This window comes from Jiangella gansuensis DSM 44835 (assembly GCF_000515395.1).
Taxonomy (GTDB): domain Bacteria; phylum Actinomycetota; class Actinomycetes; order Jiangellales; family Jiangellaceae; genus Jiangella; species Jiangella gansuensis.
Map to the genome: position 1 here is coordinate 1,731,058 of NZ_KI911782.1, position 57,671 is coordinate 1,788,728.

The window sequence follows — 57,671 nt, forward strand, 5'->3', positions numbered from 1 at the left end:
ACCTCCTCACCGAGCACCCCGACGTCGACGCCGTCCTGGGCGCCAACGATCTGATCGCCATGGGCGTCCTGCACGCTCTGCGCGAGCTGGGCCGCGACGCCCCGGGCGACGTGCGCGTCGTCGGGATGGACGACACCCCGCTCGCGGCCACCAGCTTCCCGCCACTGTCCAGCGTGTCGCTGGGCTCGGCCGACCGCGGCCGGATCGCTGCCGAGCTGCTGTTGCGGCGGATGAACGGCGACGACGCGGCGCCGGAGCGGGTCACCGTCCCGCCGTCTCTGACCATCAGGGAGAGCAGCCGATGAGCGACACCGCCGTGGCTCCGGCGTCCACGCAACCCCCTCCGGGCAAGCCTGCACCCGGCCGCCGGCGCGGCTGGCTCGGCCTCGACCGCGACGGGCTCATGCTCGCGGTCCCGGCGCTGATCCCGGTCGTGCTGTTCAGCGTCTACCCGCTGCTGCGCGGCATCTACCTGGGTTTCACCGACGCCCAGGCCGGCGCGAACGCCCAGACCAGCTTCACCGGGCTGGAGAACTACCGGAACCTGCTGGACGACTCGTACTTCTGGGAGTCGTTCCGGATCGGGCTGATCTGGGCGTTCTCGGTGACGATCCTGCAGTTCTTCGCCAGCCTCGGGCTGGCGCTCCTGCTCAACCAGCGGCTCCGGCTGCGCTGGCTGGCCCGCACACTGGCGCTGGTGCCGTGGGCGATGCCGCCGGTGGTCATCGGCATCATGTGGCGGCTGGTGTACCACCCGAACGCCGGCATCCTCAACGACGTCCTGCTGGACCTGCGGATCATCGACGAGAACGTCGACTGGCTGTCGTCATTCTCGCTGGCGCTGCCCGCGGTGATCGTCGTCGGTGTCTGGGCCGGCATGCCGCAGACGACGGTGGTGCTGCTGGCCGGGCTGCAGAGCGTGCCGAAGGAACTGCACGAGGCGGCGGCCATGGACGGCGCGAACGTCTGGCAGCGCTTCCGCAGTGTCACGTGGCCGGCCATCAAGCCCGTTGTCGTGGCCATGACGACGCTGGACTTCATCTGGAACTTCAACTCCTTCAGCTTGGTCTACGTGCTGACGGAGGGTGGTCCGGGCAGCGCGACCCGGCTGCCGTTGCTGTTCGCCTACGAGGAGGCGTTCCGGTACGGCAACTACGGCTACGCGGCGGCGCTGGGCAACGCGATGGTCATCGTGATCGCGGTCTTCGTCGTCTTCTATCTGCGCCAGCGGGTGAGGGAGGCGAACGACTAGATGAACCAGTCGAGACCCACGACGACGGCGCTGAAGTACGCCGCCCTCACGGCCTACCTGATCTTCCTGGCGTTTCCGCTGTTCTGGCTGATCTCGACGTCGCTGAAGACGCCGCAGGAGATCGCGCTGATCGAGCCGACGTGGATCCCGAACGAGATCACGTTCGACAACTTCCGGGCCGCGTTCGACGAGCAGCCCATCGTTCGGGCGATCCTCAACACGCTGCTGGTGGCCGGGGCGTCGTGTGCGATCACGGTGCTGTTGTCGATTCCGGCCGCCTACGTCATGGCCCGGTACCGGTCGGTGCTGAGCCGGATGACGCTGGTGTGGGTGCTGCTCAGCCAGATCTTCCCGTTCATCCTGGTGATCATCCCGCTGTTCCTGCTGCTGCGGGACTTCGGCCTCTACGACACCTACATCGGGCTGATCATCGTCTACGTCGTCTGGAGCATGCCGTTCGCACTCTGGATGCTGCGCAGCTACGTCGCCACCATCCCGATCGAGCTGGAAGAGGCCGCGGCGATGGACGGTGCCTCGAAGGTGCGCACCCTGCGCAGCGTCATCGCGCCGCTGCTGGCACCTGGGGTCGTCGCCGCCGGGCTGTTCGCGTTCGTGTCGGCGTGGAACGAGTTCCTGTTCGCCCTGGTCCTGATCCGCGACCCGGACCTGCAGACGCTGTCGTTGACCCTGGTGCGTTTCATCGGCGCGGAGGGCGTCGCCCGGCTCGGCCCGCTGGCGGCCGCGTCGCTCGTCGCCACCATTCCGAGCCTGATCTTCTTCGCCATCATGCAGCGCCGCCTGACCGGCGGGCTGCTGGGCGGAGCCGTCAAGTCATGAGCACGACCTCTCGCACGACCTCGAGGAGGAGGACACCCATGCGTACCTTTCGAAGCGTCGCCGTCCTGGTGGCCGCGGGCTTGGTGCTCGCCGCCTGCGGCGACAGCGACGACGAGACCAGCTCCGGCGGCAACGGCGACGGTGGCGGTGGCGGCGAACCGGTCGACCTGACGTTCCAGACGCTGGCCTGGCAGACCGCGAGCGTCGAGGCGAACGAAGCCATCGTCGCGGCCTGGAACGAGGCCAACCCCGACATCCAGGTGGAACTGCTCCAGGGCGACTGGAACAACGTCCACGACCAGCTCATGACCTCCTTCGAGGGAGGCACCGCGCCGGACGTCTTCCACTACGAGTCCACGGTGCTGCAGGACTTCGGCGACCGCGGCAACGTCCTGGACCTGTCGGAGTACCTGTCCGACGAGATCCGCGACGACATCCGCGAGGGCGCCTGGGACACCGTCACGTTCGGCGACGCCGTCTACGGGGTGCCGTTCCTGCAGGAGTCGCAGGTGGTCTTCGCCAACCGGACGTTGCTGGAGGCGGCCGGGGTCCCACTGCCCACCGTTGACGACCCGTGGACGTGGGACGAGTTCGCCGACGTCGCCGCGCAGCTGACCACCGGCGGCCAGTACGGCGCCGTCGTCCCGCTGAGCGCCCCGGCCAACCGCATCCTCAACCTGGCGCGCAACTTCGGCGGCGACTACTTCACCGACCCGACCGGTGAGGCGCAGGCAGTGTTCGAGGAGGCCGACCAGGAGGTGCCGCGGCGCATCCACGAGATGCTCTACACCGACCAGTCCGCGTCGCCCGACGGCATCGGGATGTCGTCGGCGGATGCGCTGCCGGGCTTCTTCGCCGGGCAGTACGCGCTCCTCCCGGGCGCCATCTGGCTGCGTCAGCAGATCATCGAACAGGCGCCGGACGGGTTCGACTGGGTGACGTTGCCGGCGCTGGAGGGCGACAGCTCGGCGCAGGGCGCGGTCAGCCAGACGCTGTCGGTGTCGGCGGAGACCGAGCACCCGGAGGAGGCGGTGCAGTTCATCGAGTACTTCCTCAACGCCGAGAACCAGGTGCAGCTGGCGGCGGGTGACTGGCTGCTGCCGACGAGCCAGACCGCGGCGCAGAGCCCCGAGCTGAACGACCCGGCCACCGGCTGGGACGTCGCCGTCGCCACCGCCGACGACCTGGAGATGGCACCGTTCCAGCAGGTGAAGGGGTTCGAGGAGTGGAAGAGCCGGATCGCGAACCCGGCCTTCCAGGAGTACTTCAGCGACCAGATCTCCCTGGAGGAGCTCGGGACCAAACTGGTCGACGAAGGCAACGACATCCTCGAGCGCTACCAGCGCTGATCGCAGGCGACTTCTGGAGACTTATGCACCCGTCCGGGACGGTTTCGGCGTGCATAAGTCTCCAGAAGTGGAGGGACATGATGAGGGACAGGGCGCGGGGCTGCCTGGTGGGGTTGGCCGTCGGCGACGCCATGGGCGCGCCGGCGGAGAACATGACGGCAGAAGCGATCGCGCAGCGGTGGGGCGAGGTGACGAGGTTCCTCACCGACCGGCCGTCGGGCACCGACGACACCGAATACGCGGCCTTCAGCGCCCTGCTCCTGCTCGAGCACGGTGCCTCCGTGACCAGCGAACAGGTCGCCGACGCGTGGGTGGAGCACCTGGCCGGCCGGGAGGGCGGGTTCCCCGGCGCCGGGTTCAGTGAGCTCGGCACCATCGAGAACCTCCGGGCCGGGCTGCGACCGCCGGAGAGCGGCCGGCACCTGCATTCATGGAGCGACGGGCTGGCGATGCGGGCCGCGGTGCACGGGGTGTTCGCCGCCGGCGACCCGGCCGAGGCGGCCCGGCTGGCCACGATCGACGGCGCGGTGAGCCACGACGGCGAAGGCGTCCACGCCGGGGTCGCGGTGGCCGCCGCGGTGGCCGTCGCCATGACGGGAACGGCGACGCCGCCCGACCTCGCGGCCGCCGCGCTGGCCGCCGTCCCACCCGACTCGTGGACGGCGCGGTCGCTGCGCTCGGCGCTGGACCACGCCGACGACCGGACCGCGCTGCTCGACGCCGTCGTCGTCCGCGCATACCCGTGGACCGATCTCGGCCCGGAGGCGGTGGCGTTGGCGTTCGCGGCGTTCCTGGCCGCGGACGGCGAGTTCTCCCGGGCCGTCACCGGCGCGGTGTCGATGGGCCGCGACGCCGACACCACCGCGGCCATCGCCGGGGCGCTGGCCGGTGCCTGCGGCGGCATCGAGGCGGTCCCGGCGCAGTGGCGCGACCGGATCGGAGCGGTCACGGGACGGTGCCTGGGCGACGTCGTGGCCGGGCTGCACCCCGTCGACCTCGCCGACCGGCTCGCCGACCACCTGGAGGGACGCTCGTGACCAGCAGGCTCGATCGACGCGCCGGCGCCCTGGTGGGCCTGGCCATCGGCGACGCGGTCGGCTGGCCAGCCGTCCGGCACCGCTCGGGGCTGCTGCCGCCGTGGACGCGCCGGCTCCACCGCGAGCTGGACACCTTCGCCGAAGCTCAGGACGTGACGACGCTGCCGGTGCCGTTCGCGCTCAACCAGTCCACGGCGCCGCTGCGGCTGGGCCCGAGCGACGACGCGGAGTGGGTGGCGTGGACGGTGACAGGGCTGCTCGGCGCCGGCTCGCCTGACGGCCCCATCGGCCGGTCCGACGTGCACGGACGCTGGCGCGACGCCGCGACCGCGGGAGCCGTGCCGCGCGGGCGCATCAGCGTCGCGACGGCCGTCGACGCGCTGCGCCGCGACATCGACCCGCCGCAGACCGGGCACGACAACCCGCATCACTTCGACGACGCCGCCGCGGTCCGGGCCGTCGGCATCGGGCTGGTCGCGACGGACCCGCCGCAGGCCGCACGGCTGGCGGCGTGGGACGCCGAAGTCACCAACGCCGGCGACGGCCTGGCCGCCGCGCGGGTGATGGCAGAGACGGTGTCGCGACTGGTCGCCGGGGAGTCGCTGGCCACCGCCTGGGCCTCGGCCGCGGCCGGGCTGCCGGCGGACGGACTGCTCGCCGCGACGGTGCGCCGGGCGCTGGCCGCCACCGCGGACGCACACTCGCCGGCCGACGCGATCCCGCTGCTGGACGAGTTGGTCGACCACGTCTACAGCTACGGCGTGGCGGCCGCCCAGACGCTGCCGGTCGCCGTCGCGCTCGCGCACGTCGCCGAACGAACCGGCGGCCGGCCGGTCGACGCCGTCACCGCCGCCGCCTGCCTGCCGACGCTGGCCGACAGCGCACCCGCGCTCACCGGCGCGCTGACCGGTGCGTCCGGTGGCGTGATGTCGCTGCCGGCGGCCTGGGAAGAACGCTGCCGGGTGCTGGCCGGATGCTGTGCGCCCGGACTGGCCGGAACCGACCTGGTCGACCTGGCCAGCCGCATCGAGGAAAGGACGATCCGTGACCAGTGACGCGCTCGTGGACACCGCTGTCGGGTGCCTGACGGGGGCCGCCGTCGGCGACGCGCTCGGCGGGGCGACGGAGGGCTGGTCACCGCAGCAGATCCGGCAGCGCTGGGGCGGCTGGGTCGAGGGGATCGTCCCGCCGTACTACGACGACTGGCGCACCGCGCGGCCCATCGCGCCGTACCACAAGGGCGACGGCCACGTCACCGACGACACGTTGATGACGCACCTGATCGTCGAGGTGTACGAGCAGGCCGAAGCCCACCTGACCGCGTACGACATGGCCGAGCGGCTGGTGCCGCTGATGATCGGCAAGCAGGTCTGGATCCCGGAGCTGGAGGCCGAGGCGCTGCCCTTGCAGCGGGTGTTCCTGGCCGAGAAGTACATCGCGCTGCGGTTGCACTGGGGGCACGCCGACCCGCGGGAGGCCGGCGTGGGCAACGCCGTCAACTGCGGCGCCGCCATGTACGTCGCACCGGTCGGCATCGTCAACGCCGCCGACCCGGACGGCGCCTACGCCGAGGCCATCGACCTGGCCGGCGCCCACCAGTCGTCGTACGGCCGGGAAGCGGCCGGCGTCATGGCCGCCTGTGTGGCCGCGGCCGCCCGGCCCGGTGCCACCGTCGACGACGTGCTGGCCGCGGCGGTGCGGCTGGCGAAGGACGGGACGAAGGCCGGCATCGAGGCGGTCCTGGAGACCGCGGCCTCCATCGGGCATTGGACCGAGGCGGTCGAGTCCGGGAAGCTGCGCGCCGCGGTCGCGCCGTACGACACCGTCGGCGAGGACTACCGCGACCAGGGCCTGGGCGCGCGCCGGCCCAGCCGCATCCACACCATCGAGGAGCTGCCGGTCGCGCTGGGCATGCTGGCCATCGCCGGCGGAGACTGGCGGGAGGCGGTGCTCGGCGGCGTCAACTACGGCCGCGACTCCGACTCCATCGCGTCGATGGCCGGGGCGATCGCCGGCGCGCTCGGCGGGCGTCCGGCGGTGCCGGCGGACCTGGTGGAGGCGGTGGCGTCGGCCAGCCGGGTCGATCTGGTCGGGCCGGGGGAGCGGCTGGCCGCGGTGACGGCGCGGGTGCGGGCGGCGGACGCGGCCCGGCGGGCGGCGGCGGAGGCCGCATTCACTGAGCTGGCCCGTGATCATCAACCGTTGGACGAGCCGTGACAGCCCCAACCGTTGATGATCATGGAGAAGGGGGACTGACATGAGGCTGACGTGGGTTCAGCCGGAGGATCTGGTCGGGCACGCGCTCGCCCAGGCGGCGGAGGACGGCGTCGACGTCGCCGACCTACGGGAGCGCTGGGTCGAGGCCGGTGGCGATCCGGCACCGGCACCGTCCGGCGCATCGGACCGGCCAGCCCCGCCGCCGCTGCGGGCACTGGCCGGACAGGTGCTCGACGAGATCGACGCCCGCCCTTCACGCTACGACGAGACCGAACCGACCGACCTGGCCGCCATCACCGCGCTGACCGGCGCCGCACCGGGCCCGGCCGCCGGGACGCCACCGTCGTTCGACCGCGTGCACGGCGCCTGGCTCGGCCGCGCCGCCGGGTGCCTGCTCGGCAAGCCGGTCGAGAAGATCCCGCGCCGAGGCATCCGCGAGATCCTGGAGGCCACCGGCCGCTGGCCGCTCGCCGGCTGGTTCACCGCGCGCGGCCTGCCCGACGACGTCGCCGCCCGTTGGCCGTGGAACCGGCGCAGCGCACCGACCAGCCTGGCCGAGAACATCGACGGGATGCCCGAGGACGACGACCTCAACTTCCCGCTGCTGAACCTCGCGCTCCTCGAGGACCGCGGCGCCGCCTTCGCCACCGACGACGTCGCGCAGAGCTGGCTGTCCGCGCTGCCGGCCGGCCGCGTGTTCACCGCCGAGCGGGTCGCGTACCGCAATCTCCTGCTCGGCCACCTGCCGCCGGTCACCGCGCGGGTGCGCAACCCGTTCCGCGACTGGATCGGCGCGCAGATCCGCGGCGACGTGTTCGGCTGGGTCAGCCCCGGCGATCCCGCCCGGGCGGCGGAGCTGGCCTGGCGCGACGCCGTGCTCAGCCACACCCGCAACGGCGTCTACGGTGAGATGTTCGTGGCCGCGGCCTGTTCGGCGGCGCTGGTGGCGTCGTCCGTGGACGAGGTTCTCGACGCCGGGCTCTCGGTGGTGCCGCGGGCGTCGCGGTACGCCGAGGCGGTCCGGTTCGCGCGCTCCGCGGCCTCCGGCGAACCCGACTGGGAAGCCGTCGTCGACCGGATCGAGCAGCGCTACGGGCACCTGCACTGGGTGCACGTGCTGAACAACGCGGCCCTGGTGGTCGCCGCGCTGGTGTACGGCGACGGCGACCTCGAACGCACCATCACCGCGGTCGTCGCCGGCGGCTGGGACACCGACTCCAACGGCGCCACCGCCGGGTCAGTCGCCGGCGCGCTGACCGGAGCCGCGGCGCTGCCGGCTCGCTGGGTCGAACCCCTGCACAACCGGCTCACCACCTCTCTCAGCGGCTTCGACGGCATCGGCTTCGACGAGCTGGCCCGCCGCACGGTGAAGGTCGCGGAGGTTCTCGCATGATCGCGATCCTGGGCAGCGCCAACATGGATCTCGTCGTCACCGTCGAACGGGCGCCCGGTCGCGGCGAGACCGTCACCGGCCGCACGTTCGACACCGTCCCCGGCGGCAAGGGCGCCAACCAGGCGCTCGCCGCGGCCCGTGCCGGGGGCGACGTGGCCTTCCTCGGCGCCGTCGGCGACGACGACTTCGGGCGCCGCATCACCGGCCTGCTCACCGAGGCCGGCATCGACGTGTCCGGCCTGGCGGTGAGCGACCAGCCCACCGGGACCGCCCACATCACCGTCGACGCGACCGGCGACAACTCCATCGTCGTCGTGCCGGGCGCCAACGGTACGGTGGCCGCGCTCACCGACGCGCACCGCGCCGGGATCGACGCTGCCGACCTGCTGCTGCTCCAGCTGGAGCTGCCGCTGCCGCTGGTGCTCGACGCGGCGGGGTACGCCCGCTCGCGCGGTGTGCGGGTCGTGCTGACGCCGGCGCCGGCGGTTCCGCTGCCGGACGAACTGCTCGACGCCGTCGACGTGCTGGTGCCGAACGAGCACGAGGCCGCGTTGCTGGCCGGGGTCGACGACCCGGTCGCTGCAGCCCGCGCCCTCGCGGCGCGCGGCGGCGACGTCGTCGTGACACTCGGAGCGAAGGGTGCGCTGCGGCTGCACGACGGTGACGAATGGCGGGTGCCGGCGTTCCCTGTCGACGCCGTGGACACGACGGCGGCCGGTGACACGTTCGTCGGGGTGCTGGCCGTCGGCCTGGCCGAAGGCTCCGCGTGGGCAGAGGCCCTGCGCCGGGCCGCCGCGGCCGCAGCGCTGTCCGTCCAGCGGCCGGGAGCGTCGTCGTCGATGCCGCACCGGGCCGAGATCGACACGTTCCTGACGGAGGTTCCGGCATGATCGACCCGCGCTTCACCCCGTACGTGCCGCGGCCCATCGACCGGCCGGCCACCGTCCCGCTCGAGCCGGACGCCGACCTGAGCGTGCTGGACGAGGCGAAGATCTTCGCCGCACCCGACGACCCCGCGGACTGGCCGGCCTGGCGGGCCGCGTTGACCCGGTGGCGCGCGGAGGCGCGGGCCCGCGTCGGCTACGACGGCTCGCGCTACCAGGTGGAGCCCGCGGACGGGTTCGTCGTCGCACTCACCTGGCTGTGGGACGAACTGCTCTACGACCACGACGCCGGCCGGTTCGACGTCGACGGCTACCTGGCCGCCGCCGAGCGGGACTTCGGCGGCTTCGACGGCGTCGTCCTGTGGCACGCCTACCCGAACGAGGGCATCGACCAGCGCGACCAGTTCGCGTTCTTCGACGTGCCGGAGCTGCCCGACGTGGTGGCCCGGTTCCACGAGCACGGCGTGCGGGTGTTCGTCTCGTACTACCCGTGGGAAGACCGGCCGAGACACAGTTCTACGTCGGGGACGCAGGTGTCCAGTGCCGACGTCCTTGTCGAGCTGGTCGATCGGCTCGGTGCCGACGGCGTCTTCCTGGACAGCTCCAAGGAGGGCTCCACGCAGATCCGGGCCGCCCTGGACGCGCTGCGGCCGGGTCTGGCGATGGAGGGGGAGTCCCGGCTGCCGCTGGCCCGCATCCACGACCACACGATGTCGTGGGCGCAGTGGTTCGCCGACTCCACGGTCCCCGGTGTACTCCGGGCCACCTGGTTCGAGCGCCGGCACATCCTGCACCACACTCGCCGCTGGAACCACGGTCACGTCCACGAGCTGCAGTCGGCCTGGCTGAACGGCTCCGGCGTGCTGGTGTGGGAGACGGTGTTCGGCGTGTGGGTCGGCTGGAGCGCCCGCGACCGGGCCCTGCTGCGCTCGATGCGCCGGGTGCAGCGGGAGTACCGGGCCTGGCTGCAGAGCGAGGACTGGACGCCGCTGGCCGACCACCCCGGCGGCGACGTGCCGGTGTACGCCTCACGGTGGGAGCACGACGGCGTCGCGCTGTGGACCGTGGTCAACCGCGGCGGCGAGTACGACGGTCCGTGGCTCGCGACCTCGGTGCCGGCGGGCACGACGTTCACGGAGCTGACCACCGGTGTCGCGCTCTCGGTGAGCAAGGACGACGAGGGCCGGACGGTGATCGGCGGCCCGTTGCCGGCCGGCGGGGTCGCGGCGGTCGTCGCGGCGAACGTGGCACCGGGCACGGCCGGGACGGACGACGACGCGACGTTCCCGCTGCGGGTGGCGTCGCGGGTCCCACCCCGCCCGGCACCCGTGCTGCCGTCGGCGGCGGTTCCGGCCGAGCTGGCCGTGGTCGACGGTGGCCGGCACGACCTCGTCGTCCGGTTCCGGGTCCGCGAGACCGGGTTGTACGGCGAGGCTCCCTACGTCGACGAATGGAAGCCGCTGCCGCCACGCCTGCACGCTGCCGGCACCGCGCACCGGCGGGTTCATCTCGGGCCGTTCGCGATCGGCCGCGCCGAGGTCACCAACGACGAGTTCGCCGCGTTCCTCGCCGCCACCGGCTACCGGCCGGCGCGGCCGGAGCGGTTCCTGGCGCACTGGGTCGACGGCGCCCCGCCGGCCGGCCGCGGAGCCGAACCCGTCACGTACGTCGACCTCGCCGACGCCCGCGCCTACGCTCGCTGGGCCGCTGCCCGGCTGCCCACCGAGGACGAGTGGCAGGTGGCCGGCGAGGCCGGGCTGCTCGACCGCGGCCGGCCGGTGGTCTGGAACCTCACCGAGAGCGAGCACACGGACGGGCGGACCCGCTTCGTCATCCTCAAGGGCGGCAGCGACTTCCGCTCGACCGGCTCGCACTGGTACTTCGACGGCGGCGTCCGCGAGCCCGAGTTCTCCGCCAAGTACCTGCTCATGGGCGCGGGCCTGGACCGCTCGCCGTCCATCGGGTTCCGCTGCGCCGTCGATCTCGGCGAGGAGGCTTCGCAATGAGCACCCATACGCACCGCCGGTGGGCCGCGTGATGAGCGGGCCGCTGACCGGGTTGCGGGTCGTCGACGCCGCGACGCTGTTCGCCGGGCCGATCGCCGCGATGCACCTGGGCGACCTGGGTGCCGACGTCGTCAAGGTCGAGCACCCACGCCGGCCGGACCCGTCCCGCGGCCACGGTCCGGCGAAGGACGGGCACAACCTGTGGTGGAAGACGCTGGGGCGCAACAAGCGAACGATGACGCTGGACCTGTCCCAGGAGCGCGGCCAGGACGTGTTCCGGCGACTGGCTCGCGAGTCCGACGTCGTCATCGAGAACTTCCGGCCGGACACCCTGGAACGGTGGAACCTCGGCTACGACCGGCTGGCGGCGGACAACCCCGGGCTGATCCTGGCCCGCGTCACCGGGTTCGGGCAGGTCGGCCCGTACCGTCGCCGGCCCGGGTTCGGCACCCTGGCGGAGGCGATGAGCGGGTTCGCCGCCATGACCGGTGAGCCGGACGGACCACCGACGCTGCCCCCGTTCGGGCTGGCCGACGGCATCACGGCGCTGGCCACCGCGTTCGCCGTCACCTCGGCGCTGCACGCTCGAGTGGCGAGCGGCGTCGGTCAGGTGGTCGATCTCGCCATCATCGAGCCGATGCTGTCGGTGCTGGGGCCGCAGATCACCCGGTGGGACCAGCTCGGCACGGTGCAGCCGCGCACCGGCAACCGCTCGGCCAACAACGCCCCGCGCAACACCTACCGCACCGCCGACGGCCGGTGGGTCGCCGTGTCCACCAGCTCGCAGAGCATCGCCGAGCGGGTGATGCGGCTGGTCGGGCGGCCGGACGTGGTGGACGAGCCGTGGTTCGCCACCGGCGCCGGCCGGGCCGAGCACGTCGACGAGCTCGACGCCGCCGTCGGTGCCTGGGTCGCCGCGCGCAGCCGCGACGAGGTCGTGGCCGCCTTCGAGAAGGCCGAGGCAGCGGTCGCGCCGGTGTACGACGCGTCGGACATCGTGGCCGACCCGCAGCTGGCAGCGCTGGGCACCGTCCTGGAGGTCGAGGACGACGACCTGGGACCGGTCGCGATGCAGAACGTGCTGTTCCGGCTGTCCGAGACGCCGGGGGCGGTGCGCTGGCCGGGCCGGGCCCACGGCGCGGACACCGAGCTCGTTCTCGCGGAGCTGGGATACGGCGAGGCCGAGATCGCGGCGCTGCGGTCGGACGGTGTCGTGTGAGCCCGCCCGTGTTGACCTTGCTCTACGTGCCGGCCGACCGGCCCGATCGGGCCCGCAAGGCGCTGGCCTCGCGCGCGGACGTCGTGATCCTTGACCTGGAGGACGCGGTGGCGCCGGCGGCCAAGGAGGCGGCCCGCGCGGGCCTTGCCGGCCTGCTGGAGTCCGCGACCGGCCGGCCGGTGCAGGTGCGGGTCAACGCGGTCTCGACGCCGTGGGGAGCCGCCGATCTGGCGACGGTGACCGAGCTGCCGCCGTCGGTGTCGGTGCGGGTGCCGAAGGTGCAGACACCGGCGGACGTGGCGGCCGTGCGGGACGCGGCCGGCGACCGGCCCGTGCACGTGCTGCTGGAGACAGCTGCCGGGGTCGAGGCGGCCTTCGCAATCGCCTCCGCGCCCGGCGTCGCGTCCATCGGGCTGGGTGAGGCCGACCTCGCCTCCGACCTGGGCGTCGTCGACGACGGTGACGGCTTGGCCTGGTGTCGGCAACGGCTGGTGGTCGCGGCCCGCGCGGCCGGGCTGCCGCCCCCGGCGATGGCGGTGTGGACCGACCTTGGCGACCCCGATGGTCTCGCGGCGTCCTGCCGGCAGGGACGGCGGCTGGGCTTCGTCGGCCGGGCCGCGATCCACCCCAAGCAGCTGCCTGTCATCGAGGCCGCGTTCCAGCCGTCCGACGCCGACGTCCGGCGCGCTACCGAGGTGGTCGAGGCCGTGGCCTCGGCGGCCGAGGCGGGTTCGGGCACCGCTGTGTTGCCGAGCGGCCGCTTCGTCGACGTCGCCATGGTGGAGCAGGCCCGGCGGGTCCTCGCCCTCGCCTCCCGCACCGCCGCCCACTCCAGTTGATCTTGGAGTAATGGCAGAATTGCCGGGCGGAATGTCCGTTTGATCCCGCGGTTACTCCAAGATCAACCCGCTGGGTAGGGTAGCGGTGTGCTGGACGAGGGGGTCGTCGCGCGGTTGCGGGCCGCCGGCTGCGTGTTCGCCGAGGACGAGGCGCGGCTGATCCTCGAGACCGCCGGCTCAGCCGCCGAGGTGGAGTCGATGGTGCGGCGCCGCGTCGACGGGTTGCCGCTGGAGCACGTGCTCGGCTGGGCGGAGTTCGCCGGCCTGCGGGTCGCGGTCGATCCGGGCGTCTTCGTGCCCCGGCACCGCAGCGAGTTCCTCGTCGCATCGGCCCGCCCGAACGTGCGGCCGGGCAGCGTGGTGGTCGACCTGTGCTGCGGCACCGGAGCCATCGGGCTGGCCCTGGTGGAGGGAATCGACGGGGTCGAGTTACATGCCGCGGACTCCGACCCGGCGGCTGTCGCCTGCGCCCGGCGCAACCTCGACGCCGTCGGCGGGCGGGTGTACCTGGGCGACCTGGACACGGCGCTGCCCGCGACTCTGCGGGGTCGGGTCGACCTGCTGGTGGCCAGCCCGCCGTACGTGCCGACGACGGCGATCGCCCTGATGCCGCCGGAGGCCCGGATGTACGAACCGCGACAGGCCCTGGACGGCGGCGCCGACGGGCTCGACCTGGTTCGCCGGGTGGCCGCGGCCGCGCCGGAGTGGCTCGCGGCGAACGGCGTGCTGATGATCGAGCTGAGTGCGGCGCAGGCGTTGGCCGCCGTCGACGCGGTGACGGCCCCCGGGCTGCGCGTCACCGCCGAACACGACGACGAGCGAGACGCCACCGTCGTCGTCGGCCGCCCGTCCACCGGCACCGGCTAGATGCGGGCGTGGCGGAACGGCGATACCAGCAGCATCAGCACAACAGCGGCGAAGATCACCACCGCCGTCACCAGCATGGGCGCCAGCCCCATTCGGTCGGCGAGCACTCCCGCGAGCGGCGAGACCACCACGACCACGGCCCGGTTGAACGAACGCATCGTCGTGTTCGTCCGCGCCTGCAGGGAGTCCGGGGTCAGCGCCTGCCGGTAGCTCATCTCGTGGGAGTTGCTGAGCCCGATCGCGAAGCCGTACAACCCCTGGCCGACCCCGAGCAGAACCGGTGCGAGGAGGGTCGCGGTGCCCGCTCCGGCGCTCGCCGTCGCGACGACGGCGACGGTGGTGACCGCGTGTGCGGCGATGATCGCCCCGCCCGCGCCGAGCCGGCGGCCGACGGCGGTGCTCACCGATGCGCCGAGCAGACCGCCCACGCCGGCCGCGGCGGTCGTGAGGCCGAAGACCGCCGGCGACAGCCCGAGCTCCCGCAGCGCCCAGACCGGCAGCACCACGGACACCACCGCGTTCGCGGCGAACCACACATGGGTTGCGACGGCCAGCCGCGCCAGCCCAGACGGGCCGTATACCCAGCGGACCCCCTCGGCGATCTCACGCCGCAGGCTCGGCACCGGGCCGCCGGCTCTGGCACGAGGTTCGTCCAGCCGGGTCGTCGCGACCATGACCGCCGAGAACACGTAGGTGACCGCGTCGGCGAGGACCGCCATCGGCGCCCCGATCAACCGGACCAGCAGGCCGCCGAGTGCCGGACCGGCCGTCTGCGCCACGGCATCGGCGCCGTCGATGCGGGCGTGTGCCCGTTGCAGGTGAACGCGCGGCACCAGCCGCGGCAGGAACGCCATCGAGGCGGCGTCGTTCACCAGCGACGCGGCGCCGAAACACGTCACCAGGGCCACCAGCAGTGGGAACGTCAGCACGTCGGTCGCCCACGCGGCCGGGATCGCCAGCAGCAGCGCCGCCCGGACCAGATCGCTGGTGATCATGACCGGCCGCCGTCGGACCCGGTCCACGAGCGCGCCCACCGCCAGCCCGGCCACGAGGTACGGCAGCCAGCGCGCCGAGTTGATCCATCCCACCTGCGTGGCGTCGCCGCCCAGGTCGAGCACGACAAGCGTCTGCAGCGCCAGCAGCGTGACGTAGTTGCCGAGCCCCGAGACGGCCTCGCCGGCCCAGAACCGCCGAAACCCGGGCGGCGGGAACGGCGGCTCGGCACTCACACGCCCACTCTGCCGCATGGCGTCAGGCATCGCCGGCCCACGCCGACCTGCGCTCGCTCGGCGCGGGTGGTGCGTATAGGCGCCCATTGCACAAGGCGGCGCGAACCGTCCTCCGCCAGGAGCGATCCCGCGCAGAATCGGCCCGCGGCGCTACTGCCAGAGCGCGTTGGCGACCTGCTCGAACAGGCCCTCCGGGTGTGAGCGGTACAGCGGCTCGGTGCCGAACAGGGTCACGTCGGCCCCGCCGGACACGCCGCTCACCACCACCGGTTGGCCGGCCGCGGCTTCGTGGCCCAGCCAGTGGCCGGCGAGGAAGAAGCCCTCACCGCCGTAGCGCTGGTCGACCCGGACGCCGTCGCCGACGGTGAAGACTTGCGGCGCGCTGACGAACGACGACGGCAGCGCGTCGCCGGTGACAGGGGAGGCCGGGTCGTTCACGACGGCGACGATGCCGTTGGCCCGGCCTGGCCCGGTAGTCGCCGTGACCGGCAGTAGACCGGCTTCCCGGTTGAACGTCACGCCGCCGCTGCCCCGTCCGACGATGGTGCCGCCGGCCGCCCGCCACGCCGTGAACGCCGCCTGCTGCGTCGCGTCCAGCAGCCGCGGGTTGAACCCGGTGGTCGAGACGTACAGGGCGTCGAAGTCGTCGAACGCGTACTCCCCGGCGTTGAACCCGAGGTGTGTGACGTTGGTGGTGGTGAAGCCCATCCGGGCCAGGGCGTGCCGTTCGTCGCCGGGAGCGCTGGTACCGATGCGCGTGACGTCGACCGGTACCGCGCCGCGCACCGCTCCCGCGCCGAGGGCGTCGAACGCGATGCCGTACGCCGCTGCTGCCGCCTCGACGGCCGAACGCGCCGAACCGGGAACCGTGAACGTCCCGTCGGCCGTCCGCCGCACCGCGATCCCGTCCGCCACCAGCTGGTTGACCGCCTGAATGCCGGCCAGCGAGTCGGCCCGGAAGCCGTAGTGCGCCGGCCGTCCGGGAGCCACCCAGCCGGTCGGTGCCACCGACTCCAGCGGCGACAACGCCCGCACGTCCAACGAGGCACCTGCCGGCACCGTCGCCACCGGCGCGCCCCACAGGTGGCCTTGGCTCCAGGCGGAGATGTCGTACATGGTCGGGAAGTTCGTCGTCACGTCCCGCCCGACGTCGAGGATCGTGTTGGCCAGGCCACGCTTGGCCTGGTGCAGGTCGACGATGTACGAGCCGGCCGGGTACACCTCGCCGCCGGCCTGGACCGGACGCCGTGCCTGGTGCACCTCGACGTCGTTGTCGAGCAGGAACTGAGCCAGCCGGGCCGCCGCGGCATCGCCACGACGCGCTGCCTGGATGACGTAGGCACGCGGGTAGTCCTGCAGGAACGTCTTCGCGTTGTCGCCGGCGGCCAGCGACAGCGCCAGCTCGTCGTCGATCGGCCGCGACGCCTCGCCGGCCTGGCCGCGACGGAAGATCTCCAGCTGGTCGGCGAGCAGGCTCAGCCGGTTCTCGTTCGCCCAGCTGAAGTTGGCCTCGATGGTCGCCCGGGCGACGGCGGTGTTGATGCGGGTGTACTCGTGCCGGATCGCCGGATCCGGTTCGTCGCGCGGGTTGTGCGGGACCTCCACCGTGTGCCCCACGGCGCCGTGGTACATCGCGTACATGGGTGTGAAGATCGGCGGCCAGTCGTCCCAGCCGGTGGTCTGGTTGCGGAACGGGATGTTGACTTCCGTGACGCTCGGCTCGCCCAGTGCCAGCACCGCCTCCTCCATCGCGAGGCCGTTGCGAATGGCCTGCCGGATGTAGAGGTCGTACTCGTAGTTCTCGCCGTGCGGTCCGGTGGTGGGCTCAATCAGCGTCCTGCCGGTGTAGCCGTGCTCGTCGAGCATGGTCAGCGGGTTGTACCGGATGAGCTGGTCGCGAACGGCACGGGACTCCGGCTGCGACTGGGTGAGGTAGTCGCGGTTGACGTCGAAGCCGTTGCCGTTCGCGCGGGTGCCGGCGACGCGGCCGTCCGGGTTGTTCGTGACCACCATGGCGATGACGTGCTCGTCGAGCAGGTCGATGACCTCGGCGTCGGACGAGAACGCCAGCTCGTCGAGGACCTGAAGGGTGGCGTCGGTCCCCTCCCACTCGTTGCCGTGGATGTTGCTGTTGACGAACAGCGGCGCCTTCCAGTCGTCGTACTCACCGGCCTCGAACGCCGCGACCGCGGCGGCAGGGTCGTCGGTGCGCAGGTCCGACAGGCGCTGCCAGTCCACCCACTCCGCGTCGGTCATCGGTGAGGTGACGACGACGAGGTGCAGATCGCGACCGCGGGTGGACTGGCCGATGATCTCGACGCTGACCCGATCGCTCTCCTGCAACGCTCGCAGCGCCGGCGGAATGGCGTGGTACGGCGTCAGGTTCAGCGGGATCGACGCGTCGTTCGGGTCGACCGGAACGTCCTCGATGACGTCGTCGTGCGGCTGACCGGGCAGCCCGGACGTGGACGGGACGGAGAAGGGCGCGAACGGCGTGGCCGGGGAGTCCGGTGCCGCCGGTCCGACCCCCGCCGGGGGAGCGGTCGCCGGCGCGGAGCGGTCCTCCGGGGTGCGGACGGCCGGCTGGGCACTCCCGGACGGGTCGTCAGGCCCGGCGGGCTCAGCGGTGGCGCCCAGCGCCGTCGTCAGCGTGATCATCGCGCCGGCGAGCGCAGCGGCGGACAAGGTGCGAGCCGTCATGACGACCCCCTCATGATCGCGGGCGCGAGTGGAGGTCATCTTGTCGTGTCCGGCGGGACGTGACAAGGGTCGCTGGCAAGGTTTGTGTCCGATATGCGGTGATCGAGTCTCGACCACATCGCCTGATTCCGGACGACACAAGGTGTCAAGTTGGTGTCATCGCTTCCAATCCGGGTGAAGCGGGCCATAGGTTACGGCTCAGCCCCCGTCTGACCGACGGGGCCTTGTCACGCCTAACGACTTCACGAGGAGTGTCGATGACACGACCATCGAGAGCACCCCGCAGGCGGGCCGTCACCCGGCGCGCCGGGCTGGCTGCCGCCGCCGGCATCGCGCTGGCCGCCGGCACCCTGGCACCCCTCGGCACCGTCTCCGCCGACCCGACTCCCGACGGGTACCTCGGGTCGGCCGCGGAGCTGACCGGCGCTCCTACCGACACCAGAGAACTCGTGCCGTCGCCCACCGGGTCCTGGTTCGTCGAGCTCACGAGCGACTCGGCGGCCGAGGGCGGCAGCCGCACCACGGCGCGCCGCCAGCAGGACCGCCTCCTCGCCGAAGCCGCGACGCTCCAGGCCGACCTCGACGTCCGGTACCGCTACGACCGGCTGTGGAACGGGCTGTCGGTCACCGCGTCGCAGGCCGACATCTCGCGCATCGCCGGTTCCCGCGAGGTCGCCGCCGTCTACCCCGTCGTGGCCGTGCAGGCACCCGATCCGGTGCAGACCGAACCGGCCATGGACTCCGCGCTGGGCATGACCGGAGCTGACATCGCGCAGAGCGAGCTGGGCCTGACCGGCGACGGGCTCAAGGTCGGCATCATCGACACCGGCATCGACATCGACCACCCCGACCTCGGCGGGGACGGTACGGCCGGCGGGACGGCCTTCCCGAGCGACCGCGTCGTCGCCGGGTACGACTTCGTCGGCGACGACTACAACGCCGACGACACATCGGCGGCCTACCAGCCGATCCCGCGGCCCGACGACAACCCGGACGACTGCAATGGACACGGCAGTCACGTCGCCGGCATCGTCGGCGCCGACGGTGACAGCGCCGCCGGCGGTGTGCTCGGAGTGGCCCCCGGCGTGCAGTTCGGCGGCTACCGGGTGTTCGGCTGCGGCGGCTCCACCACCTCCGACATCATCCTGGCCGCGCTGGAGCGCGCGCACGCCGACGGCATGGACGTCGTGAACATGAGCCTCGGCGCCGGTTTCGTCACCTGGCCGGAGTACCCGACCGCCGTCGCCAGCGACGCGCTGGTCGACGCCGGCGTCGTCGTGGTGGCCTCCATCGGCAACAACGGCGCCGCCGGCACCTGGTCGGCCGGCGCACCCGGCGTCGGTGACAAGGTCATCGGCGTCGCGTCGTTCGACAACACCGAGTACGACGCCCAGATGTTCACCGCCTCCCCGGACGACCGCGAGTTCGGCTACAGTCCGGCCGAAGGCGCACCGGACGCCCCGACCGAGGGCGATCTGCCGCTGTCGCGCACCGGCACCCCCGAGGCCACCGCCGACGCGTGCACCGCCACCGGACCACTGCCCGACCTGACCGGCACCGCGGCGCTGATCGAGCGCGGCACCTGCTCGTTCTACGAGAAGGCCATCAACGCGCAGAACGCCGGCGCCGCGGCCGTGGTCCTGTACAACAACGTCGCCGGCGCGTTCGCGCCGACGGTCGCGCCGACGACCCCGGCCGACCCGCCGGTCACCATCCCCGTCGTCGCGGTCTCGCAGGCCGACGGCGTCGAGCTGGACAGCCGGATCGCCGCCGGCGCCACCACGCTGACCTGGACCGGCGAGACCACCACCGTCGAGAACGTGACCGGCGGGCTGATCTCGTCGTTCAGCTCCTACGGCATGGCCGCCGACCTGACGCTCAAGCCGGATCTGGGCGCCCCGGGTGGACTGATCCGCTCCACCTACCCACTGGAGAGGGACGGCTACGCCGTCGTCTCCGGCACGTCGATGGCGTCACCGCACGTGGCCGGCGCGGTCGCGCTCCTGCTGGAGGCGCACCCGTCGCTCGGGCCGGAGGCCGTCCGCGACGTGCTGCAGAACCACGCCGACCCGGCCGACTGGTCGCTCATCCCGGACCAGGGCTACATCGAACCGGCACACCGGCAGGGCGCGGGCCTGCTCGACATCGACGCCGCCATCCTGGCCGACACCGCTGTGACGCCGGGCAAGCTCTCGCTCGGCGAGAGTGAGGCCGGTCCGGCGACGCGGACGCTCACCCTCACCAACGACGGCGACGCCGACGTCACGTACGAGCTGTCGCACATTGACGCGGTCAGCACCGCCGACGAGCCCAACAACCCCGGGTTCTACCTCGGCGGCGCCGCCGTCGACTTCGGCGCCTCGTCGGTCACGGTGCCGGCCGGCGGCTCGGTGACGGTGGACGTCACCGTCACCGCGCCGGACGGTCCGGCCCTCGGCCAGTACGGCGGGTACGTCGTCCTGACGCCGCCCGACGGCGAACCGCTGAGCGTGCCGTTCGCCGGCTTCGTCGGCGACTACCAGGACCTGCCGATCCTGACCAGCGCCGGGTTCGGCCTGCCGGCGCTCGGCGACGTCACCGCCTGCGATCGGTACCTCGGCGTCAACTGCACGATGGGCGGCCAGTACGCGCTGCTACCCGACGGTGGCACTTTCACGATGACCGAAGGCGACCATCCGGTGATCATCGCGCACCTGGAGCACCAGGCGCAGAACGTCTCCGTCCAGCTGTTCCACGCGAAGGACGACGGCACCGCCGGGCGCCCGTACGCGGGCCGCCTCAACACTGTGCTGTCCGAGGACTTCGTCGGCCGCAGCGGCGCGGCGACCGGTTTCACCCCGTACGTCTGGGACGGCACGCGCCCGCGAGGCGCCGGCACCGACAAGCGGGTCGACGTCCCCGACGGCCGCTATGTCCTGCGGCTGACCGCCACCAAGCCGCTGGGCGACCCGTCCAACCCCGACCACGTGGAGACGTGGGACTCCCCGGTCATCACCGTGGATCGCAGCTGACGCAAGGTCCACGATGAGGTGCTCGACAGGGCGCTGCTGTCGCTATGGCGATAGTGACGCCCTGTCGATCACCCGGATCAGACCGGGTACCGCGTGGTCGGCAGGGCGGCGGCGGATGGGAAGACTTCATGACGTGGGTGGCGAACCAGGTCCGCGCAGCTCCTGCGTCTGCGAGCTGTCGTTAGGCTCCGGTTTCATGGACTCTGATCGCACAGAGTTGTTGAGGCGCTTGCGTCTTGGCGACGACCAGATCGACGAGACGGATCGCCCAGACGTCCTCCTCTGGACGCCGAAGGGCCACGACGTCGCCGTTGAGCTCGTGACAAGTGAGCGTGATCTGTCGGCGCGGATAGCCGCACTCGTCGCTGACGATGCGGGCGGGGTGTTCGGTCCGGACGTCAGCGCGATCGACGGAGCGTGGCGCCTGCTGACGATTCACCTCATGGAGGAGTACGAGACGATGCCTGCCGGGCATGGTCGCCTCACGATCACTCCGTCCGGCATCGTCAGTTCCTGAACAGCCCGCGCCACCTCGGCAGCCGGATGCGGGCCATCGCCAGGCGTCTTACCGCTGCGGCAGGCAAGCATGCATGGTGCGGCGGGAGCACCCATGCCGAACGTGATCATTTACGGACGTGCAGGGCGGAGCCAGAGGGTGCCCAGCGGGGGCAGGCGTAGCCGGGCGGACGCGGGGCGGCCGTGCCAAGGCTCGTCGACGGCGACAACGGCGCCGAGGTTGCCGACGCCGGAGCCGCCGTAGACGTCGGCGTCGGTGTTGACCACCTCGTTCCAGGCGCCGGCGACCGGCAGCCCGAGCCGGTAGCCCTGGTGCGGCCGCGCGGAGAAGTTCGCCACGCACACCAGGAGCTCGCCGTCCGGGTCGCGCCGGAGGAACGAGAAGACGTTGCCGGCGGCGTCGTTGGCGTCGATCCACTCGAAGCCGGCCGGGTCGGAGTCGCGGGTCCACAGCACCGGCGCGGCCCGGTAGGCGCGGTTGAGGTCGGCCACCAGTTGCCGCAGGCCGGCATGGTCGGGCCGGTCGAGCAGGTGCCACTCCAGCTCGCGGGACTCCGCCCACTCTGACTCCTGGCCGAACTCGCCGCCCATGAAGAGCAGTTGCTTGCCCGGGTGCGCCCACATGAAGGCGTAGAAGGCGCGCAGATTGGCCAGCTGCTGCCAATGGTCCCCGGGCATCTTGCGCAGCATCGACCCCTTGCCGTGCACCACCTCGTCGTGCGACAACGGCAGCACGAAGTTCTCACTGAACGCGTACATCATCGAGAACGTCATCTGGTGATGGTGGTACTGCCGGTGGATCGGGTCGCGGGTCAGGTAGCTGAGGGAATCGTGCATCCAGCCCATGTTCCATTTGAGCCCGAAACCCAGCCCGCCCAGATGGGTCGGCCGGGTCACGCCGGGCCAGGCGGTGGACTCCTCGGCGATGGTGACGATGCCGGGCACCGAGCGGTAGGCGGTGGCGTTGGTCTCCTGCAGGAACGCGATGGCGTCGAGGTTCTCGCGCCCGCCGTGCACGTTGGGCAGCCAGGCGCCGTCGGCGCGGGAGTAGTCGAGGTAGAGCATGGAGGCGACGGCGTCCACGCGCAGCCCGTCGATGTGGTACTCGGTCAGCCAGTACAGGGCGTTGGCGACCAGGAAGTTGCGTACCTCCGGCCGGCCGAAGTCGAACACGTAAGTGCCCCAGTCGGGGTGCTCGCCGCGGCGCGGGTCGGGGTGCTCGTACAGCGGCGTGCCGTCGAAGCGGGCCAGCGCCCAGTCGTCGCGGGGGAAGTGCGCCGGCACCCAGTCCAGGATGACCCCGAGCCCGGCTTGATGCAGGGTGTCGACCAGGAACTTGAAGTCGTCGGGGGTGCCGAACCGGGCCGTCGGCGCGTAGTACGACGTCACCTGGTAGCCCCATGAGCCGCCGAACGGGTGCTCGGCCACCGGCAGCAGCTCGACGTGGGTGAATCCGAGCTCGGTGACGTACGACGCCAGCTCGACGGCGGCCTGCCGGTACGAGCGGCCGCGCCGCCACGACCCGAGATGCACCTCGTAGACCGACATCGGCGCGTCGTGGGCCGTGCGTGCCCGGTCAGCCATCCAGACGTGGTCGTTCCACTCGTAGCTCGACCGGTGCACGACCGAAGCCCGCGCCGGCGGCACCTCGGTGCGGAACGCCATCGGGTCGGCCTTGTCGCGCCACACGCCGTCGGCGCCGTGCACCTTGTACTGGTAGAGCGCACCGTCACCGAGGCCGGGCACGAACGCACCCCACACGCCGCCACCGAGCCGCGTCATCGGGGTGTGGCCGCCGTCCCAGTCGTTGAAGTCGCCGGCCACCTCGACCGTGCGGGCGTTGGGCGCCCACACCGTGAACGCCGTTCCGTCGACTCCGCCGACGCTGGTCACGCGCGCGCCGAGGACGTCCCAGAGGCGCTCGTGCCGGCCCTCGCCGATGAGGTGGAGGTCGACCTCGCCCAGCAGGTGCTGCGCATCGATCATTCGGACGAGCTTAGCGGCCCGGCGAGCCGTCGCGCCCTCGTGCCCGGCAGCGGACAGTAACGTGTGTTCTCGCACGGCCGCCGCGGCCGCCGGTTCCGGTCCCGGCAGGAAGGCGAGCGACGGGCATGGTGAACGACCACCACACCGGCCGCGAGTTCGAGCGCATGGAACTGTCCGGCGCCCGCTTCGACGCAGTGGACCTCACCGGCGCGACCATCCGGCACTCCGCGCTGAGCCGGGTGGTGATGCGCCGGTACGCCGAGCGCGACCTGGCCGTCCTCGAAGGACGCTCCTGACCGCAGACGTCAGCGAATCTGCGCCAGCCGCTCGACCGCCGCGAGCGGGATGGGCAGCCAGCTCGGCCGCCGCCGCGCCTCGTAGCGGACCTCGTACACGGCCTTGTCGGCCTCGTAGGCGGTGAGCAATTCCAGGTCGGCGCGCGGGTCGGTGACCGAGGCGGAGGCGTAACCGCTGCAGAACGCGTCGCTGTTGCGCTGCGTCCACTCCTGGGCGCGGTACTCGATCTGGTCGTGCGACGGGTCTTCCGGCGGGTGATCGGTGATGAGCAGATGCCGCGCGGCGTAGTCGAACGACCGCAGCATCTGCGCGACGTCGCGCAGCGGTGAATGCGGTGCCCGCCGCTCCGGTAACGACGCCAGGACCTCGCCTTCGAAGTCGACCAGCTTCCACCCGACGACGGTGCGCAGCACCTGCCCGAGGTGGTAACTGCCGTGGATGCGCTGGACGGGCACCGGTTCGGTGCGATGCCGCAGGACGTCGAAGTGCGCTCGCAGCCCGGGAGCGAACGGTTCGAGCTCCGGGACGGCGACGACGGCGGCGTCAAGCCGGTGGTTCATGGCCGCGCCCAGTTCGGCGAGCTCGGCCGGTGACATGGTGGACGTCGGCAGCACCTCGGCGAGGGTCTCGTGCACCCGCGCGGTGGACATGCCCAGCCGGTAGGCCTCGGCCGCGAAGTCGCCGCCGACCTCGTCGGCGTGCAGGTCACCCTCCGCGTACAGGTCGCGGACGCTCGCGGTGGCCAGCGCCCACCCGTCCGAGGCGGTGGTGAGGTAGCCGCGCAACATGGCGAGGTTGGCCGTCGCCATGTCGGCGTCGCCGTCCGGCTCACGCCAGGAGCCGTCGACCCAGCCCAGGAGCGGCGCCACCAGCTCGCAGCCGGCGTCGGTGAGCGCTTCGTGGATCTCGACGTCGGGGTTGCGGCCGGGCTCGATGCGGCGGAAGACCTTGAGGATCGCGGCGTCGCCGTACAGCAGGCTGGTGTTGTGGTGCTCACCCGGCATCACCAGGGACGTCTGCCCGAACGGGACGGTGGCGCCCTTCTGCACGTGGAAGGTCAGCCCGTCCGCCGTCGACACGCCGTCGGCGAACCGGCCCAGCAGGATCGCGGTGGCGTCCTTGTCGTGCAGCGCGTCGTACACGTGGCCCTGGCTGGTGTGGCCCAGGTGCACATGGTCGAGCCGGTCGGCCCGGTGGGCATGCACCGACAACGGCACCTGGTAGATCTGGGTACCCTCGGCGTGCCGTACCTCGGCCAGCACGTGCCACAGCCGCGGCTCCGCCTCGTTCAGCAGCGTCGCCGAAACCGTCCGGGCCTCGATCGGGCCGGTGCGGCTGCCCGTGTACCAGTTCTGGTGGCGCAGCCACTCCGGCAGCAGCGCCACCGCCTCGTTCAGACCTGCGTCGTCCGTCACGGCATCGTCTCCTCCGGCAGCTTGGCCAGCCGGAACCAGTAGAAGCCGTGCGAGCCGAGGGTGAGCAGATAGGGAAGCTCACCGATCGGCGGGAACCGCACGCTGCCGATGAGCTCCACCGGCTGCATCCCCTCGAACCGGCGCAGGTCGAGCTCGACCGGCTGCGGGAAGCGGGACAGGTTGTTGACGCACAGGACGATGTCGTCGCCGAACGAGCGCACATAGGCCAGCACCGTCGGGTTCGACCCGCCGAGGTCGACGAAGTCGCCCAGCCCGAAGGCGGGGTTCTGCTTGCGCACCTCGATCATCCGCTGGGTCCAGTGCAGCAGCGACGACTTGTTCGCCATCTGCGCCTCGACGTTGGTGACCTGGTAGCCGTAGACGGCGTCCATGACCACCGGGAGGTCGAGCCGGCCCGGTTCGGCGGTGGAGAACCCGGCGTTGCGGTCCGGCGTCCAGTGCATGGGGGTGCGGACGGAGTCGCGGTCACCCAGCCAGATGTTGTCGCCCATGCCGATCTCGTCGCCGTAGTAGAGCACCGGCGAACCGGGCAGCGACAGCAGCAGCGCGTTGAACAGCTTGACCTGGTTCATGTCGTTCTCGAGCAGGGGCGCGAGCCGGCGGCGGATGCCGAGGTTGGCCTTCATCCGCGGGTCCTTGGCGTACTCGGACCACATGTAGTCGCGTTCTTCGTCGCTGACCATCTCGAGCGTGAGCTCGTCGTGGTTGCGGAGGAAGACACCCCATTGGCAGCCGGACGGGATCTGCGGCGTCTGCGCCATGATCTCGCTGATCGGGTAGCGCGACTCGCGCCGGACGGCCATGAAGATGCGCGGCATGACCGGGAAGTGGAAGGCCATGTGGCATTCGTCGCCGCCGACGTCAGGGTCGCCGAAGTACTCGACGACGTCGCTGGGCCACTGGTTGGCCTCACACAGCAGGACGGTGTCGGGGAACTCGTCGTCCATCACCTTGCGCACCTTCTTCAGGAACGCGTGCGTCTCGGGCAGGCTCTCGCCGTTCGTGCCCTCCTGCTCGTACAGGTAGGTGACGGCATCGAGCCGGAACCCGTCGACACCCAGGCTCAGCCAGAACCGCACCACGTCGAGCATCGCTTCGTGCACGGCGGGGTTCTCGTAGTTGAGGTCCGGCTGGTGGCTGAAGAAGCGGTGCCAGTAGTACTGCTTGCGCACCGGGTCGAACGCCCAGTTGGACGTCTCCGTGTCGTTGAAGATGATCCGCGCTTCGGGATAGCCGGTGTCGTCGTCGGCCCATACGTAGAAGTCGCCGTAGGGGCCGTCCGGGTCCTCGCGGGACGCCTGGAACCACGCGTGCTGGTCGCTGGTGTGGTTCATGACCAGGTCGGTCATGACTCGCATGCCGCGGCTGTGCGCCTCGGCGACGAAGACGGAGAAGTCCTCGAGCGTCCCGAACTCCGGAGCCACGTCCATGTAGGCGGCGACGTCGTAACCGCCGTCCCGCAGCGGGGACGGGAAGAACGGCGGCAGCCAGAGGCAGTCGACTCCTAGCCACTTCAGGTAGTCGAGCTTCTGGGTGAGGCCCTTGAGGTCGCCGACGCCGTCGCCCTGCGAGTCGTAGAACGAGCGCACCAGGACTTCGTAGAAGACGGCGCGCTTGAACCACTCGGGGTCGGTGCCCCGAGCCGGCAGCGCCCAGTCGGACCGTTCGGTCACCACCGCTTGCGGGCGCGATTCGCTCATGACCGACACCATTCGATGGTAAGCGGGCTGCGGTCGGTCGCCACGGTGCCGGGTTGCACCGGAAGGAAGACGGGCGCGATCGAATCGGTGAGCACGTCCTGACCTCTCATGAACGCGTGGGCCTGCTGGATGGAGTGTGCGGCGGCGTGATCTGCCGCCTCCCGATGCCCGGTGGTGCGGATCACGGGTGGTGCTGAATTGATCAATGACGTACGCCTGCCTGTGCAACGCGGAGGTTACGCAGACGTTTCCGGGCGGGGTGTGCCCGGCGAATAGTAATCACACGAATCAGGCCACCGCCAAGCGCTTTGGGTGTGTCATCGGCGTGGTTGCTGGCCGTACTCGGCTTCGAGGCGCTGACCTGGGGGAACATGAGAGTCTGGGGCACGGTGTTCGCTATGGGAGAGCGCCCTTGTCCGGGCGCGAGGCGGGCATAATTCTCCCCATTCTCTACAGCCCGCCGGGACATGCGCAATTAGGGCGCTGAGATTCCTTCAGGTGGTGTTCGAAATCACGCCTCGACCCCACCGTGCCGCCTCACAGACCGTCAAGCAGTTCGCGCATGCGGACGATCTCGGCCGACTGGGTGACGTCGACGTCGACGGCCATCTCGACCGCGAGCTGGTCGGTGCCGTTCGCCACCGCGGCCGCGGCCATGTCCAGGGCACCCTGGTGGTGCTGGCTCATGTAGGTGAGGAACAACTCGTCGAACTCGGCCCCCGAGGCGTCACGCAGCTGGTCGAGCTGGAACGGGGTGATCATGCCCGGCAGGCTGTGGTCGTGCTCGGCGTTCTCGGGCGGCACCGGCAGGCCGCGCTGGGTCAGCCACGCCTCGAGGGCGATGATCTCCGGACCCTGGCCGGCGGCGATGCGTTCCGCGAGCAGACGCACCTGCTCGTCGCCGGCGCGTTCGAGCGCGAGTTCAGCCATCTCGACCGCCTGCCGGTGGTGCGGGATCATCTGTTCGACGAACCGGACGTCGGTCTCGCTGTAGCCGCCTTCGACGATCTCGAACGGTTCGCCCGGCTCGATGACCTCCGCCGTCTCGCCCGGGCGGCCGGGTGCGATGACCCGGGAGTCGGAGGTCGCGGTGGACGTGGCCGCGGCCACTCCGCGGTCGGTCCCGGTGTCCGAACCGCTGCAGCCGGCGAGCGTCGCGAGGATGCCGGCCGTGGCCAGCCAGGCGACCCGCGGGGTGGTCCGTCGAGACGTCGTCATCGTTCCTCCTCGGGCGGGCGATGCGGACCGGCGCGCGGACCGCCGGGTCACAGCAGGGTACGGCCCAACGCGCTCGGAGCGAACCAGGACATCGACGCGACACCCAGATGTTTCAACGGAATCCGTGGAAAGTATGGCTATGTGTGACGCGGGAGGTTATTGTCCAATTTGACCTTGACCGGGGTCATCCCAGCGATCGCTGTGAGGTGCACATGACCGGACATCGTTGGAGAAGACGTGCGGCGGGAACGGCCATCGCCGTCGTCATGACCGGTGGCCTGGCCATCGGATCGATCGGGACGTCCGCGGCCGACGACGGCGAAGTGCTCGATCGGGCGGGCGCGGACGAGAGCGCGGAATGCGCCGACGCCCTCGCCGACGCCGTCGAAGGACTGGGCGACAACTTCGAGGAGAACTGTCTCACCGAGGAGCAGCTGGCCGAGATCACCGACGGCCCGGCCGCGTCGAGCATCCTGCCACCCGGCGAGGAAGCCAGCACGCCCAACCTGAGCCTCGTCTCGAACCTGCCCAAGGAGGGCCCGTTCACGCCGGCCAACGCGCTCAACTCCGACCTGGCCTTCCAGGGGAAGTACGCGTTCGCCGGCAACTACAACGGGTTCACCGTCTACGACATCCACAACCCCCGCAAGCCGAAGGTCGCCGCCCAGGTGCTCTGCCCGGGTTCGCAGAACGACATCTCCGTCTACGGCGATCTGCTGTTCCTCTCCACCGACTCCCGGTGGACCGACGACTCGTGCCAAGCCCAGGGGCCGCTCAGCGCATCCGCCGCCGCGGCGCTGCCCGACTACTGGGAAGGCATGAAGATCTTCAGCATCGCCGACCCGACCAACCCCCAGTACGTCGCCAGCGTCGAGACGAAGTGCGGGTCGCACACCCACACGCTCGTGCCGGCCGACGGCAGCGTCTACGTGTACGTGTCCTCGTACGACGTCAACGCGCAGCTGTCGAACTGCCAGCCGCCGCACGACCTGATCTCGATCATCGACGTGCCGCTGGACGATCCGGCATCGGCGTCCGTCGTGGCCGAGCCGGTGCTGTTCCCGGACGCGGGCAACCAGGGCTCCAACACCCGCGGCTGCCACGACATCACCGCCTACCCGCACCTCGGCCTCGCGGCCGGCGCGTGCATGGGCGACGGCGTGGTGCTCGACATCACCGACCCGCTGAACCCGACCATCGTCGACCAGGTGCGCGACCCGAACTTCGCGTTCTGGCACTCGGCGACGTTCAACAACGAGGGCACGTCGATCATCTTCACCGACGAGCTCGGCGGCGGCAGCGGGCCGACCTGCAACCCGACCATCGGGCCCAACCGCGGCGCCAACGCCATCTACACATGGGACGGCGACTCCCTGGAGTTCGCGTCGTACTACAAGATCCCGCGCGAGCAGGCGGACACCGAGAACTGCGTGGCGCACAACGGTTCGCTGATCCCGGTGCCGGGCAAGGACATCTTCGTCCAGGCGTGGTACCAGGGCGGCATCTCGGTCTTCGACTTCACCGACCCGTACAACCCGACCGAGATCGCCTGGTTCGACCGGGGTGCGTGGACGGGCGAGTCGATCGCCGGTGCATGGTCCACGTACTACTACAACGGCTACATCTACTCCAACGAGATCCAGCGCGGCTTCGACGTGTTCAACATCCGCGACCCGCGGGTGGCGCCGGCGAAGGGCGTGCGCTACGACGAGCTGAACGTCCAGACCCAGCCCGTCTACTAGCCCCTGGACCCAATTGATCACGTTCGGCATGGGTGCTCCCGCTCCACCAGGAATGCTTGCCTGGGGGAGCGGGAGCTCGCCTGGTGTGACGGGGCCGGGCCGCGCGGGAGTTCGCCCGGTGGCCGGGCCGGGGCGGAGCGGGAGTTACGCCGGTAGAGGAGAGTCGCCGTCCGCTCGCCCGCGAGTAAGCGGCTGGTAACAGTCATTGGTTACCGTGGTCGCCGTGCGCGCGATCCGACGACTCATGGTCCGTACCGTCCTCCCCGAGCCGCTGGCGGCGCTCGGCGATCTGGTCACGAACCTGCGCTGGTCCTGGCACCAGCCCACCCAGGAACTCTTCTCCGCCGTCGACCCGGGCCTGTGGGAGGAGGTCGGCCACGACCCCGTCCGGCTGCTCGGCGAGGTCACCCAGGACCGGCTGGCCGAGCTGGCCGCCGACCCGGCCTTTCTCGGCCTGGTCCGTGCCACCCACGACGACCTGCAGAACTACCTGAGCGAAGCGCGCTGGTATCAGGACAACGACGGCGCCGCTCCGGCCGGCATCGCCTATTTCTCCCCGGAGTTCGGCATCACCCACGTGCTGCCGCAGTACTCCGGCGGCCTCGGCATCCTGGCCGGCGACCACCTCAAGACCGCCAGCGACCTGGGCGTCCCGATCATCGGCGTCGGGCTGCTGTACCGGCACGGCTACTTCGTCCAGTCGCTGTCCCGCGAGGGCTGGCAGCAGGAGCGCTACCCGGTCGTCGACCCGGACAACCTCCCGCTGGTGCGGCTGCGCGAGTCCGACGGGCGGCCGGCGCAGATCACCGTCGGGATGCCCGGCGGGCGGACCCTCGCCGCGGCCATCTGGGTGGCGAACGTCGGCCGGGTGCCGCTGCTGCTGCTCGACTCGTTCGTCGAGGACAACGGCCCGATCGAGCGCGATGTCACCGACCGCCTCTACGGCGGCAGCCGCGAGCACCGGCTGTTGCAGGAGATGCTGCTCGGCGTCGGCGGGGTGCGCGCGGTGCGCACGTACTGCAGGATCACCGGTGCCGCGGCCCCCGAGGTTTTCCACACCAACGAGGGCCACGCCGGCTTCCTCGGCCTGGAACGCATCCGCGAGCTGGTCGAGGAGCGCGGGCTGACGTACGAGGCGGCGTTGGAGTTCACCCGCGCCGGCACGGTCTTCACCACGCACACGCCGGTGCCGGCGGGCATCGACCGGTTCCCCGTCGACCTCGTCGAGCGTCACTTCGGTGGCGACAACGCCAGCCCGGGCCTGCCGGTCGAGCACATCCTGGCGCTCGGCGCCGAGGACTACGAGGGCGGCGACCCGTCCATGTTCAACATGGCGGTCATGGGTTTGCGGCTGGCCGCCCGGGCGAACGGCGTCAGCACCCTGCACGGCGAGGTCAGCCGCGGCATGTTCGCTGGTCTGTGGCCGTCGTTCGACGAGCGCGAGGTTCCGATCGGCTCCATCACCAACGGCGTGCATGCGCCCACCTGGGTGGCGCCGGAGATCTTGCGGTTGGAGGAGAAGGCCGTCGCCGGCGGCGGCTGGAAGTCGGCCACCACCACGGTCGCCGACCACGACATCTGGGCTACGAAGCGACAGTTGCGTGAGCGGCTGGTCGCCGACGCCCGCGCTCGGCTGCGCACGTCGTGGCGCGGCCGCGGCGCCAGCGATGCCGAGCTGGGCTGGGTCGACGACGCCCTCGACCCGGACGTGCTGACCGTCGGGTTCGCCCGCCGCGTGCCGTCGTACAAGCGGCTGACGCTCATGTTGCGCGACCCGCAGCGGCTCAAGGCCCTGTTGCTGCACCCCGAGCGGCCCGTCCAGATCGTCATCGCCGGCAAGGCGCACCCGGCCGACGACGGCGGCAAGCGGCTCATCCAGGAAATGGTCCGCTTCGCCGACGACCCCGACGTGCGGCACCGCATCGTGTTCCTGCCCGACTACGGCATCGGGATGGCGCAGGCGCTGTACCCGGGCTGCGACGTGTGGCTCAACAACCCGCTGCGCCCGTACGAGGCCTGCGGCACGTCGGGCATGAAGGCGGCGCTGAACGCCGGGCTGAACCTGTCCATCCGCGACGGCTGGTGGGACGAGTGGTTCGACGGCTCGAACGGCTGGGACATCCCGTCGGCCGAGGGTGTCGACGACCCCGACCACCGCGACGACCTCGAAGCCATCGCGATGTACGAGCTGTTCGAGAACGAGGTCGCGCCGCGCTTCTACGACGTGGACACCGACGGCATCCCGCGCCGCTGGGTGGAAATGCTGCGGCACACGCTCACGTCGCTCGGCCCGAAGGTGCAGGCCACCCGGATGGTCCGCGAGTACGTCGACCAGCTGTACCGGCCGGCGGCTGCGTCCAGCCGGGCGCTCAACGCCGACTTCGACGGCGCGGCGGCGCTGGCGGACTGGAAGGAACGGGTCCGAGCCGCGTGGTCCAGCGTCGCCGTCGACCACGTCGAGAGCACCACCGTCGACACGTTCGAGCGCGGCCAGACGCTGCGTCTGCACGCGTTCGTCTCCCTTGGGCCGCTCACCCCCGACGACGTCGACGTGCAGGTGGTGCACGGGGGAGTCGACGACAACGACACCCTGCGCGAGCCCGCGGCCACCGCGATGTCGATGAGCGAGCAGCACGGCGACGGCCGGTACCGCTTCGACGGCGAGGTGCACCTGGACCGCGCCGGCCCGTTCGGTTACACGGTCCGCATCGTTCCACGCCACGCCCTGCTCGGCGACGGCACGGAGCTCGGCCTGGCCGCCCTCCCCGGCTGATGGTTGCGGGATTCGGGTCGCTATAGCAGCGCGGATTCCGCAACCATTCGGCGACGTTGTCCACAGATTTCGATCGGGCCTTCCATCTGCGCCGCTGGTGGCCACACGATCGGCGGATGGCACGGATCGACACGTTGCGGCTGGCTGCCCTCCAGGACGGCTTGATCACGCGCTCCCAGGCGTTGGCGACCGGACTCACGGCGTCGGCGCTGCGGTACAGCGCTCGCCCCGGTGGGCGCTGGCAGCGCTTGCTCCCCGGCGTCTACGCGACGTTCAGCGGGCCGGTGCAGGACATCCACAAGCTGCGCGCCGCGGTCCTCGCCGCAGGGGAGGGCAGCATGGTGACGGGGCCATGGGCGTGCCGAGCGGCGGGGTTGCGCTATGGACCTGATCCGGGGGAGTGGGTCGATGCCTTGATCGGATGGCGGCACGACCGCGGGAACATCGGCTTCGTGCGCGTCACCCGCACGAAACGGCTTCCGGAGCCGCTCTGGTGGATCGACGAGCACCGGCTGGAGGAGCTCAGGCATGGCGAACGCCCGCTGAGCGTCGTCATGGAGCAGCTCGGGCACGTGCCGGTTCCGGGCATCATCCCGATGGCTCCGGCGGCACGAGCAGTCGTGGACACCGTTGTCCGCCCGCATCGGCTGCCGGGAGGCTGGCAGCCGGCCTGCACAAGTCCGGCGGGCTGCCCGGACTGCAGGGACGATGGCCACCGAGCGGGCGCACTGCGCAATGTGCGGGCGCTGATGTGCGAGGTGGTGCAGCGCCGGCTGACGTCGGTGTCCGCCCTACGCGACGAGGTGGCTGCGGCGCCGCGCCGCGGCGCCGCACTGGCCCGGCAGGCGATGCGGGATGTCGAGGCCGGTTGTCGTTCGGCCCCCGAGTGCGAGCTGCGTGACCTCGTTCGCACCAGCCGGGTCTTGCCCGAGCCGCGGTGGAACCGAGTCCTTCCGGGCCAACGTGACATCTACCCGGACGCGTGCTGGCCCGACGCCCGACTCGTCGCGGAGGTGGACTCGCGCAGCTACCATGGCTTCGGCGACGCTCCTAGGCGAACCGAGGAGCGCCGGGCGCGGTACGCGGCGCTTGGCTGGCGGGTGTTGCCGGTTGCGCCGGCGCGGCTGCGGACTGAGCCACACGTCGTCCTGGGCGAGCTCGAGGCGGCGTACCTGGTGCGCGGCGCGTGATGGTTGCGGGATCCGGGACGCTATAGCAGCCCAGATCCCGCAACCATGACAAATGCGTGCGGGGCTCGGTCAGTTCGCGGTCAGGTCGACCAGGGTGCCCTTGCGGGTGAACACCGCCACAGTGTCGCCGCCGTTGTTGAGGACGGCGCGGCCGAGGTCGTTGTAGTAGCGGTCCTTGGTGTTGGTGCCGGCCGCGGTGTAGACGCGCAGTTCGGCGCCGGGGTGCAGCAGGTAGCCGCGGCCGATGACGAGCCGGTTGATGGCCGCGTCCTGGATGACGTAGCCGCCCACGTTGACCGGCCGGGATCCGGTGTTGGTGAGCACGACGTGTTCGCCGTTCTCGGGCTGGATGTCGTCGCCGGGGACGTTGGCGTTGATCTGGCTGACGACGATGCCGTTGGCGTCGGGGACGGGCGGCTTGCCGGCCACGACGTTCACCAGCATGCCGGGATAGTCGGACGTGATGGTGTCGATGCCCAGGTCGAGCAGTTCCCGCGTCTGGACCGGGCCGTTCACGGTGTAGACGCCGATGAGCATGCCGGTGTCTTGGACGCGGGCGATGTCGGCCGGGTCCAGTGAGCGGTAGTTGGTGCCGAGCGCGTCGGCCCAGCCGGCCAGCTCGGTCAGGGCGGCGTCGTCGGCGGGGATCGCGCCGAGAGCCATGACGGGGATGTCCGGCCGCAGGTCATGGAACTGTCGCAGAGCGCCGTGGTCGAACGAGATCGTCATGAGCTGGCCGGCGTCGGCGAGCGCGGCCCAGCGCGGGTCGGCGGCCAGTTCGTCGACCACCACGTCCACGACGCCGGGGGAGTTGGCCGGTTCCTTCAACTCGATCAGCACGCCGACGCCGTCGGGGAGGGCGTCGAGGGTCTGGGAGAAGGTGGGCATCCGCTGGCCGGCGAAGTCCGGGCCGAACCACGAGCCGGCGTCGAGCTGTTGCAGCTCTGCGTAGGTGAACGCGCCGACCGGGGCGCTCGCGCGGTCCGGGAAGACCGTCTCGACGTCCGTGGTGCGGGCCGGCGTCGCGTCGTGCAGGAGGACGGGAACGCCGTCGGCGGACAGCTGGACGTCGATCTCGACGAAGTCCGGCCCCGCCGCCGCGCCCGCGGCGATGCCGGCGAGCGTGTTCTCCGGCGCCAGTCCGGCCGCTCCCCGGTGCCCAATGGTGACGACGTCGCCGGCCGCGGTGCCCGCCGGCTCGTCCGCGGTGGCACCTGCCGGGGTCAGTGCGGCCAGCACGGCGACTCCGACGCCGGTCCCCAGGACACGCATCCGTACCGGATGACCTGCCTTCATGCGCGCTTCCTCCGTCCCTGCCGGCATCGGCGCACACCGGACGCGGGTCGCCCGGAGCCGGCCGGCGTCACGAACCGTACAGAGGGGGCGAGCGGGACATGTGGCGCGGGCCTGAACCGGAGCCGAAGGCTGGATGACGCTTGATCGACGGGCATAGATGCGGGCCCGGCCGCGGGCGTCGCTCAGTAGCCGTAGCCGCCGTTGCCGTCGTCCTCCGCCGGGCTGTCGCCGGAGCCGTCGCCCTCGACGGTGACGGCGTGCCACACGAAGTGGGTGCCCTGGAAGTCGTCCTCGACACCGTCGCCGGCGACGGAGCCCGGGCCGGAGTCGTCGGCGAACGTGTACAGGGGATTGCCGTCCAGCGTGAGCTGCTCGGACCCGTCCGGCCGGTCGACCACGCCGAACTCGCCGTCCACGCCCTCGACTTCGGACGGCAAATCCTCGGCGGTGGCGGCCAGCGGTGGCCAGAAGTCGGCGCAGCCGTCGACGCAGCGGACGGTGCCGTCGTCCTCGGCCGCGGTCGTGTAGAGCGTGTTGCCGTCGGTGTCGACCAGGACGGAACCGAACCCGTCGACGTCCCTGGTGCCGACGATCCCGCTCGACGTCGTGCCCGCGGCGGTGTCGTCGCCGTTGCCTCCGTCGTCGCCGCAGGCGGCGAGGACGAGCACGAGCGCGGCGCCGCCGCTGAGCAGGGCGCGGCGGATCCCCATGGAGGTGGAACCGTTCATACAGGTGGTACGGGTTCGGCCGCTCCAGGGATTGTCCGCGCCGCCGCTCTTGCTGACGACCGTCAGTCCACGACCCGCAGGAGCAGGCAGCTGCGGTCGGTGAGCGTGACCGTGGCGCCGGCCGGGTGCTCGCCGTCGAGGACATCGGCCGTGTCGAGGATGACCTGGTACGACGACGCCCAGATGCCGCCCGGCAGCGTGACATCCAGCGGTTCGGGGCCGGCGTGCACCCAGAACAGGAAGGAGTCGTCGACGATGCGCTCGCCACGCGGCCCCCGCGACCGGATGCCCTCGCCGTTGAGGTACATGCCCAGCGTGCGCAGCGAGCCGTCATACCACTCGGCGTCGGTCATCTCCGCGCCGGACGGCGCGAACCAGGCGATGTCCTTGCGGCCGCCCTCCACCACCGGGGCGCCCTCGAAGAACCGCCGCTGCCGGACCACCGGATGCTGGCGGCGCAGCTGCAGCAGCCGCTGGACCAGCTCCACCAGCTGCGGATACTGCTCTGACAGGGACCAGTCCATCCAGCTGATCTCGTTGTCCTGGCAGTAGGCGTTGTTGTTGCCGCCCTGGGTGCGGCCCATCTCGTCGCCGGACAGCAGCATGGGCACGCCGGTGGACAGCAGCATGGTGGTGAGCATGTTGCGGATCTGCCGGAGCCGCAGCTCACGAACCACCGGCGCCAGATCGTCCGGATCCCCTTCAACGCCGTGGTTCCACGAGCGGTTGTCGTCCGTGCCGTCGCGGTTGTCCTCACCGTTGGCCTCGTTGTGCTTGTGGTCGTAGGAGACCAGGTCGCGCAGGGTGAAGCCGTCGTGGGCGGTGACGAAGTTGATGGACGCGTACGGGCGGCGGCGGTCGTCGGCGTACAGGTCGGACGAGCCGGAGAGCCGGTAGGCGAGGTCGCGCACTCCGGCGGCGGCGCCGCGCCAGTGATCGCGCACCGTGTTGCGGTACTTGTCGTTCCATTCCGTCCACAGGTGCGGGAACTCCCCGACCTGGTAGCCACCGGGGCCGACGTCCCAAGGCTCGGCGATGAGCTTCACCTCGCGAAGCACCGGGTCCTGCCCGATGACCGTCATGAACGAGCCGAGCATGTCGACGTCGTGCATGGACCGCGCCAGCGCCGAGGCGAGGTCGAAGCGGAACCCGTCGACGTGCATCTCGCCCACCCAGTACCGCAACGAGTCCATGACCAGGCCCAGGCCCGCCGGATGCGCGACCCTGAACGTGTTGCCGGTGCCGGTGTAGTCGAGGTAGCGGGACGGGCCGGCCGGGTCGAGGTGGTAGTACGCCTCGTTGGCGATGCCGCGGAAGGACAGCGTGGGGCCGCCGTCCCCCTGCTCGGCGGTGTGGTTGTAGACGACGTCGAGGATGACCTCGAGGCCGGCCTCGTGCAGCGCCCGCACCATGGCCTTGAACTCGCTGACCTGCTGGCCGCGGGTGCCGGAGGCCGCGTAGGCGTTGTGGGGCGCGAAGAACGCGAGTGTGTTGTAGCCCCAGTAGTTCAGCGCCCCACGGTGCAGGAAGTCGGGCTCGCTGACGAACTGGTGCACCGGCATCAGTTCGACGGTGGTGATGCCCAGGTCGGTGAGGTACTCGATGGCCGCCGGGTGAGCCAGCCCGGCGTACGTGCCGCGCAGTTCCTCGGGGATGCCGGGATGGCGCATGGTGAAGCCGCGGACATGCGTCTCGTACAGCACGGTCTCAGCCCACGGCACCCGTGGCGCGGCATCGCCCCGCCAGTCGAACGGCTCCGGGGCGACGACCACGGACTTCGGCACGTAGGGCGCGGAGTCGGCGTCGCCGCGGACGGTGTGGTCACCGCCCTTCGCCATGGACGGCCGCGCGTGCCCGAACACCGCCGGATGGGCCACCAGTTCGCCGTCGACCGCCCGCGCGTACGGGTCGACCAGCAGCTTGGCCGGGTTGAAACGCTGCCCCGCGGACGGGTCCCACGGGCCGTGAACGCGGAAGCCGTAACGCTGGCCGGCCCGCACGCCGGGTACGGCCCCGTGCCAGATGTCGAACGTGCGGTTGGGCAGCACGTGCCTGGTCTCGGTGCCGTCCTCGGCGAACAGGCACAGTTCGACCTGCTCGGCGTCGGGCGCCCAGAGGGCGAAGTTGGTCGCCTCGGGACCGAACGTGGCGCCGAGCGGGCTCCAGTGACCGGGCCAGGGTGTCGTGTCGTTCACGCGGGGCATTCTGGCTCATGTGACCGACAACGGCCTCTTTGGGCAGGTCGCGGGGGTGTCCCAGGGCGGGCCGCACGGTACGGTGCTCTGGATGAGCGAACCAGATCTCGTGCGGCTCGAGGTCGCCGACGGCGTCGGCACCATCCGGCTGGACCGGCCGCCCATGAATGCCCTCGACGCACGCATGCAGGACGCGCTGCTGGCCGTCGCCACCGAGACCACCGAACGGCCCGATGTCCGCGCCGTCATCGTCTACGGCGGTGAGAAGGTCTTCGCGGCCGGCGCCGACATCAAGGAGATGGCCGGCTGGTCCTACACCGACATGGTCGACCGCTCGGTGGCGCTGCAGGCGGCGTTCACCGCGGTCGCGCGCATCCCCAAGCCCACCGTCGCCGCGGTGACGGGGTACGCGCTGGGCGGTGGCTGCGAGCTGGCCCTCGCCTGCGACGTGCGCTTCGCCGCCGCTGACGCCAAGTTGGGGCAGCCGGAGATCCTGCTCGGCCTGATCCCGGGCGCCGGCGGCACCCAGCGGCTGGCGCGGTTGGTCGGCCCGTCGCGCGCCAAGGACCTCATCTACACCGGCCGCATGGTCACAGCGGCCGAGGCCTTCGACATCGGGCTGGTCGACCAGATCGTGCCGGACGCCGCCGACGTCTATGGCGCGGCCGTCGAGTGGGCGGCCCGCTTCGCTTCCGGCCCGGCGTACGCGCTGCGGGCGGCGAAGGAAGCGATCGACCGGGGGCTGGAGACCGACCTGGTCACCGGGCTGGAGATCGAGCGGCAGCAGTTCGCAGCCCTGTTCGCCACCGAGGACCGCAGCACCGGAATGCAGTCGTTCCTGGAGAACGGCCCCGGCAAAGCCCGCTTCAAGGGCCGCTGAATGGCCGGTCAGCAGGCGGAGGAGCGGCCGGCGGACGGGCAGCCGGAAGACGGGCGGCCGGCCGCGTCCGCGGAGGACGTCGAACGTGCCTGGAACGACACCAAACTGGCCCAGGTGCTCTACCACGACTGGGAAGCCGGCAGCTACGACGACAAGTGGTCCATCTCGTTCGACGAGCGCTGCATCACCTATGCCCGCGATCGCTTCACCGCCGTCGCCGGGACCGACGGATGGCCCTACGGCCGGGCACTCGAGATCGGCGCCGGCACCGGCTTCTTCTCGCTCAACCTGCGCCAGGCGGGCGTGCTGTCCGACATCACCGTCACCGACATCTCGCCCGGCATGGTCGAGGCGGCGCGACGCAACGCCCGGCAACTCGGCTTCGAGATCGCCGGTGAGGTCGCCGACGCCGAGCGGCTCCCGTTCGACGACGCCAGCTTCGACGTCGTCGTCGGGCACGCGGTCATCCACCACATCCCGGACGTGGCACTGGCCTTCCGCGAGATGCTGCGCGTGCTGAAGCCCGGCGGCCGGGTCGTCATCTGCGGGGAGCCGACGCGGTACGGCGACAAGATCGCCCGGGCGCTGTCGCGGGCCACCTGGTGGGCGACGACGCGCGCCACCCGGCTGCCCGGGCTGTCCGGGTGGGCGCGGCCGCAGGAGGAGCTGGACGAGTCGTCGCGTGCGGCCGCTCTCGAGGCCGTCGTCGACCTGCACACGTTCGACCCCGGGGAGCTGACCCGAATGGTCCGCCGGGCCGGTTTCGACGACGTCGACGCGGTCACCGAGGAGCTCACCGCGGCCTGGTTCGGCTGGCCGGTGCGCACGTTCGAGCACGCCGTCAACCCCGAGCGGCTGGGCTGGGGGTGGGCGATGTTCGCGTACTCGAGCTGGCAGCGGCTGTCCGCCGCCGACCGCCTGCTTGGCCGCGTCGTCCCGCGCGAGCTGTTCTACAACGTATCCGTCACCGCCGTCCGCCCGAAATGATCACGTGGACCATGCGTACTCCCGCATCACCAGGCATGTACGCATAGTGGAGCGGGAGAACGCCTGGGGTGGCGCCGGGTCGGGACCCAGCGACCGGCGCGGGACTCGGCGACCGGCGCGGGACTCGGCGGCCGGCGCGGTCAGGCGGCCGTGGTGCCGAGCTCGGCGGGCAACCGGGCCAGCGTCGGGCGCAGCGGCAACCGGGTCGCGTCGTAGCCACCGGCCTGCTCCACCTGCACGGCGCCGATGCGGGCCAGCGCGCGACGGAACCAGTCGTCCCCGGTGAGGCAGACAGTGTAGACCTCGCCGTACCCGACGAGCCGCGCCATGCTGACCAGGTGGTCCAGCATGATCGTGCCCAGGCCGCGGCGCTGCCAGTCGTCCTCGACGAGCACGGCCAGCTCGCCGTCGTTGCCGGCATCGCGGCCGAGATTGGCCATGGCCACGATCGTGTGGTTGGGTGCCTCGGCCACCAGCGCGATGTCGGTGCCGAGCAGGCATGACAAGAACCGTCCGGTCATGGACGGAACGGAGTGGTAGCGGTGGCGCACGGTTTCGGTGGAGCAGCGTACGTGCATCGCGCTGACGTCACCGGCGTCCTGCGGCAGGGCGGTTCGGATGATGACCGACCGTCCGTCGCGGAGCCGGGTGGTGACGCCCGAGCCGGCGAACAGGTGGGCCGAGTCGGCGAGTCGTGTCTTCTTCATGGCCTCAGGTTCCGTCGGGACTGTTACTGACCGGTCTCGTGGCCGTAACGGGCCGGTCAGTGATGCCGCCCGATGCCTTACGGTGACGGCTGTGTTCCGCCGACGTCGCGACCCCCGCCAGGTGCGCTACGTCACGCTCGCGAACTTGCGCTGGGTCGTCCGGAACCGTGCCTTCACCCCGTGGTACCTGTTGCGCTATGCCCGGCTGGCGAAGCTGCGGCTGACGCACCCCGAGGTGGTCACCGAGGGCATGGTCTTCCTCGGCCGGCGAGTCACGGCCATGGGCCGCCCGGGCTACGGCCGGGTCGTGCTCGGCCGGTGGGTGCACGTCGGTGACCAGACCCGGCTGTGCGCTCACGAGGGCACACTGCGGGTGGGCGACAAAGTCGTCTTCGGCCGTGATGCCACGGTCACCTGCTACCTGGACGTCGAGATCGGCGCCCGGACCCTGCTGGCCGACTGGGCGTACATCACCGACTTCGACCATCGTTTCGACGACACCGCCGTCGCCATCAAGGATCAGGGAATCGTCAAGGAGCCGGTCCGCATCGGCCCGGACTGCTGGCTGGGTGTCCGAGTCAGCGTGCTGCGTGGGACCGTCGTGGGGCGCGGCTGCGTGCTGGCCGCACACGCCGTCGTCCGCGGCCAGGTGCCCGACTTCGCCGTCGTCGGTGGTGTTCCGGCGCGAATCCTCAAACGCCGGATCCCCATTCCGGAGGCGATGCCGGTTTTGCCCGAAAAGGGAACGGGTGCATTGCCTGAATAGGGCGCTTTTCCCGCCCTAGTTCAGCGGCATGTGGCCGGAATCGTGACTCAACGCCTTCTTGCGGCACATTTTCGAAGGCACGACAGTCAATAGTCGAATTCTCTATGTCAAGAGAGTGGTCGCACTAGTAACATCACACCCGTCCAATGTCACCCACTTCTCGCGCGGGCCGAACCCTGGCGACCTGCCGGGCAGCGCGAAACGTCACATCCCCTGAAATGAGGAAAAGGGCATGACAGGCACGGCTGTCCATCGCCGTCGGCGCCGAGTAGCCGGAACGCTGCTCGCTGCCGGGCTGGCTCCGGTCGTCGTGGTCGGGGCCTGGTTGGTCCCCGCATCGGCGGCCGAAGGTGACGAATCCCGCGCGGCAGCGCGCTTCCTCGACGGAGAGGTACTGGGAGTCGACCTCGACACGGTCGCCGAGCTGGCCGGCGTCGAGGTGGAGAACCTCGGCACGCCCGAGCCGGTCACCGAGGCCAACCCGGTCGACCTGACAGCACTCGAGGCCATCAACCTCCAGATCCCCGGTGGGGTGCAGCTTCCGCTGAGCGACGTCCTGCAGTTGGGCGCCGTCAACCAGTGGGCTAGCGCCGAGGACGGCGGCACGTCCCATGCGGCGACCGGCGCGGTCGCCGACAACGGCGGCATCGGAACCGGCGTCGAGGCCGGCTTCCCCGGCAACGCGACCTTCGACCTCACGGACCTGGTCGGCGGGGCGCTGACCGACCTGATCGCCGATCTCGAGCTGGAACTCGGGGCGATCTCCTCCGAAATGCACCTGGAAGTCACCGACGGGGCGTTCGAGGTCACCCGCGACTACGAGATTGCCGGTGGCGAGCTGCGGCTCACCGTGCCGCTTCTCGCGGACCTCACTCCGCAGATCGAAGAACTGGTCGGCACCCTCGACGAGACCGTCAACGGCCTCGTCGGGCCCGACGGTGCGGTCACGGGCGCGGTGGAGACGCTGGACGCACTGCTCAACCTGCTGGAGGTGGTCGGGGCCGAGGACGTCACCGTCGCCGCGACCCTCGAGACCGACCCTCAGGGTGCGGTGCAGGAGTTCCTGGCCACCCCGCTCGGCGAGGGCACGGGCGTGGAGCTCAACCTCGCCGAAGGCACCCTGGTCATCGACCTGGACACGCTGCTCGGCGGACTGAACGAGCAGGCGCCGAACACCCAGGTGCTGAGCAATGCGGTCATCGACCAGCTGGCCACGACGATCGGTGAGCTGCTGGACACTCTCGTCACCGACCTCGTGACGACGATCGAGGACGCGCTGCAGGCGGCCATGCTCAACCTCACCATCCAGGCGACGGTGACCGATCCGCTGCTGGGTATCGAGCTCGGCACGCTGGACCTGGTGCTGAACGACACGCTCGGCAACATCATCACCGGTGAGGCCGAGATCGTTAACAACAGCACGGGCGTGGTCCCGGGGCTGATCGGCGCGCTGCTCGACCCGCTCCTGGCGACGCTGCTCGACGTGGTCGGCGGCCTCATCGACGACACCCTCTTCGCCGAGGGCGGCGCCGTGACCACCTTGGGCGAGGCGGCGGCCGGCCTGGTGGACGGCCTGACCGACGCGCTGACGCCGGTCGGTGAGCTGCTCGCGTCGATCCTGTCGATCAAGCTCAACGTGCAGCCGGACCAGCCGGACGCCCCGGTCGGCGAGGCCGCGGCGCGCGCCAGCGACGGTCCGTACAGCGTCGCCGCGGTGGAGATCGCGGTGTTGCCGGACACCCCGGCGGCCGTGCTGACGCTCGCCCAGTCGACGGTCGGCCCGAACGTCACCGGCGAGGGCGACGCCGAGACCGAGGTCGATGGCACTGAGGTGGACGGCATTGAGGTGGACGGCACTGAGGTGGACGGCACTGAGGTGGACGGCACTGAGGTGGACGGCACTGAGGTGGACGGCACTGAGGTGGACGGCACTGAGGTGGACGGCACTGAGGTGGACGGCACTGAGGTGGACGGCACTGAGGTGGACGGCACTGAGGTGGACGGCACTGAGGTGGACGGCACTGAGGTGGACGGCACTGAGGTGGACGGCACTGAGGTGGACGGCACTGAGGTGGACGGCACTGAGGTGGACGGCACTGAGGTGGACGGCACCGAGGTGGACGGCACCGAGGTGGACGGCACCGAGGTGGACGGCACCGAGGTGGACGGCACCGAGGTCGACGGGACCGAGGTCGACGGCGTCGAGACCATGGGGAGTCCGGAGCCTCAGCCGGAGCCGGCCGGTCATGACGACACCGACGACAGCAACAAGGACAAGGACGACGAGCACCTTCCCAACACGGGTGCCGAGTCCAACCAGCTCCTGATCCTCGGGCTCGGCATGTTGCTCGCTGGGGGCATCGCGGCCTACGCCGTGAGCCGCAGGAGCGACATGCACCAGGGCTGAGCTGAGCCCGGTCGGCCGAGTGGTTGCCGGCGGCTGCGTATCCGAATGATGGATGCGCAGCCGCCGTCATATCGGCCGGCTCGCCAGATGGCATATTCGGCACCCCCGTGGCTATCAGCCGAATGGATGAGGAGACCTCCACTCAATGGCGTTCTGACCTGGACATAGGGGCGAAAGAATTGCCGCGGCAAAGTGTCCCGCGTGTCGTTCCGACGTAACGATTAGGTCACGAGCACGAACCGTCCGGTTTAGACCAGTGGTCCTTGTCCGGACCAGTCGAAGATCTCTTTTGTCCCGATATGTCCGGGGTGATACGTCCGTTACATCCGCGTATGCCCGATTCGGAGCTTCTGGGCGCTTCGTGACGTTCATCGGCATTGGTCGTGAATAGCTGGAAAGAGCGTTTCGGGGCTTAGGCACCGGGCCGCGGTGAATGGGCGGTCGATGGCGTCGGGGTCAAATTCACCAAGTACGAGACACGTCCTCGGAGCGGCTGTAGGTTCATGATCACGCTCCGCGGGCCAATGCACATCTGATGGCTGCGGAGGAGCCCGCCATGTAAATGCCAAGAGGAGAAGGCATGCCTGCAACACCTGTTATGCGCCGGCGCCGCGCAGCGACAACGCTGCTCGCCGCTGGGCTTGCCCCCGTCTTCGCTGTGGGCGCGTGGCTGACGCCCGCCGCAGCGGCCGAGGGCGATGAATCGCGCGCTGGCGCGCGGTTCCTGGATGGCGTGGTCCTGGGCACTGACCTGGACCAGATCGCCGAGCTGGCCGGGGTCGAGGTCGAGAACCTCGGCGACCCCGAGCCGGTCACCGAGGCCAACCCGCTGGATGTCACCCTGCTCGACTCCATCAACATCGACATCGAGGGTGGCGTTCAGCTTCCGCTGAGCGACATCATCGAGCTCGGCGCGGTCAACCAGTGGGCAACCGCTGAGGACGGGGCCACCTCCCACGCGGCCACCGGTGCGGTGGCCGACAACGGCGGCGTGGGGACCGGCGTGGACGCCGGCTTCCCGGGTAACGCCACGTTCGACCTGACCGACCTTCTGGGCGAGGGCCTCACCGACCTCATCGCCGACGTCGAGCTCGAGCTCGGCGCCGTGTCGTCCGAGGCTCATCTGCAGCCGGTGGGCGACGACTTCGAGGTCGTCCGCGATTACGAGATCGCCGGTGGCCGCCTGGTCATCACCGTGCCGCTGCTGTCGGGCCTGAACCTGGAGCTCGGCGACGACGCCGCCGTCTGGATCGAGAACGGCTCCATCGTCATCGACCTCGACGCCGTGTTCGAGAGCCTGAACGACCTGCCGCCGAACAGTGAGCTGATCGGCCCGGGCCTGTTCAACATCCTCGACAGCCTGCTCGCCGAGCTGCTCGGTGAGCTGGGCTCGGGGCTGGGCGACCTGCTGGGCAACCTGGGTCTTGACGGCCTGCTCGACGGCCTGGGCGAGGCCCTGGCCGACATCCTGTCGGTCAAGGTGAACGTCCAGCCGGACATCGCTGAGACCACCGCGGCCACTCCGGCTACGGCGCGCGTCGCCAACGACGTCCAGGCGGCGTCCACGTCCGAGACCTACAGCGTCGCGGCCGTGCAGGTCACCCTGCTGGGCGGCCTGGACAACGGCGGCGTCGAGCTGACGCTGGCCGAGTCGCACGTCGGCCCGAACACGCTCGACGAGGGCCAGGAGACCGAGGTCGACGGCACCGAGACCGAGGTCGACGGCGTTGAGGTTGACGGCGTGGAGGTTGACGGCGTCGAGGTTGACGGCGTCGAGGTTGACGGCACCGAGGTTGACGGCGTTGAGGTCGACGGCGTTGAGGTCGATGGCACCGAGGTCGATGGCACCGAGGTCGACGGCACCGAGGTCGACGGCACCGAGGTCGACGGCACCGAGGTCGATGGCACCGAGGTCGACGGCACCGAGGTCGACGGCACGGAGACCGACGGCACCGAGACCGACGGCACGGAGACCGACGGTGAGGAGCTGCCCGACACCGGTGCTGGCTCCAGCCAGCTCCTGATCCTGGGCCTGGGCCTGATGTTCGCCGGTGGGATCGCGGCCTACGCCGTGACCCGTCGTCGTGGCCTCGTGCAGGAGTAATACCGCGTAACACCACTGCACCACCAGCATCACGGTTCGGTGGTCGATCACCGGTGGGTCCGCGTCCATACCAGGGCGCGGACCCACCGGATCGGCGTTTCCGGACCACAGCCGCGGCGCTCCAGCCGCGAGGCCGCGGACTGACGCGAGACTGCGGTCCAGCCGCGGCATCGCGGCACACGGAGCAGGACCTGACGCCACGGCCGGTCAGGCGGTCGGCCGGGCTACCGAGCACACACAGTGCACTCTCGAGGGCAGGGCAGGATGCAGGACACACGACGACCGGTGTGGATCAAGGTGGTCGCCGGCATGCTGGGCGGTCTCTTGTGCGCCCATCTACTGGCGACGGCGGTGTTCGTCGGCCCGGCGAACGCCGCGAAGGAGACGCTGGGCTCCTCGCTCACGTCGTACATGCAGCCGTTCTTCCAGCAGGAGTGGAGCCTCTTCGCTCCGACTCCCATCAGCGTCGAGTACTCGCTGCAGGTGCGCGGCTGGTACGACGCCGACACCCCGGCCGACTGGGTGGACGCCACCGCGGTGGAGGTCGAAGGCAACATCCTGCACAGCCTGGCGCCGTCGCGCGCGGGCATCGTCACCCGCAGGCTGGCCGGCAACATGCGCAAGCAGCACCGCCTCGTCACCGCGGAGGAGCGGACCGTCCTCGCGGGTGACTATCACGAGAACGCGTGGGCTCGGATGAAGGAACGGATGCTGGCCTCCGACGACCACAGCTCCGACGCCCGCATCTCCTACGTCCTGCGGCTGGACCGCGCGATGGCGGCCTATGCGACGCAGTTCGCGTGGGCGTGGTGGGGGCGCGACGCCGGCATCGAGTACGTCGAGTTCAAGATCGTGGAGACCCGGGCGCCGCGGTTCGACAACCGCGCTGACGACCCCACCATCACCACCCGTGAGTTCGGCCGCCGGCCGCTCTACCAATACGACGGCCAGGACACCGAGGCCTTCGCCGACGCGATCGGCAGGTTCCGCTCATGATCGGGCCGGCCGTCGACCGAGCACTCGACGCCGCCGCCGGCCAGGTCGCCCGCGGTGAGGAGTGGCTGCTGGGGGCGAAGCGGGCGACGTACGGCGTCGCGGCCGTGCGGGTCATCTTCGGGCTGGCGGCCGTATGGTTCCTGCTGGCCAACTGGAGCAATCGGCACTACCTGTGGGGCGACGCCGGCCAGTGGATGTCGCCGCTGGCGCGCAACGGCGGCTTCGGCTGGCCGTTCACGCTGTTCGACGGCGGCGGCAGCCAGATCGAGGTGACGCTCAAGCTGCTGTTGGTGCTGGCCCTGGCAGTCGCGCTCACGTTGGGCTGGCGCACCCGGGTCGTCGCGCCGCTGCTTCTCGTCTGCTGGGTGAGCCTGATCGAGTCGAACCCGCTCTACGGCGACCAGAGCGACAACATCTTCCGCATCCTGCTCATCTATCTGTGCTTCGCCGACCTGTCCGGACGGTGGTCGCTCGACGCCCGCCGCCGGGCGCGGCGCGCTGCCGGCACCGGGCGCCGGCTGTTGCCGTCGTCGGTCGCCCTCCCGGCCCGCGCCCAGCGCAACGTGGGGCTGTTCGGCACTTTGGTGCACAATTTCGCCGTTCTGGCGGTCGCCGCGCAGATCTGCATCATCTATGTGGCCTCGGCGCTGTACAAGGTGCAGGGCGAGTACTGGCAGGACGGCACGGCGGTGTACTACCCGATGCAGGTGGGGCAGTACCGGCCGTGGCCGTGGCTGAACGACCTGCTGTCGGCGAACCCGTTCGGGGTGCTCGTCGTCTCGTACTTCTCGGTCTTCATCCAGCTGTTCTTCCCGCTGATGCTGCTGCGCCGCTCCACCCGCGTGGTCGCCCTGCTCGGCGTCATCGCCATGCACATGGGGATCGCGGTGATCATGGGGCTGCCGTTCTTCTCGCTGTTCATCATGGCCGGCGACCAGATCTTCATCCGCGACTCCACATACGCGGCCGTCGCGGGCCGGTTCCGGACCTGGCGAGACGACCGGCGACGACGACGGCGGCCCGCTCCGGTGCCGGACAAGGTGCCCGCCCTCCAATGATCATCAACGATCGGCGGCACCGGAGCGCCGTCAACGGTTGATGATCAATGGAGAAGGGTTAGCCTGGCGGCCGTGTCGAGAGTCAACCCACCGCCGATCGCCAAGGGGGTCGCGTTCTTCCTCGTGGGCGTGGTGGCCATCCATGTCGCCGTCACGTTCCTGTGGAACGCGCCGGACAACCCGATCAAGGAGTCCGTCAGCGGTGAGGTCTCCGGGTACATGCGGCCGTTCTTCCAGCAGAACTGGAGCCTGTTCGCCCCGAACCCGGTGAACGCCGAGGACGAACTGCTGGTGCGCGCTCAGGTGACCGATCCGCAGACCGGCGAGGTCCGCACCACGGACTGGGAGCGCCCGACCCTCATGGAGTGGACGCTCGTGCACCACGGCCCGGCACCGTCCAGGGCCAGCCGCATCACCTCCAACCTGCACCGGCGCGTCAACAGCGCATGGAATGATCTGAGCGACCAGCAGCAGGAGATCATGGCCGCCGACTACTTGGACATGGAGGACTGGGAGCCGCTGGCCGACGACCTCGTCGACGCCCAGGGCGGCGAGACGTCGTCACGGGTGGCCAACATGGTCCGCGCCGACCGGGTCGCCACCGGTTACGCCACCCAGTTCGCCCGTGCCAGGTGGGGCGAGGACGTGGTGGCGGTGCAGTTCCAGCTGCGTCGCACACCGGTGCCGCGGTGGGACGAACGCCATGACCCGCCGGAGAACCCGTCGTTCACCACCCGCGAGTTCGGCTGGCGGCCGGTCCTGGTCGACGAGCACCAGGACGAGGACGCCTTCGCCGACGTCCTGCAGGGGCTCGACTCGTGATCGGCGAGGCGATCGGGTACGTCAGCCGTGGCCTCGGCCGGACCGTCGACGCCGGCGAGCAGTGGTTGTTCAACGGCAAGAAGGCCACCTACGGCCTGGCGACGATGCGCATCCTGCTCGGCGTGGCGGTACTCGGCTCGCTGACGGTGAACTTCGCCGACCGGCATTATGTCTGGGGCCCCGGGGCGCGCTGGCTGACACCGTGGCTGACCATCGACGAGTACGGGTTCCCGTTCACCGCCGTGTTCAGCGAGAGCGATTCCGCCACCGTCTTCACCCTGAAGTACCTGGTGATGGCCGCGCTCGCGGCGGCGTTCACGCTGGGGTGGCGCACCCGGATCGTCACGCCGCTGCTGTTGATCGCGGTGGCCAGCCTGATGCGGCTGAACCCGCTGGGCGACGACGCCGGCGACAACATCGTGCGCATCATGCTGCTCTACCTGTGCTTCGCCGACGTGTCCGGACGGTGGTCGCTCGACGCCCGTCGCCGGGCGCGCCCTGGCCGCCGGCCGCTGGTCGCCACCCCGGAGTGGGTCGGCGTGCTGTTCCACAACGTGGCGCTGATCGCGGTCGCCGCACAGATCTTCATCGTCTACATGACGTCGGGGCTGTCGAAGGTCCAGGGCAGCATGTGGCAGGAGGGCGTCGGGGTCTACTACCCGTTGCAGATCGACCAGTACGCGGCGTGGCCCGGCCTCAACGAACTGGTCTACTCGAGCGGGTTCTTCGTCACCGTCGCCAGCTATGTGACGGTGTTCGTCCAGGTCCTCTTCCCGCTGCTGCTGATGCGTCGCGGCACTCGGGTGCTGGCGCTGCTGGCCGTCTTCGCCATGCACGTGGGCATCGCGGTCACGATGGCGCTGCCGTGGTTCTCGCTGGCGATGATCGCCTCCGACGCCGTGTTCATCCGCGACGACACGTACCGGTCGCTGATCCGCTGGGTACGCCGGTCCCGACGACGTCCACCCGCGGCACCCGAGCCGGAGGGCGCCGACGGAGAACCGCTGCCGGCCGTGTCAGCCGAGCCCCACCGAGACCCTGCTGGCTTCCCGTCACGACCTGACCTCCCGTAACGCGGCGGGAGCCGATTCCGGCGTCGCGCGGTACTGGAGACCACGACGTCACCAGAGGCCAGCAGGCAGCCGGACCTCGGGGAACCAGGGGACAGCCCCGGGAGAAGCGGTTCCCTCAGAGGTCGCCGCGGACGCGCCGCCACGCCTGCTGTACCGCGGCCGGGCGCTCGGCCAGGACGTTGCCGTCGATGGCGGGAGCCGGCCGGGGCCGCGGCGGCCGGGGGTCGGCGACGGCGGCGGTGTACACCTTCTCGGTCTCGCGGGCGACGGCCGTCCAGACGAACTCGCGCGAGATGCGCTGGTGGGCGGCGCGGACGAGGCGCTGCGACAATCCGGGCTCGTCCAGCAGGCGCAGCGCCGCGGCGGCCAGGTCGCCGGGGTCGCGGGGCGGCACCAACAGGCCGGTGACGTCGTGCTCGACGACCTCGCGCAGGCCGCCGCTGTCGCCGGCGATGACCGGGGTGCCGGCGGCGCAGGCCTCCAGCGCCACGATGCCGAACGGCTCGTACGAGCTGGGCACCAGTGCGACGTCGGCGGTACCGAACAGGGAAGCCAGTTCGGGTTGGTCGAGCCGGCCCGCGAACTGGACGACGTGGTCGATCTGCAGCCGCTGGGCCAGCCGGCGCAGGTTGACCTCCTGGCTGCCGGCACCGGCCAGCACCAGGCGGGCGTCGTGGTGGCGCTGCCGGACCAGCGCCAGCGCCTCGATGCAGACGTCGACGCCCTTCTCCCACTCCAGCCGGCCTCCGAAGACCATCAACGGCGTCTTCGGCGGGATGCCGAAGCGCTCGCGGGTGGCGCGGCGGGCCTCGGCGGTGGTGCGCCACGCCGGCTGGTCCACGGCGTTGAGGATGACGGTGAGGTCTTCCGGCGCGACGTCGAAGGCGGCCGCGGCCTCGACCCGCATGGCTTCGGAGCAGACGATGGTGCGGGTGGCCTCGGCGACCAGCCAGGCCTCGATGTCGTGGCGGGCCCGCGACAGTGGCGTGGACAGCCAGCCGTCCCACAGTCCGGCCTCGGTGGCGTGCACGGTGGCGACCAGCGGGGCGTCGATGGCGCGGGCGATGTTGATGCCGGCGTGTGCGTCGACCCAGTCGTGGGCGTGCACGACGTCCGGCACCCATTCGCGGGTGAGCCGGTGCGCCGCGCGCATCATGCTGGTGTTGAGCGAGAGCACCCACGGCACGAGGTCCTCACCTCGTTCACCGGCGGGCGGGTCCGGCTGCGCGCGCAGCACCCTGACGCCGTTGTCGTCGTGTTCCTCGGGCAGGTCGGGATGCGACTGGGTGACGACGGCGACATCGTGGCCGTCGGCGATCAGGCCCTCGGTCAGACGATGGACGTGACGCCCCAGGCCGCCGTAGATCACGGGCGGGTACTCCCACGACACGACAAGTATCCGCATCGCGCGATGATCTCACAGGAGGCCCCTTGATCGGGACCGAGTGAAGGCGCGGGATCGGGGTATATCGCGCGCTTCGGCCCTGTGACGTGTCGCACGTCCGGCCCCCTTGGCGCTCCGGTTACCAGCGGGTAACATCGGCGGCATCGAGGTCCGGCACCCTGGTGTCGGCTAGCCTCGCGACGGGTGCCACGCTGTCACCGTCGATCCGTGCCCCGCAGGAGGAGGTCGTGACCCGGCCATGAAGATCGTCGTACTGGTGAAACACGTTCCGGACGCCACCGCGGACCGGACATTCGACCCGGCGGACAACACCACCGATCGCACGGGAGTCGACGGCCTGCTGTCCGAGCTGGACGAGTACGCCGTCGAGGAAGCTCTCAAGATCGTCGACGCAGGTGACGCCGTCGAGGTCGTCGCGCTGACCATGGGCCCAGAGGGGGCGGCCGACGCGGTGAAGAAGGCGCTGCAGATGGGTGCCACGTCCGGCGTCCACGTCGTCGACGACGCCCTGCACGGTTCCGATGCGCTGGCCACGGCCCAGGTGCTCGCCGCCGCGGTACGCAAGGTCGGCGACGTCGACCTGGTGCTGACGGGCATGGCGTCGACGGACGGCGGCATGAGCGTGGTGCCGGCGATGCTCGCCGAGTACCTTGACCTCCCGCACGTCGGGTTCGTCGGTGAGGTGACGGCGTCGGAGTCCTCCGTCACCTGCCGGCGCGACGGCGAGGTCGCGTCCGAGACCGTCGAGGCCGCGCTGCCGGCCATCGTGTCGGTGACCGACCAGATCAACGAGCCGCGGTACCCGTCGTTCAAGGGCATCATGGCGGCGAAGAAGAAGCCGGTCGAGACGTGGTCGCTGGCCGACCTCGGTGTCGACGCCGGCGCCGTCGGCCTGGACGCCGCTCTGTCCGTGGTGCGCGAGGTGGCCAAGAGGCCGGAGCGCACTCAGGGCGAGGTCGTCACCGACGACGGTGACGGCGGCGTCAAGCTCGCCGAGTTCCTGGCCGCGCGGAAGTTCGTCTGAGGGGGTCGTGACCATGGGTGAGGTTCTCGTTCTCGTCGACCACGTCGACGGTGCGGTACGCAAGACGACCACCGAGCTGCTGACGCTCGCGCGGCGGGTCGGCGAGCCGGCCGCGGTGTTCCTCGGCTCCGGCTACGACGACGCCGCCCGCGAGGTGCTGGCGTCCTACGGCGCGGCCAAGGTGTACGTCGCCGACGCCCCGGAGCTGGAGGAGTTCCTCGTGGCTCCGAAGGCGGAGGCGCTGGCTCAGGTGGCGACGGCGTCGGGCGCGGCGGCCGTCCTGGTGACGTCCACCCCGGACGGCAAGGAGGTCGCCGCCCGGCTGGCGGTGAAACTCGGCTCCGGGGTCATCACCGACGCTGTCGATGTCGACGTGGTCGATTCCGTGGTGACGACCACGCAGTCCGTGTTCGCCGGCGGGTACACCGTCACGGCCCAGGTGCCGTCCGGCACCGCGATCGTCGCGGTCAAGCCGAACTCGGCCACGCCCGAGCAGTCCCCCGCGGCGGCGACGGAGGAGAAGGTCGCGGTCACGGTGTCGGATTCCGCGCGCCGCGCCCGCATCGTCCAGCGGTCGCCGCGAGCGGCCACCGGCCGGCCGGAGCTCGCGGAGGCTGCCATCGTCGTGTCCGGCGGGCGCGGCACCGGCGGCGACTTCGGGCCGGTCGAGGCGCTGGCCGATGCGCTGGGCGCCGCGGTCGGCGCGTCGCGCGCCGCTGTCGACTCGGGGTGGTACCCGCACGCCTACCAGGTCGGGCAGACCGGCAAGACGGTCTCGCCGCAGCTGTACCTCGCGGCCGGCATCTCCGGCGCCATCCAGCACCGGGCCGGCATGCAGACGTCCAAGACGATCGTCGTGGTGAACAAGGACGCCGAGGCGCCCATCTTCGCCATGGCCGACTTCGGCGTCGTCGGCGACCTGCACACCATCCTGCCGCAGGCCACCGCCGAGATCGAGAAGCGCAAGTCCTGACCTCGACCGACCCGGCCGCCCGGCTCCGCCGCCACCCTCCACGTTGATCTTGGAGCAACCGCAGAAATGCGGGGCGAAATGCCCGATTGATTCCGCAGGTTCTCCAAGATCAACGCGGGTTCGGTCGACCGACCCGGGCCGACGTAGACTGGTGCGGTCATGTCTGAGCGCCGGGTGTACCTCGATCACGCGGCGACGGCTCCCGTCCTTCCCGAGGTCATCGACGTCGTCGCCGCGGCCATGGCGACCCTCGGCAATCCGTCGTCGCTGCACGCGTCCGGCCGGCTGACGCGGAAGCTGGTCGAAGAGTCGCGCGAGTCGGTCGCCGCCAACCTGGGCGCGCGGCCCAGCGAAGTCGTGTTCACCTCCGGCGGCACCGAGGCCGACAACCTAGCGGTCAAGGGCATCTTCTGGGCCCGTCGCGCGGCCGACCCGCGTCGCGTGCGCATCCTCGCCTCCGCCGTCGAGCACCACGCGGTCATGGATCCGGTGCATTGGCTCGCCGCCGAGCAGGGTGCCAAGGTGGAGTGGCTGCCGGTCGACCACGCCGGCCGGCTCGACACCGAGGCGCTGCGGCACACGCTCCGCCAGGACCCGGAGTCGGTCGCGCTCATCACCGTCATGTGGGCCAACAACGAGGTCGGCACGCTGCAGCCGGTCGGTGAGGTCGTCGGCATCGCCCGCCAGCACGGCATCCCGGTGCATTCCGACGCCGTCCAGGCGATCGGCCAGGTGCCCGTGCGTTTCGGCGAGTCCGGCCTGGATGCCATGACGGTGTCCGGGCACAAGGCCGGCGGCCCGGTCGGCGTCGGCGCCCTGCTGGCCCGGCGCGAGCTCGACCTGGTGCCGCTGACGCACGGCGGCGGTCAGGAGCGCGAGGTGCGCTCCGGCACCCTCGACGCGCCCGCCGCGGCCGGGCTGGCCGCCGCCCTGCGCGCCGCCGTCGCCGACGTCCCCGGTCACGCCGCGGAGCTGGCCCGGCTGCGCGACCGGCTGGTCGACGGCATCCGGCGCGAGGTCCCGGACGCCATCCGCAACGGCGACCCGGCGCACCTGCTGCCCGGGCACGCCCACTTCTCCTTCCCCGGCTGCGAGGGCGACTCCCTGCTGCTCCTGCTGGACGCGGCGGGCATCGACTGCTCCACCGGCAGCGCCTGCACGGCCGGGGTCCCGGAACCGTCGCACGTGCTGCTCGCGATGGGCTCCGACCCGGCGCTGGCCCGCGGTTCGCTGCGGTTCACGCTCGGGCGCACCTCCACACCCGACGACGTCGACGCGCTGGTCCGCGCCATCGGGCCGGTGGTGGAGCGGGCCCGGGCCGCCGGCGTCGTCAACGTATCCACCAGCTCAACCAGCTCGACCAGGGGGAACTGACCATGCGTGTGCTCGCGGCGATGTCCGGGGGAGTGGACTCCGCGGTGGCGGCGGCCCGCCTCGTCGACGCCGGTCACGACGTCACCGGGGTGCACCTCGCCCTGTCGTCGAACCCGCAGTCGTTCCGCAGCGGCGCGCGCGGATGCTGCACGATCGAGGACTCCCGCGACGCCCGGCGCGCCGCCGACGTGCTCGGCATCCCGTTCTACGTGTGGGATCTCGCCGAGCGGTTCCGCGCCGACGTCGTCGAGGACTTCGTCGCCGAGTACGCTGCCGGCCGCACCCCCAACCCGTGCCTGCGGTGCAACGAGAAGATCAAGTTCGCGGCGGTGCTCGACCGGGCGATGGCGCTGGGCTTCGACGCGGTCGGCACCGGCCACTACGCGCGGGTGGTCGACGGCCCGTCCGGCCGGGAGCTGCACCGGGCGGTCGACCCCGGCAAGGACCAGTCGTACGTGCTCGGCGTGCTCACCGAGCAGCAGCTCGCGCACGCCGTCTTCCCGCTCGGCGACACCGTGAAGTCCGAGGTGCGCGACGAGGCCGAGCGGCGCGGCCTGGCGGTGGCCCGCAAGCCCGACAGCCACGACATCTGCTTCATCGCCGACGGCGACACCGCCGGCTTCCTGCGCGGCCGCCTCGGCGACGCCCCGGGCGAGGTGGTCGACGCCGACGGCGCCGTCGTCGGGTCGCACGACGGCACCTACGGGTTCACCATCGGCCAGCGCAAGGGCCTGCGCATCGGCACCCCGGCCGCCGACGGCAAGCCGCGCTACGTCCTCGACATCTCGCCCGTCGACCGCCGCGTCACCGTGGGGCCGCGGGAGGCACTGGCCGTCGGCGCGCTCACCGGGGTGTCGCCGCGCTGGTGCGGCCCGGCACCGGCCGGTGAGCTGCGCTGCGAGGCGCAGTTCCGGGCGCACGGCGAGCCGGTACCGGCGACGGCGACGGTCAGCGATGACGACGGTGCCCGCGGTATCCTCGATGTCCGGTTCGCCGAGCCGCAGGAGGGCGTCGCACCCGGCCAGGCGATCGTCCTCTACGACGGCACCCGGGTCATCGGCTCGGCCACCATCGACACCACCCGGCCGGTCGTGACCTCCCCCGCCTGAGTGGGTACAGCACCTCACGGTGCCCACGAAGGAGGGAACATGACCACACCGACGACCGGGATCGCCATCGAGCGCGACCTCGCGCTGCGGGTCGCCGCCGACCGGCTGGCCGCGGAGTTCGACCGCATCGGGCGGGAGACCATCGAACGCTTCCTCGACAGCAGCTACGAGCACGTCGCCGACGGCGCCCGCATCGAGACGTTCCTGCCGCTGATGGCCGAGCGGTTCGCCCGGCAGCGGTTGCGCGCGTTGGCCCGCGTCGAGCACGAGCACGACCACGGCACCCCGACCGTCCTGTTCGTCTGCCCCGACAACGCCGCCCGGTCGCTGATGGCCCTCGCCCTCGTCGAGCACCTCGCGGGTGACGGTGCCGTCGCCTGGTCCGCTGGTGCCCGGCCCGCTCCCGGCATCGACCCGGCGGTGGTGGAGGCGATGGCCGAGCGGGGGATCGACCTGTCCGAGGAGTTCCCGAAGCCGTGGACCGACGAGATCGTCGACGCCGCGGACGTCGTCGTCACCATGGGCGGCGCGTCGTGCCCGGTCAGGCGCGGCGCACGGCACGAGAGCTGGCCGGTCTGGGTTCCGGACGGCGAGCTGTCGATCGACGCCGCCCGCCGGGTCCGGGACGAGCTCGAGGAGAGGATCCGCGACCTGCTCGCGCGCCTCGGCGTCCGGGACGTCAGCGCGTGACGTAGTCGACGACCACCTCCACCACGTCCGGGTCGCGCAGAATGCGCTGGTGGCCGAGGCCCTCGGTGCTGGCGAGTTCCGCCTCCGGCCAGGTGGCGGCGAGCCGGGCGCCGTCGTCGTAGGGGACTTCCTTGTCCTCGCGGTCGTGCACCACGAGCGTCGGCGGCAGCTCCGCACGCTGGGCCAGCCCGACGATGTCGAAGTCGGCGACCGGGCGGCCCGCCAGCCGCCGCAGCCGCGACATCAAGGCTGCGCGCGTCCGCTCACCGAAGCCGAGCATCCGGCCCAGCACGGCGATGTTGCCGGACAGGTCGGTGCTCGGCGCGACCATGACCACTTTGCTGGCGGGCAGTCCGTCGAGCAGTGCGACGGCGGTCGCCGCGCAACCGAACGAATGGGCGACGACGGCGTCGGGCTTGCCGTGCTTGCCCGCGGCGGCGGAAAGTGCCTCGACGAACTCGGTGCCGGTGGCACGTCCGCGGCCGAGCGTGCCGGGATCGGAGTCGCCGTGGCTGGGTGCGTCGAGGGCGATCACTCGCCGGTTCGCGGCGACCAGTGGCTCGACGAACGCGCCGAGCTGCCCGCGCCACCCGCCCCATCCGTGCACGAGGTAGACCGGCGGGCCGAACCCCCACGTCTCGACGGCCACCCGGCGTCCGTCGGACAGCGTGAGAGTGGAGCGCTCGCCCGGCCGGGGCCGCTCGTCGCGACGGCGGCCGGCGCCGGTGGGGAGGGTGCACCAGATGCGGGCCGCCCAACGCGCGGCCAGGTCCGGTGCCACCCGGTCGAGGCTCCGGAATGCCAGCCTGGTGAGGGCGAGTCGGGCGGCCTGCGTGGCGGGCGGGTGAGCGGTAGCAGTACGAACGGTCGTGCGATTCTGCGGCGAGGTCGTGGCCATGTGGGTCCTCCGTGCGGTGCGTGATCAGGAAGCGCTCTGCGCTGGGCTGCCGGTTGAGTCGGTGCGACGGGGGCGGGCGGCATCGATCAGTGCCTCGAACGCGTGCCGGGCCCGCGTCTCGGCCAGCTCGTCCTCGAGCAGCCGGTGAGCGTGGTAGAAGGCGAGCATCACGCCGTCGAGGTCGGCGGCGAACTGGACCGGGTCGGCGTCGGCGCGGAAATGGCCCTCCGCGATGCCGGAGCCGAACATGCGCGCGATCGCGTCGTAGAGGTCGCGGTGGTCGCGGACCAGCTGGTCGCGCACCGGGCCGTCCTGCTCGTCGAGTTCGGTGGCGGCCTTGACGAACAGGCAGCCGCCGGGCTGGCGGGTCGCGCCGCACACGATCCACCGCTCGAACAACTCGCGGACGCGGGGTTCGCCGCGCGGTGCGGCGAGGGCCGGCCGGATGACGCTGTCGATGAAATCGGCGCGGGCCTGCCGC

47 protein-coding genes (2 of these 47 only partly in view) are annotated in these 57,671 nt (G+C 71.2%); 33 read left to right on the forward strand and 14 right to left on the reverse strand.

What is annotated here, in order from left to right:
- The 13 genes from JIAGA_RS0108490 to JIAGA_RS28440 all read left to right on the forward strand — a co-directional run.
- Positions 1–305, forward strand: the final stretch of a protein-coding gene (locus JIAGA_RS0108490; protein WP_026875330.1) for a LacI family DNA-binding transcriptional regulator. 700 nt of this gene lie to the left of the window's left edge; 305 of the gene's 1,005 nt are visible here — the last part of the coding sequence; its start codon lies beyond the left edge, outside the window; its stop codon occupies positions 303–305.
- Positions 302–1,252 (forward strand): carbohydrate ABC transporter permease, encoded by a 951-nt coding sequence (locus JIAGA_RS0108495; RefSeq protein WP_026875331.1) that lies wholly within the window; start codon positions 302–304, stop codon positions 1,250–1,252. The genes JIAGA_RS0108490 and JIAGA_RS0108495 overlap by 4 nt, the downstream gene beginning before the upstream one ends.
- Positions 1,253–2,089, forward strand: a complete 837-nt coding sequence (locus JIAGA_RS0108500; RefSeq protein WP_026875332.1) for a carbohydrate ABC transporter permease — start codon at positions 1,253–1,255, stop codon at positions 2,087–2,089. It abuts the gene before it with no gap.
- A 38-nt stretch (positions 2,090–2,127) separates the two neighbouring features.
- Positions 2,128–3,438, forward strand: coding sequence for an ABC transporter substrate-binding protein (locus JIAGA_RS0108505; RefSeq protein WP_026875333.1), 1,311 nt, complete (start codon positions 2,128–2,130; stop codon positions 3,436–3,438).
- A gap of 77 nt (positions 3,439–3,515) precedes the next feature.
- Positions 3,516–4,475, forward strand: coding sequence for an ADP-ribosylglycohydrolase family protein (locus tag JIAGA_RS0108510; protein ID WP_157552894.1), 960 nt, complete (start codon positions 3,516–3,518; stop codon positions 4,473–4,475).
- The gene (locus tag JIAGA_RS0108515) at positions 4,472–5,530 is read left to right on the forward strand and encodes an ADP-ribosylglycohydrolase family protein (protein WP_026877992.1); all 1,059 of its coding nucleotides are present in this window, start codon (positions 4,472–4,474) and stop codon (positions 5,528–5,530) included. The genes JIAGA_RS0108510 and JIAGA_RS0108515 overlap by 4 nt, the downstream gene beginning before the upstream one ends.
- Positions 5,520–6,692, forward strand: coding sequence for an ADP-ribosylglycohydrolase family protein (locus tag JIAGA_RS28435; protein WP_035812273.1), 1,173 nt, complete (start codon positions 5,520–5,522; stop codon positions 6,690–6,692). The genes JIAGA_RS0108515 and JIAGA_RS28435 overlap by 11 nt, the downstream gene beginning before the upstream one ends.
- A gap of 40 nt (positions 6,693–6,732) precedes the next feature.
- Positions 6,733–8,085, forward strand: a complete 1,353-nt coding sequence (locus JIAGA_RS0108525) for an ADP-ribosylglycohydrolase family protein (RefSeq protein WP_026875335.1) — start codon at positions 6,733–6,735, stop codon at positions 8,083–8,085.
- Positions 8,082–8,975 (forward strand): ribokinase, encoded by an 894-nt coding sequence (gene rbsK / locus JIAGA_RS0108530; protein ID WP_026875336.1) that lies wholly within the window; start codon positions 8,082–8,084, stop codon positions 8,973–8,975. The genes JIAGA_RS0108525 and rbsK overlap by 4 nt, the downstream gene beginning before the upstream one ends.
- A complete protein-coding gene (locus tag JIAGA_RS0108535; RefSeq protein WP_026875337.1) occupies positions 8,972–10,975 on the forward strand; it encodes an SUMF1/EgtB/PvdO family nonheme iron enzyme in 2,004 nt (667 codons plus the stop codon). Before rbsK ends, JIAGA_RS0108535 begins: the two co-directional genes overlap by 4 nt.
- Before the next feature lie 31 nt (positions 10,976–11,006).
- Positions 11,007–12,194, forward strand: coding sequence for a CaiB/BaiF CoA transferase family protein (locus JIAGA_RS0108540; protein WP_026875338.1), 1,188 nt, complete (start codon positions 11,007–11,009; stop codon positions 12,192–12,194).
- Entirely contained in the window at positions 12,191–13,033 is an 843-nt protein-coding gene (locus JIAGA_RS0108545) for an HpcH/HpaI aldolase/citrate lyase family protein (RefSeq protein WP_026875339.1), read from the forward strand. The genes JIAGA_RS0108540 and JIAGA_RS0108545 overlap by 4 nt, the downstream gene beginning before the upstream one ends.
- An 87-nt stretch (positions 13,034–13,120) precedes the next feature.
- Positions 13,121–13,900, forward strand: a complete 780-nt coding sequence (locus JIAGA_RS28440) for a putative protein N(5)-glutamine methyltransferase (protein WP_157552897.1) — start codon at positions 13,121–13,123, stop codon at positions 13,898–13,900.
- Here the strand turns inward: JIAGA_RS28440 and JIAGA_RS0108555 are convergent.
- Positions 13,897–15,129, reverse strand: a complete 1,233-nt coding sequence (locus JIAGA_RS0108555; RefSeq protein ID WP_026875340.1) for an MFS transporter — start codon at positions 15,127–15,129, stop codon at positions 13,897–13,899. The genes JIAGA_RS28440 and JIAGA_RS0108555 overlap by 4 nt on opposite strands.
- A gap of 150 nt (positions 15,130–15,279) precedes the next feature.
- Positions 15,280–17,829, reverse strand: coding sequence for a M14 family zinc carboxypeptidase (locus JIAGA_RS0108560; protein ID WP_035812276.1), 2,550 nt, complete (start codon positions 17,827–17,829; stop codon positions 15,280–15,282).
- 257 nt (positions 17,830–18,086) lie between these two features.
- On the opposite strand from JIAGA_RS0108560, the gene JIAGA_RS35905 reads away from it, so the two are divergent.
- Positions 18,087–20,840: a S8 family peptidase gene (locus tag JIAGA_RS35905; RefSeq protein WP_084470250.1), complete on the forward strand. Its 2,754-nt coding sequence runs from the start codon at positions 18,087–18,089 to the stop codon at positions 20,838–20,840.
- 196 nt (positions 20,841–21,036) lie between these two features.
- Complete coding sequence (locus JIAGA_RS0108570) at positions 21,037–21,357, forward strand: hypothetical protein (protein ID WP_026875343.1); 321 nt, start codon at positions 21,037–21,039, stop codon at positions 21,355–21,357.
- Between the two features lie 110 nt (positions 21,358–21,467).
- Here JIAGA_RS0108570 and glgB read toward each other — a convergent pair whose 3' ends face one another.
- Entirely contained in the window at positions 21,468–23,342 is a 1,875-nt protein-coding gene (glgB, locus tag JIAGA_RS28445; RefSeq protein WP_084469565.1) for a 1,4-alpha-glucan branching protein GlgB, read from the reverse strand.
- Positions 23,343–23,467: 125 nt separating this feature from the next.
- Between glgB and JIAGA_RS34435 the strand changes: the two genes are divergently transcribed.
- Complete coding sequence (locus tag JIAGA_RS34435; RefSeq protein WP_157552900.1) at positions 23,468–23,638, forward strand: pentapeptide repeat-containing protein; 171 nt, start codon at positions 23,468–23,470, stop codon at positions 23,636–23,638.
- A gap of 9 nt (positions 23,639–23,647) precedes the next feature.
- Here the strand turns inward: JIAGA_RS34435 and JIAGA_RS0108585 are convergent, their stop codons facing one another.
- The 4 genes from JIAGA_RS0108585 to JIAGA_RS28450 form a co-directional block, all read right to left on the reverse strand.
- A complete protein-coding gene (locus tag JIAGA_RS0108585) occupies positions 23,648–25,054 on the reverse strand; it encodes a maltokinase N-terminal cap-like domain-containing protein (protein WP_026875344.1) in 1,407 nt (468 codons plus the stop codon).
- On the reverse strand, positions 25,051–26,775 hold the full coding sequence (treS, locus tag JIAGA_RS0108590) for a maltose alpha-D-glucosyltransferase (RefSeq protein ID WP_035812278.1): 1,725 nt from the start codon (positions 26,773–26,775) through the stop codon (positions 25,051–25,053). The genes JIAGA_RS0108585 and treS overlap by 4 nt, the downstream gene beginning before the upstream one ends.
- Positions 26,772–26,960, reverse strand: a complete 189-nt coding sequence (locus tag JIAGA_RS0108595; RefSeq protein ID WP_026875346.1) for a hypothetical protein — start codon at positions 26,958–26,960, stop codon at positions 26,772–26,774. Before JIAGA_RS0108595 ends, treS begins: the two co-directional genes overlap by 4 nt.
- 352 nt (positions 26,961–27,312) lie before the next feature.
- Complete coding sequence (locus JIAGA_RS28450; RefSeq protein ID WP_035812280.1) at positions 27,313–27,993, reverse strand: DUF305 domain-containing protein; 681 nt, start codon at positions 27,991–27,993, stop codon at positions 27,313–27,315.
- A 212-nt stretch (positions 27,994–28,205) separates the two neighbouring features.
- Between JIAGA_RS28450 and JIAGA_RS28455 the strand changes: the two genes are divergently transcribed.
- From JIAGA_RS28455 to JIAGA_RS0108615, 3 genes are all read left to right on the forward strand, one after another.
- Entirely contained in the window at positions 28,206–29,735 is a 1,530-nt protein-coding gene (locus JIAGA_RS28455) for an LVIVD repeat-containing protein (protein WP_084469566.1), read from the forward strand.
- A 223-nt stretch (positions 29,736–29,958) separates the two neighbouring features.
- Complete coding sequence (gene glgP / locus JIAGA_RS0108610; protein WP_026875347.1) at positions 29,959–32,508, forward strand: alpha-glucan family phosphorylase; 2,550 nt, start codon at positions 29,959–29,961, stop codon at positions 32,506–32,508.
- Between the two features lie 116 nt (positions 32,509–32,624).
- Positions 32,625–33,698, forward strand: a complete 1,074-nt coding sequence (locus tag JIAGA_RS0108615; protein ID WP_026875348.1) for a type IV toxin-antitoxin system AbiEi family antitoxin domain-containing protein — start codon at positions 32,625–32,627, stop codon at positions 33,696–33,698.
- Between the two features lie 69 nt (positions 33,699–33,767).
- Here the strand turns inward: JIAGA_RS0108615 and JIAGA_RS0108620 are convergent, their stop codons facing one another.
- The 3 genes from JIAGA_RS0108620 to glgX form a co-directional block, all read right to left on the reverse strand.
- The gene (locus tag JIAGA_RS0108620; RefSeq protein ID WP_169738837.1) at positions 33,768–34,994 is read right to left on the reverse strand and encodes a glycerophosphodiester phosphodiesterase family protein; all 1,227 of its coding nucleotides are present in this window, start codon (positions 34,992–34,994) and stop codon (positions 33,768–33,770) included.
- Positions 34,995–35,176: 182 nt separating this feature from the next.
- Positions 35,177–35,704: a COG4315 family predicted lipoprotein gene (locus JIAGA_RS32950; protein WP_169738838.1), complete on the reverse strand. Its 528-nt coding sequence runs from the start codon at positions 35,702–35,704 to the stop codon at positions 35,177–35,179.
- A gap of 80 nt (positions 35,705–35,784) precedes the next feature.
- The gene (glgX, locus tag JIAGA_RS0108630) at positions 35,785–37,917 is read right to left on the reverse strand and encodes a glycogen debranching protein GlgX (RefSeq protein ID WP_245597136.1); all 2,133 of its coding nucleotides are present in this window, start codon (positions 37,915–37,917) and stop codon (positions 35,785–35,787) included.
- 91 nt (positions 37,918–38,008) lie between these two features.
- On the opposite strand from glgX, the gene JIAGA_RS0108635 reads away from it, so the two are divergent.
- Positions 38,009–38,797 (forward strand): enoyl-CoA hydratase/isomerase family protein, encoded by a 789-nt coding sequence (locus JIAGA_RS0108635; RefSeq protein ID WP_035813743.1) that lies wholly within the window; start codon positions 38,009–38,011, stop codon positions 38,795–38,797.
- Entirely contained in the window at positions 38,798–39,784 is a 987-nt protein-coding gene (locus JIAGA_RS28465) for a class I SAM-dependent methyltransferase (RefSeq protein ID WP_051425877.1), read from the forward strand.
- A gap of 140 nt (positions 39,785–39,924) precedes the next feature.
- Here the strand turns inward: JIAGA_RS28465 and JIAGA_RS28470 are convergent, their stop codons facing one another.
- On the reverse strand, positions 39,925–40,491 hold the full coding sequence (locus JIAGA_RS28470; RefSeq protein ID WP_026875352.1) for a GNAT family N-acetyltransferase: 567 nt from the start codon (positions 40,489–40,491) through the stop codon (positions 39,925–39,927).
- A 91-nt stretch (positions 40,492–40,582) separates the two neighbouring features.
- Here JIAGA_RS28470 and JIAGA_RS28475 point away from each other — a divergent pair, with 91 nt between their 5' ends.
- The 7 genes from JIAGA_RS28475 (at position 40,583) to JIAGA_RS28495 (ending at position 49,717) form a co-directional block, all read left to right on the forward strand.
- Complete coding sequence (locus JIAGA_RS28475) at positions 40,583–41,257, forward strand: acyltransferase (protein WP_211239576.1); 675 nt, start codon at positions 40,583–40,585, stop codon at positions 41,255–41,257.
- A gap of 232 nt (positions 41,258–41,489) precedes the next feature.
- A complete protein-coding gene (locus JIAGA_RS28480; protein ID WP_035812285.1) occupies positions 41,490–43,664 on the forward strand; it encodes a choice-of-anchor G family protein in 2,175 nt (724 codons plus the stop codon).
- Between the two features lie 580 nt (positions 43,665–44,244).
- Positions 44,245–45,768, forward strand: coding sequence for a choice-of-anchor G family protein (locus JIAGA_RS0108660; protein WP_169738839.1), 1,524 nt, complete (start codon positions 44,245–44,247; stop codon positions 45,766–45,768).
- A 264-nt stretch (positions 45,769–46,032) separates the two neighbouring features.
- Complete coding sequence (locus JIAGA_RS0108665) at positions 46,033–46,764, forward strand: DUF5819 family protein (RefSeq protein ID WP_157552903.1); 732 nt, start codon at positions 46,033–46,035, stop codon at positions 46,762–46,764.
- Positions 46,761–47,822, forward strand: a complete 1,062-nt coding sequence (locus tag JIAGA_RS28485) for an HTTM domain-containing protein (protein ID WP_051425878.1) — start codon at positions 46,761–46,763, stop codon at positions 47,820–47,822. Before JIAGA_RS0108665 ends, JIAGA_RS28485 begins: the two co-directional genes overlap by 4 nt.
- Before the next feature lie 72 nt (positions 47,823–47,894).
- Positions 47,895–48,644: a DUF5819 family protein gene (locus tag JIAGA_RS32955; RefSeq protein ID WP_026875355.1), complete on the forward strand. Its 750-nt coding sequence runs from the start codon at positions 47,895–47,897 to the stop codon at positions 48,642–48,644.
- Positions 48,641–49,717, forward strand: a complete 1,077-nt coding sequence (locus JIAGA_RS28495; RefSeq protein WP_051425879.1) for an HTTM domain-containing protein — start codon at positions 48,641–48,643, stop codon at positions 49,715–49,717. The genes JIAGA_RS32955 and JIAGA_RS28495 overlap by 4 nt, the downstream gene beginning before the upstream one ends.
- Before the next feature lie 115 nt (positions 49,718–49,832).
- Here JIAGA_RS28495 and JIAGA_RS28500 read toward each other — a convergent pair whose 3' ends face one another.
- Positions 49,833–51,122 carry a glycosyltransferase family 4 protein gene (locus JIAGA_RS28500; RefSeq protein ID WP_084469570.1) on the reverse strand — a complete coding sequence of 430 codons (1,290 nt, stop codon included), beginning with the start codon at positions 51,120–51,122 and terminating at the stop codon, positions 49,833–49,835.
- Positions 51,123–51,360: 238 nt separating this feature from the next.
- Between JIAGA_RS28500 and JIAGA_RS0108690 the strand changes: the two genes are divergently transcribed.
- The 5 genes from JIAGA_RS0108690 to JIAGA_RS0108710 all read left to right on the forward strand — a co-directional run bounded on the left by JIAGA_RS0108690 (position 51,361) and on the right by JIAGA_RS0108710 (position 56,292).
- On the forward strand, positions 51,361–52,146 hold the full coding sequence (locus tag JIAGA_RS0108690; RefSeq protein ID WP_026875356.1) for an electron transfer flavoprotein subunit beta/FixA family protein: 786 nt from the start codon (positions 51,361–51,363) through the stop codon (positions 52,144–52,146).
- Between the two features lie 13 nt (positions 52,147–52,159).
- The gene (locus JIAGA_RS0108695; RefSeq protein WP_026875357.1) at positions 52,160–53,119 is read left to right on the forward strand and encodes an electron transfer flavoprotein subunit alpha/FixB family protein; all 960 of its coding nucleotides are present in this window, start codon (positions 52,160–52,162) and stop codon (positions 53,117–53,119) included.
- 159 nt (positions 53,120–53,278) lie between these two features.
- A complete protein-coding gene (locus JIAGA_RS0108700; protein WP_026875358.1) occupies positions 53,279–54,493 on the forward strand; it encodes a cysteine desulfurase family protein in 1,215 nt (404 codons plus the stop codon).
- Positions 54,494–54,495: 2 nt separating this feature from the next.
- Positions 54,496–55,602, forward strand: coding sequence for a tRNA 2-thiouridine(34) synthase MnmA (gene mnmA, locus JIAGA_RS0108705; RefSeq protein WP_026875359.1), 1,107 nt, complete (start codon positions 54,496–54,498; stop codon positions 55,600–55,602).
- 39 nt (positions 55,603–55,641) lie between these two features.
- Positions 55,642–56,292 carry an arsenate reductase/protein-tyrosine-phosphatase family protein gene (locus JIAGA_RS0108710; protein ID WP_026875360.1) on the forward strand — a complete coding sequence of 217 codons (651 nt, stop codon included), beginning with the start codon at positions 55,642–55,644 and terminating at the stop codon, positions 56,290–56,292.
- On the opposite strand, the gene JIAGA_RS28505 is transcribed toward JIAGA_RS0108710, so the two are convergent.
- A complete protein-coding gene (locus JIAGA_RS28505) occupies positions 56,282–57,190 on the reverse strand; it encodes an alpha/beta fold hydrolase (RefSeq protein ID WP_051425881.1) in 909 nt (302 codons plus the stop codon). The genes JIAGA_RS0108710 and JIAGA_RS28505 overlap by 11 nt on opposite strands.
- A gap of 24 nt (positions 57,191–57,214) precedes the next feature.
- A protein-coding gene (locus JIAGA_RS0108720; RefSeq protein ID WP_026875361.1) for a TetR/AcrR family transcriptional regulator crosses the window boundary here: on the reverse strand, positions 57,215–57,671 show its 3' portion. 173 nt of this gene lie beyond the right edge of the window; 457 of the gene's 630 nt are visible here — the last part of the coding sequence; its start codon lies beyond the right edge, outside the window; its stop codon occupies positions 57,215–57,217.

Bases quoted from the DNA above. Each gene is read 5' to 3' on its own strand.
- JIAGA_RS0108700 (WP_026875358.1), top strand. From the start codon at position 53,279: ATGTCTGAGCGCCGGGTGTACCTCGATCACGCGGCGACGGCTCCCGTC.
- JIAGA_RS28500 (WP_084469570.1), bottom strand. From the start codon at position 51,122: ATGCGGATACTTGTCGTGTCGTGGGAGTACCCGCCCGTGATCTACGGC.
- JIAGA_RS28480 (WP_035812285.1), top strand. From the start codon at position 41,490: ATGACAGGCACGGCTGTCCATCGCCGTCGGCGCCGAGTAGCCGGAACG.
- JIAGA_RS0108560 (WP_035812276.1), bottom strand. From the start codon at position 17,829: ATGACGGCTCGCACCTTGTCCGCCGCTGCGCTCGCCGGCGCGATGATC.
- JIAGA_RS0108615 (WP_026875348.1), top strand. From the start codon at position 32,625: ATGGCACGGATCGACACGTTGCGGCTGGCTGCCCTCCAGGACGGCTTG.
- JIAGA_RS0108710 (WP_026875360.1), top strand. From the start codon at position 55,642: ATGACCACACCGACGACCGGGATCGCCATCGAGCGCGACCTCGCGCTG.
- rbsK (WP_026875336.1), top strand. From the start codon at position 8,082: ATGATCGCGATCCTGGGCAGCGCCAACATGGATCTCGTCGTCACCGTC.
- JIAGA_RS32950 (WP_169738838.1), bottom strand. From the start codon at position 35,704: ATGGGGATCCGCCGCGCCCTGCTCAGCGGCGGCGCCGCGCTCGTGCTC.
- JIAGA_RS28485 (WP_051425878.1), top strand. From the start codon at position 46,761: ATGATCGGGCCGGCCGTCGACCGAGCACTCGACGCCGCCGCCGGCCAG.
- JIAGA_RS28450 (WP_035812280.1), bottom strand. From the start codon at position 27,993: ATGACGACGTCTCGACGGACCACCCCGCGGGTCGCCTGGCTGGCCACG.
- JIAGA_RS0108635 (WP_035813743.1), top strand. From the start codon at position 38,009: ATGAGCGAACCAGATCTCGTGCGGCTCGAGGTCGCCGACGGCGTCGGC.
- glgB (WP_084469565.1), bottom strand. From the start codon at position 23,342: ATGATCGATGCGCAGCACCTGCTGGGCGAGGTCGACCTCCACCTCATC.
- JIAGA_RS0108690 (WP_026875356.1), top strand. From the start codon at position 51,361: ATGAAGATCGTCGTACTGGTGAAACACGTTCCGGACGCCACCGCGGAC.
- JIAGA_RS0108570 (WP_026875343.1), top strand. From the start codon at position 21,037: ATGGACTCTGATCGCACAGAGTTGTTGAGGCGCTTGCGTCTTGGCGAC.
- JIAGA_RS0108505 (WP_026875333.1), top strand. From the start codon at position 2,128: ATGCGTACCTTTCGAAGCGTCGCCGTCCTGGTGGCCGCGGGCTTGGTG.
- JIAGA_RS28470 (WP_026875352.1), bottom strand. From the start codon at position 40,491: ATGAAGAAGACACGACTCGCCGACTCGGCCCACCTGTTCGCCGGCTCG.
- JIAGA_RS0108540 (WP_026875338.1), top strand. From the start codon at position 11,007: ATGAGCGGGCCGCTGACCGGGTTGCGGGTCGTCGACGCCGCGACGCTG.
- JIAGA_RS28455 (WP_084469566.1), top strand. From the start codon at position 28,206: ATGACCGGACATCGTTGGAGAAGACGTGCGGCGGGAACGGCCATCGCC.
- JIAGA_RS0108695 (WP_026875357.1), top strand. From the start codon at position 52,160: ATGGGTGAGGTTCTCGTTCTCGTCGACCACGTCGACGGTGCGGTACGC.
- JIAGA_RS0108525 (WP_026875335.1), top strand. From the start codon at position 6,733: ATGAGGCTGACGTGGGTTCAGCCGGAGGATCTGGTCGGGCACGCGCTC.
- JIAGA_RS28505 (WP_051425881.1), bottom strand. From the start codon at position 57,190: ATGGCCACGACCTCGCCGCAGAATCGCACGACCGTTCGTACTGCTACC.
- JIAGA_RS0108510 (WP_157552894.1), top strand. From the start codon at position 3,516: ATGATGAGGGACAGGGCGCGGGGCTGCCTGGTGGGGTTGGCCGTCGGC.
- JIAGA_RS34435 (WP_157552900.1), top strand. From the start codon at position 23,468: ATGGTGAACGACCACCACACCGGCCGCGAGTTCGAGCGCATGGAACTG.
- treS (WP_035812278.1), bottom strand. From the start codon at position 26,775: ATGAGCGAATCGCGCCCGCAAGCGGTGGTGACCGAACGGTCCGACTGG.
- mnmA (WP_026875359.1), top strand. From the start codon at position 54,496: ATGCGTGTGCTCGCGGCGATGTCCGGGGGAGTGGACTCCGCGGTGGCG.
- JIAGA_RS0108535 (WP_026875337.1), top strand. From the start codon at position 8,972: ATGATCGACCCGCGCTTCACCCCGTACGTGCCGCGGCCCATCGACCGG.
- JIAGA_RS0108620 (WP_169738837.1), bottom strand. From the start codon at position 34,994: ATGAAGGCAGGTCATCCGGTACGGATGCGTGTCCTGGGGACCGGCGTC.
- JIAGA_RS0108660 (WP_169738839.1), top strand. From the start codon at position 44,245: ATGCCTGCAACACCTGTTATGCGCCGGCGCCGCGCAGCGACAACGCTG.
- JIAGA_RS0108495 (WP_026875331.1), top strand. From the start codon at position 302: ATGAGCGACACCGCCGTGGCTCCGGCGTCCACGCAACCCCCTCCGGGC.
- JIAGA_RS0108665 (WP_157552903.1), top strand. From the start codon at position 46,033: ATGCAGGACACACGACGACCGGTGTGGATCAAGGTGGTCGCCGGCATG.
- JIAGA_RS28465 (WP_051425877.1), top strand. From the start codon at position 38,798: ATGGCCGGTCAGCAGGCGGAGGAGCGGCCGGCGGACGGGCAGCCGGAA.
- JIAGA_RS35905 (WP_084470250.1), top strand. From the start codon at position 18,087: ATGACACGACCATCGAGAGCACCCCGCAGGCGGGCCGTCACCCGGCGC.
- JIAGA_RS0108500 (WP_026875332.1), top strand. From the start codon at position 1,253: ATGAACCAGTCGAGACCCACGACGACGGCGCTGAAGTACGCCGCCCTC.